A 57,671-nucleotide genomic window follows, 5' to 3' on the forward strand; every position below is an offset into this window, starting at 1 on the left:
CGTCACCCACTGGATAAACATCGACTGGGCATCTCTGGCAGTGGCGTTTTCCATGGTTTTATCCAGGATGCTGCGTAACTCAGGATAAGCGGGATCCACCGCCATATTAATGCCGCTTGCCATCTCTGCAATCTGCGCGACAATGGCGAGGTGATTGGAGTAACGTCCTTGCAAAATAGGCAAAATCATTGGACCACCGACTATAGCGGCAACATTTTTGCCCTCTTCGACCGTCTGTAATGCGGTGAGCGCGTCAGGTTCTACATCAAGCAAGATCTCGGGATGATGCCGGCGAAGCCACGGAAGATAATCAGCACTGGCCACCACCACCACTCGCTTACCTTTGAGTTGCTGCAGAGTGCGTACCTGGGTTGCATCATCTTTACTGACAATAATTGGCATGATGTTCAGCCAGGGAAAGGTGAGTAACCAACGGTTTCTTTCTTCTTCTGATAACAGGGTGCCGTTGATTGAACTGATCATCATCGGGGGTTCGAGCAGCGCTTGCTCCGGCGAAACATAGACAAACTGCAATCCAGTACGTTTTGCCACATCATCTAGCACTTCGCGGCTCAAGCCGATGTGTTTGCCGTTTTTAATGAACTCTTGAGGCCATTGCGAGGCAACCGTATAGCTCACCTGGCGGTGATTTTTGATCCAATTTTGCTCTTGAACGGTGAGGGGGGTTTCTGCAATCGCATGAAAATGAATCAAGCCGGTAATAAGAATGAGCAGTTTCATCCACGTCTGAATCATTTACCCACCTTAGCTCCTGGTCTCATGCAGATAGCCAGCATATGTGAAATCTTATCGGCTAAATAGTAGCGGCCAATCAATCCAGCGGAAAATAAAATAAAAAAAAGCCCCGCAACACAGGTTGCAGGGCTATTGCGTGGCTATCGCAAAACTTATTCAGCCGGTTTGGTGCGAATCAGATAATCAAAGGCGCTGAGTGAGGCTTTCGCGCCTTCACCGCTGGCGATGATGATCTGCTTGTACGGCACCGTGGTGCAATCGCCTGCGGCGAATACGCCTTTCAGGCTGGTTTCGCACTTGGCATCAATGATGATTTCGCCCATCTTGTTGCGCTCTACCGCACCTTCAAGGAAGGTGGTGTTCGGCAGCAAACCAATCTGCACGAAGATGCCGCTCAACGCGATTTCGTGGCTGGTCTGGTTGTTACGGTCGATGTACGTCAGGCTGGTGACTTTGCTGCCATCGCCTTTCACTTCAGTGGTCTGTGCGTTCAGAATCACATCGACGTTTTTCAGGCTGCGCAGTTTGTCCTGCAGCACTTTATCGGCGCGCATTTCGCTGGCAAATTCCAGCAGCGTTACGTGCTCAACAATGCCGGCCAAATCAATAGCCGCTTCCACGCCTGAGTTACCGCCGCCGATCACTGCGGTGCGTTTGCCTTTAAACAGCGGGCCGTCGCAGTGCGGGCAATAGGTTACGCCCTTGGTGCGATACTGCTCTTCGCCCGGAACGCCCATATTGCGCCAGCGTGCGCCGGTAGCAATGATGATGCTGCGGGATTTCAGTACCGCGCCAGATGCGGTTTCAATCGCGTGCAGACCGCCCTCTTTCGCCGCCGGAATCAGCTTGATGGCGCTCTGGGTGTCAATCACATCGACGTCGTAATCATCCACGTGAGCACGCAGAGAACCGGCCAGCTTCGCGCCTTCGGTTTTCGGTACGGAGATGTAGTTTTCGATGTCTACGGTGTCCAGCACCTGACCACCGAAACGCTCGCCCATCAGGCCAGTACGAATACCTTTACGTGCAGAGTAGATGGCCGCAGCCGCGCCCGCCGGGCCGCTGCCGACGATCAGCACTTCGTAGGCATCACGCTTGTTCAGCTCTTCTGCCGCACGCTTCTCTGCGTTGGTGTCCACTTTACCGACGATTTCCGCCAGGCTCAGACGACCCTGACCGAACTCTTTACCGTTGAGGAACACCGCCGGCACGCCCATCACGTTGCGTTCGGTGATTTCGTTCTGGAACATACCGCCGTCAATTGCGGTATGGCTGATGCGCGGGTTCAGTACCGCCATCAGGTTCAGCGCCTGTACCACGTCAGGACAGTTGTGGCACGACAGTGAATAATAAGTTTCGAAGTGGAAGTCGCCTTCCAAAGCCACAACCTGATCCAGCAGGCTCTGCGCTTCTTTCGAAGGGTGTCCACCGGTTTGCAACAAAGCTAAAACCAGTGACGTAAATTCGTGGCCCATTGGCGAACCGGCAAAGCGCGGACCGCTGTGGCTGCCTGGGTTAGTGATCAGGAAAGAGGGTTTACGAACCGGACGATCGTTCTCTTCACGGAAGCTGACTTTGTCTGACAAGCCCGCGATATCGGCCAACAGAGAACGGATCTCTGCGGATTTGGCGCCATCATCCAATGTGGCAATCAACTCAACCGGTTTCGTTAATTTCTCAAGGTAAGCCTTGAGTTGGGTTTTTAAATTGGTGTCGAGCATAGTGAGTTCCTGTCATGAAAATCGGGTGCCGTAGCACCCGATAGAGAAAGATCGAATGGCAGCTAGCTTAGATTTTGCCAACCAGGTCCAGTGATGGAGCCAGAGTTGCTTCGCCTTCTTTCCATTTTGCCGGGCAAACTTCGCCTGGGTGAGAAGCAACGTACTGTGCTGCTTTCACTTTACGGATCAGGTCAGATGCGTCACGGCCAATGCCTTCTGCAGTGATTTCGATCGCCTGGATGATGCCTTCCGGGTCAACGATGAAGGTACCGCGATCTGCCAGACCTTCGTCTTCGCGCATGATTTCGAAGTTACGGGTCAGCGCGCCAGTTGGGTCACCGATCATCGTGTATTTGATTTTCGCGATGGTGTCTGAAGAACCGTGCCAGGCTTTGTGGGTAAAGTGCGTGTCAGTAGAAACAGAGTAGATATCTACACCCAGTTTCTGGAACTCTTCGTGATGGTCTGCAACGTCACCCAGTTCGGTTGGGCATACGAAGGTGAAGTCAGCCGGGTAGAAGAAGAAAACACTCCATTTACCTTCAACGTCTTTCTCGGTGACTTCGATGAATTCGCCGTTTTTGAACGCTGCGTTTTTAAATGGTTTGATCTTGGTATTAATGATGGACATGGTGACCTCCGTTAAAAGATGTGATGCAGGCTACAGAATTTTCGGGCCAACTTCTAATATGCAGACGTTATCAATTAGATAACCAAAAGCTATCAAAGCGCCGACGCCAGCTTTCATGCGGCTCGCGCGGGCATTCTACACAAAAATGGCGCGGTTCTGACAGGCTTTATCTTTTTGCGATGAAACTGCTACTTTTACGTTGGGTAATAGACATTAGGCGGTCGCCATGAATGGCGACCCTACGATTTAGCGGGTATGGGTTTCGTAGGGTGCGCATTTATGCGCACCTGGCAACGTCACAGATCACCCCCAAATGGAGCTTTTGCGTGCAAATCCGTTTTTTTGACGAAGCCGATCGGCCTTTTCTGCGCACGCTGTATCTTGCCGCGCGACGCCACAACTGGACGTGGCTGGATGGCGAAGATTGGCAGTTAGAAGATTTCGATGCAGTGATTTTGGGCGAAACCGTGCTGGTCGCCGAACTGGATGGACATCGCGTGGGGTTTGCGGCGGTGCTGGATAATGACAACTTCCTGCATAGTCTGTACGTCGATCCAAACGCACAGGGACAAGGCGTGGGCAGCGCGCTGTTAGAAAAAGTGCAGTCGCGATTTAGCTCGACTGGCGCATTGAAATGTTTGCAACAGAATCAGGCGGCGCTGGATTTTTATCTCAAACACGGCTGGCGGCGTGAAGCGATTGGCGAGAGCGAGCAGGGAAAATATGTGCTGATGCATTTTCCGCTGGCAAGACGCGCCAGCGGAAATGGACGACGTTAAACGGCGCGGAAGGCGATATCGCCAGGGATAATTTCTCCCTGCCAATAGAGTTGTGCCGCTACACGCCCTGCCAGCTGGCGATAGAGCGCGGTGAAATCACTCTCCGGACGGCGCACCACGGTAGGTTCGCCATCATCCAGATCTTCACGCAACGTAATGTGCAGCGGCAGTTGTGCCAGCAAACGCGTGTTGTAATCCTCCACCAGCTTTTGCGCACCGCCGGTGCCGAAAATCGGCTCGTGATGTCCGCATTGGCTGCAGATGTGCATGCTCATGTTCTCGACCACGCCCAGAACCGGCACGCTGACTTTCTCGAACATCACCATGCCTTTACGTGCATCAATCAAGGCAATGTCTTGGGGCGTGGTGACCACTAACGCGCCGGTCACCGGCACGTTTTGCGCCAGCGTCAGCTGAATATCGCCGGTGCCTGGCGGCATATCGAGGATCAGATAATCCAGATCCGGCCACATGGTTTCGTTGAGCAGTTGCATCAGGGCTTTGCTGGCCATCGGCCCGCGCCACACCATCGCATTGTCGTCAGTGACCAGATAACCAATTGAATTGGTTGCCAGGCCATGCGCCATGATCGGCGCCATATGCGTGCCATCCGGCGAGGTTGGACGCTGGTTTTCGGTGCCGAGCATGTTAGGAATCGACGGACCATAAATATCCGCATCGAGAATCCCCACGCGCGCGCCTTCGGCAATCAGCGCCAGCGCCATATTCACGGCGGTGCTGGATTTACCCACGCCACCTTTGCCTGAACTGACGGCGATGATGTTCTTCACACCGGTCGCGCCCGGATGATTTTTCACCCGCTTCAGCGTGGCGATGTCATGACGAAGTCGCCAGTCAATGGCGCTGGCATCGGTCAGGCGCAGCAGCTCGGCGCTGGTTTGCGCTTTCAGCTCTTCAAAGGCGCTGGCCCACGCGAACGGCATCACCAGTTCGATATGCAGCTTGTCATCCAGCAGCGCGACGTGGCGCAGCGCTTTCAGCGTGGTCAGGTTGTGTTGCAGCGTCGGATGTTCAAAGTCACTTAGCACGCCGATAACCAATGCTCGCAGCGCTTCAGGTGAATGATGTTGCTGGGATTGTGAAGTCATCCCCTCTCCTTGTTTATTCTTCACGCCAGATTGCGGCGGTGTCTGTTCAATAGTATCAGATAGGCGCTAAAAGTGACGGGGAAGTGCAGCTGTGTTTACGGCAGAGGGTGCTTCGGTTACCATCTAGGACGTTTTTTTCATCAATGGAACGCTACGCAATCATGACTCAAGCCACAAAAAAAATTCTGGTAACGTGCGCGCTGCCGTACGCAAACGGTTCAATCCATCTCGGTCACATGCTTGAACACATTCAGGCTGACATTTGGGTCCGTTACCAGCGAATGCGTGGCAACCAGGTTCACTTCATCTGTGCAGACGACGCCCACGGCACGCCAATTATGCTGAAAGCGCAGCAGCTGGGCATCGCGCCGGAGCAGATGATCGCGGAGATGAAGCAGGAGCACGAAACCGATTTCGCTGGCTTCAACATCAGCTATGACAACTATCACTCGACGCACGGCGACGAAAACCGTCAGCTGTCCGAACTGATTTATGGTCGTCTGAAAGAGAACGGTTTCATTAAGAACCGCACCATCTCTCAGCTGTACGATCCTGAGAAAGGCATGTTCCTGCCAGACCGTTTCGTGAAAGGCACCTGCCCGAAATGTAAGTCACCGGATCAGTATGGCGATAACTGCGAAGTGTGCAGCGCGACCTACAGCCCAACCGAGCTGATCGACCCGAAATCTGTGGTTTCAGGCGCGACGCCGGTGCTGCGCGATTCAGAGCACTTCTTCTTTGATCTGCCCTCTTTCAGCGCAATGTTACAGGCGTGGACGCGCTCAGGTGCGCTGCAAGAGCAGGTGGCGAACAAGATGCAGGAGTGGTTCGAGTCTGGCTTGCAGCAGTGGGATATCTCTCGCGATGCACCTTACTTCGGCTTCGAAATTCCTGGCGCGCCAGGCAAATACTTCTACGTCTGGCTGGATGCGCCAATCGGTTACATGGGTTCATTCAAAAACCTGTGCGACAAGCGCGGCGATCTCGATTTCGACGAGTTCTGGAAGAAAGATTCCACGACCGAGCTGTATCACTTTATCGGTAAAGACATCGTCTATTTCCACAGCCTGTTCTGGCCGGCGATGCTGGAAGGCAGCAACTTCCGCAAGCCAACCAACCTGTTCGTACACGGTTATGTGACGGTGAACGGCGCGAAGATGTCCAAATCGCGCGGTACCTTTATTAAAGCCAGCACCTGGTTGCAGCATCTGGATGCCGACAGCCTGCGTTACTACTACGCGGCCAAGCTCTCTTCGCGCATTGACGACATTGACCTGAATTTGGAAGATTTCGTGCAGCGCGTGAATGCAGACGTGGTGAACAAAGTGGTGAACCTGGCGTCACGTAATGCGGGCTTCCTGACCAAACGCTTTGGCGGCAAGCTGGCGAGCGAACTGGCCGATCCGGCGTTGTATCAGACCTTTGTTGATGCCTCTGAGAAGATTGGCGAAGCCTGGGCTAGCCGCGAATATAACCGCGCGATCCGTGAAATCATGGCGCTGGCCGATCTGGCTAACCGCTATGTCGATGAGCAGGCACCTTGGGTGGTGGCGAAGCAAGAAGGCCGCGATGCCGACCTGCAAGCGATCTGCTCAATGGGTATCAACCTGTTCCGCGTATTGATGACCTGGCTGAAGCCGGTGCTGCCATCGCTGACCGAACGCACCGAAGCCTTCCTGCAGAGCGAGCTGAGCTGGGATGCGATTGCCCAACCGCTGCTGGATCATGAAGTGGCACCGTTCAAAGCGCTGTATGGCCGTATCGAAATGACCAAAGTCGACGCGCTGGTTGAAGCCTCGAAAGAGGATGCGGCGGCGGCGAACAAACCTGCGGCAACCGGCCCGCTGGCCGATGCGCCGATTGGCGACACCATCACCATCGACGATTTCGCCAAGGTCGATATGCGCGTGGCGCTGATCGAGAAAGCTGAGCTGGTTGAAGGTTCTGACAAACTGCTGCGTCTGGAGCTGGATTTGGGTGGCGAGAAGCGTCAGATTTTCTCTGGCATTCGCGCGGCGTATCCGGATCCTTCCGTGCTGGTCGGCAAGATGACCATCATCGTGGCTAACCTCGCGCCGCGCAAAATGCGCTTCGGTATTTCAGAAGGCATGGTGCTGTCAGCGGGCCCGGGCGGCAAAGACCTGTTTGTGCTGTCCGTCGATAGCGGCGCAGTGCCGGGTATGCCGGTTAAGTAAGCTAACAAGCCGCCTCAGGGCGGCTTTTTTGTACCTGTTGATCCTACAAAGGATTGGCGCGTTTTTCGTAGGGTCGCCATTTATGGCGACCAGGTCAGACTGTATTGTGATCGCTAGCACGCTAATCGCTTAATGCGTATGATAAAGCGCTACGAAAACAGGAGCCTGACATGCCTGCCGTTCTCTCTGCTTGTTGGCGCTATGTGCGCGCCTTCGTCATCATCTATGCGGCGCTTTACGCTGGAATGGGGATTTCTTCCCTGCTCCCGATAACCATTCCCGGCAGCATCATCGGCATGCTGCTGCTGTTTCTGTTGCTGGCGCTGCAAATCATGCCGGTTGAGTGGGTGAAACCCGGATGCCATTTACTGATCCGCTACATGGCGCTGCTGTTTGTGCCGATTAGTGTCGGCGTGATGGGCTATACCGATATTCTCACCGAGCAGTTTGGACCGATTGTGGTGTCGTGCATTGTCAGTACTTTTATGGTGCTGCTGATTGTGGGGCTCAGCGCAGAACGTTTGCAGCGCCCTCAGGAGAAGCCGAATGAGTGATGCATGGTGGTCGCTGCCGCTAACCGTGATCGCCTATTTTCTGGCGCGCAAACTGGCGGCGAAAATCAATATCTCCATCGTCAATCCATTGCTGGTGGCGATGGCGATGGTCATTCCGATTCTGCTGCTTACCAATCTGCCTTACACGCGCTATTTTGCCGGCAGCAGCCTGCTGAATCAGTTGCTGCAACCGGCGGTTGTCGCGCTGGCGTTGCCGCTGTATGAGCAGATGCATCAGATTCGTGCGCGCTGGAAAACCATCATCAGCGTCTGTTTCATCGGCAGCATTACGGCGATGGTGTCGGGTACCGCGATTGCGCTGTGGATGGGCGCAACGCCGGAAATCGCCGCTACCATTATGCCGAAATCTGTCACCACGCCGATTGCGATGGCGGTCTCCGCCTCGCTGCACGGTATTCCCGCTATCAGCGCTATCTGCGTGCTGATCGCCGGTGTGCTGGGTGCGGTGTTTGGTCATATGCTGCTTAATCTGTTTAAGGTGAAAAACAAATCTTCGCGCGGATTGGCGATTGGTAACGCTTCGCACGCGTTAGGCACCGCGCGCGCCGCCGAGATCGATTATCAGGAAGGTGCCTTCAGCTCACTGGCTTTGGTGATTTGCGGCATCATCACTTCGTTACTGGCACCGTTCCTTTTTCCGCTATTAATGCATTGGTGGGGCTGAAACTTGCGAGAGATCTCGCAAAGTTGAAACAACCCAATCAGCTTGCATTGTCAGAGCGACTTGGATCACATATAAAACCTCTGGCGGCGCATCGCCGCTAACGCGTAACTGAGGCCATCACATCATGCATTCACGATTCCTTACTGCTTTTTCTGCCCTGCCCGCTGCGCTGCAAGCTGCGATTCAGCCGCTGCTCGATGCGCCGGATTTCCATGGCGTATTGCGACCGCAGGATGTCGCGCAACTGAAACAGCTTACCGGTCTGGATGATGATGCGCTGGCGCTGGAACTGCTGCCGCTGGCGGCGAGCTGCGCGGTGGCAACCGTATCAAATTTTAATGTCGGCGCGATCTCACGCGGTGTCAGCGGCAACTGGTACTTCGGGGCCAACATGGAGTTCCTGCACACGCCGCTGCAGCAGACGGTGCACGCCGAGCAAAGTGCCATTACGCATGCCTGGCTGTGCGGTGAAGAGAAACTGGCGGCGATTACCGTCAATTACACGCCGTGCGGACATTGCCGTCAGTTTATGAACGAGCTGAACAGCGGCACGGCGATTCGCATCAGCCTGCCGGGACGCGCGGTTAGCACGCTGGGCGACTATTTGCCGGATGCGTTTGGTCCAGCCGATCTGAACATCACTGAACGTTTACTGACGCCGATCAATCATGGTTTTGCGCTTGCAGGCGATGCGTTGCAACAGGCTGCCATTACCGCCGCCAATCACAGTCACGCGCCTTATAGCCTGAGCTACAGCGGCGTGGCGTTGCGCAGCCAGAGCGGCAAGGTCTTTACCGGCCGCTATGCGGAAAACGCCGCCTTCAACCCAAGCTTGCCGCCGCTGCAGGCCGCACTGATTTTGATGAACATGAGCAACGAAGCGCTGGAGACTATTCAGCAAGCGGTTTTGGCAGAATGTCAGGACAGCACGCTGAGTCAGTTAGATGCGACACGCGCTACGCTTAAGGCGTTAGGATGTGAGGATTTCTCACTTACTTTAGTTTCGAAAACATCAGTTTAGTGATCCTTTTACCGCTTTTGTGACCTTCTGTTAACAAAAGCTGTACATCTGCAGGAATTTTCATAGGATCGGGCGCCAGAACCTCTTCACTTCAAGATGGACTGGCGTTACCTTTTCCCGGCGATACGTCAGAAAACACTGCAACCGGAGCAAGCACTGCATGGAACTCGACTACGAAAGTAAACGCCCGCTGTATATTCCTTATGCGGGTCCGATCCTGCTGGAATTTCCGCTGTTGAATAAAGGCAGCGCCTTCACCCTCGAAGAACGTAACGAATTTAACCTCAACGGCCTGCTACCGGAAGCGGTAGAAACCATCGAAGAGCAGGCAGAACGTGCCTGGCGCCAGTTCCTGGATTTCAAAAATAACAACGACAAGCATGTCTATCTGCGTAACATCCAGGATACCAACGAAACCCTGTTCTACCGCCTGCTCGACAATCATCTGGAAGAGATGATGCCGATTATCTACACCCCAACGGTCGGCGCCGCCTGTGAACACTTCTCTGAAATTTACCGTCGCGCGCGCGGCGTGTTCATCTCTTACAACAACCGCGACCGCATTGAAGACATGCTGCAGAACGCCACCAAGCAGAATGTAAAAGTGATCGTGGTGACCGATGGCGAACGTATTCTCGGTCTCGGCGATTTGGGTATCGGCGGCATGGGCATCCCAATCGGTAAGCTGTCGCTGTATACCGCGTGTGGCGGCATCAGTCCGGCTTACACCTTGCCGGTGGTACTGGATGTCGGCACCAACAACCAACAGTTGCTGAACGATCCGCTCTATATGGGCTGGCGTCATCCGCGTATCACTGGCGAAGAGTACGAAGAGTTCGTTAACGAGTTCATCCAGGCGGTGAATCGTCGCTGGCCGAACGTGCTGTTGCAGTTCGAAGACTTCGCGCAGAAAAACGCCATGCCGCTGCTGGAGCGCTATCGCGATGAGATCTGCTGCTTTAACGACGACATCCAGGGCACCGCCGCAGTGACCGTCGGCACTTTAATCGCCGCCAGCCGCGCTGCCGGCAGCCGCCTGTGCGAGCAGAAAGTGGTGTTCCTTGGTGCCGGTTCTGCCGGTTGTGGCATCGCCGAGCAGATTATCGCGCAGATGAAGTCGGAAGGTTTGAGCGATGATGAAGCGCGTGGCCGCGTGATGATGGTCGATCGCTTCGGTCTGCTGACTGACAAACTGCCAAATCTGCTCAATTTCCAGAGCAAGCTGGTGCAGAAGAGCGACAGCCTGAAAGATTGGGACACCAATAGCGACTCAATTTCTCTGCTCGACGTGGTGCGCAACGCCAAGCCAGATATTCTGATCGGCGTGTCAGGTCAACCTGGCCTGTTCACCGAAGAGATCATTCGCGAGATGCACAAGCACACCAAGCGTCCGATCGTTATGCCGCTGTCGAACCCGACGTCACGCGTGGAAGCAACGCCAGCCGACATCATCGCCTGGACTGACGGTGCCGCGCTGGTTGCCACCGGCAGCCCGTTCTCACCGGTCACCTGGAAAGGGAAAACCTATCCAATCGCCCAATGCAACAACTCCTATATCTTCCCTGGCATCGGTTTGGGTGTCATCGCTGCGGGCGCAAGTCGCGTGACGGATTCGATGCTGATGACCGCCAGCCGCGCACTGGCCGACTGTTCGCCGCTGGTCAACGACGGCGAAGGTCCGGTTCTGCCGGAGATCAAAGATATTCAGGGCGTGTCCAAGCTAATTGCCATTGAAGTGGGCAAAGCCGCGCAGCTGGCTGGCGTGGCGGTGGTGACCTCGGAAGATGTGCTGTCGAAAGCCGTCAGCAACAACTTCTGGCTGCCGCAGTACCGTAATTATCGTCGTACCTCGATTTAATCGAATTTATGGCCGGATCGCTTAGATCCGGCCATGCTTAAAAAAACGCCGCCCAACCGCCCTTAGCTTGCTTCCCCCGCCCGCCTCAAGTAGCCTTTATCCATTCTGAATTCTGCCAACCGAGTGCCCGCGCGCATGATTAAACGCGTTTTCTTTGGTCTGTTTTTCATCATCTTACTGATGGTGGCGACCGCGCTCGGCCTGGATCGCTGGATCAGCTGGAAAACCGCGCCCTTTATTTACGAAGATGTCACCTCGTTGCCGCACCGTCAGGTCGGCGTGGTCTTGGGCACCGCCAAGTATTACCGCACGGGCGTTATCAATCAGTATTACCTCTACCGCATTCAGGGCGCGTTGAACGCCTATAACAGCGGCAAGGTCAATTACCTGCTGCTGAGCGGTGACAATGCGCAGCAAAGCTATAACGAACCGATGACCATGCGCCGCGATTTGATTAAAGCGGGCGTCGCGCCGTCGGACATCGTGCTGGATTACGCTGGCTTCCGCACGCTGGATTCGATTGTGCGCACGCGCAAAGTGTTCGATACCAACGATTTCATCATCATTACCCAGCGCTTCCACTGCGAGCGTGCGCTGTATATCGCGCAGCATCTTGGGATTCAGGCGCAGTGTTATGCGGTGCCGTCGCCGAAAAACATGTTGTCGGTACGTTTCCGCGAAGTGGGTGCACGATTGGGTGCGCTGGCGGATTTGTATTTGATGAAGCGCGAGCCACGTTTCCTCGGCCCGCTAGTGCCGATTCCTGCGGTGCATGAAGTGCCAGAAGATGCGCAGAGTTATCCGGCGGTGACGCCAGAGCAGCTTTTAGAGTTGGAAGAGAAACTGCAGAAGTAAGTGGTACCGGTGCATTTTGTAGGGTCGCCATTTATCGCGACCGCCAATGTAAAAAGGGCCGCATTACGCGGCCCTCAGTTTGCTGTGTGATGTCTTATTTTTTACGTGCGTACTTCAGTGAATCCAGCGCCACGGCGAAGATAATGATGCCGCCCTTGATGATGTACTGCCAGTAAGGGTTAACGCCGATGTAGGTCAAACCGTAGTTGATCACGGTGAAGATGATGACACCGGTTACCACGCCCGCTACAGAACCCACGCCACCGGCAAACGACACGCCGCCGACCACACAAGCCGCAATCGCATCCAGCTCATACATAAATCCGAGGTTGTTGGTGGCGCTGCCGATACGGCCCGCTTCCAGCATCCCGCCGAACGCGTAGAACACGCCAGACAGTGCATACACCAGAATCAGGTTGAACGGTACGTTTACGCCAGACACTTTCGCCGCTTCCGGGTTACCACCGATAGCGAAGATGTTGCGGCCGAAGCGGGTTTTATTCCACAGCACCCAAACAAATACGATGGCAATCACGGCGTAGAAGGTGATGAATGACAGTTTGAAGTCACCGAAACGCAGGAAGCCTTGGGCAAATTTGGAGAAGCCAGGATCGAAACCGGCAATCGGCGATGCACCCACAAAGTCGTAATAGAGTGAGTTGATGCCGTAAACGATAATCATGGTGCCCAAGGTGGTGATAAATGGCGTTACCTTGAGGTAAGCAATGATCACACCGTTCACCAGACCAATCACGCCGCCGATGATGCACACGGTCAGGATAACTACCGGAATTGGCACGGTATCCAGATGCGGGAACACCTTGTTCGCGTTATCCATCGCCTGCAGCAGCGTGGCGGCAACCACCGCAGCTAAACCTACCTGACGACCCGCTGAAAGGTCCGTACCCTGGGTGACAATCAAACCGGCCACGCCCAATGCGATAATAATACGCACCGAGGATTGAGTCAGAATGTTACTCAGGTTCATTAAACTTAAGAACGTTGGATCCTGGAAAATAATAATTGCCAGCAGTACAAACAGGACAACGTAAATGCCGCCCTCTTTTAACCAGGTTAGCGCATTCTTTTTAGTAGTCGCTTTCATGTTAAAGCCCTTGCTTCATTAAAGGTGTAATGACGCTAAACGCAGGATTTCATTCTGCGAGGTCGTTTTGGTATCAACAATGCCTGCTACCTGGCCATTACTCATCACTAAAATACGATCGGTAATACCCAACAGTTCTGGCATTTCAGAAGAGATAATAATGATGCCCTTCTCTTTCTTCGCCAACTCAGCAATGAGTTGGTAGATTTCGAATTTCGCGCCAACATCAATCCCGCGCGTTGGTTCATCCAGCATCAATATTTCCGGCTGCGTTAATAACCAGCGACCAATGATCACTTTTTGTTGGTTACCACCGGAAAGCGAACCAATTTGAGTATGATGACCCGGCGTTTTCACACGCATCGAATCAATAACCCATTGGGTATCGCTTTTCATGCGTTTATTATCGAGCAGTCCCATGCTGGATTTATACTTTTTGATATTGGAGATAAGCGAGTTAAAGCCAATATCCAGATACGCATAAATACCGGTGGAACGACGCTCTTCCGTCACCAGCGCAAAACCGTGGTTAATGGCTTCGTTGGCGCTATGGTTGTTAATCGCCTTGCCGTGCAATTTAATCGTGCCGCCCGACTTTTCGCGAATCCCAAACAGGGTTTCGACGATGTCGGTACGCTTGGCTCCCACCAAACCGGCAATACCAAGAATTTCACCTTTACGCAGATCGAACGAGATATCACGAATCGAAGGCTGACGCAGTGAGGTTAAATGACGCACCTCAAGAATGGTTTCCCCCGGCACGTTGGTCTTGTCTGGGAAACGCTGGTTCAATGAACGGCCAACCATCATCGAGATGATCTTGTCCATATCCAGCCCTTCCAGCGGCTGAGTGGCGATCCACTGCCCATCACGCAAAATGGTGATCTCATCGCACAGCTGGAATATCTCTTCCATCTTATGCGAGATATAGACAATGCCGCAGCCGCGATCTTTCAGCTTACGAATAATAGTGAACAAGTGATTCACTTCTTTTTCGGTCAGCGATGATGTCGGCTCATCCATAATGACGATTTTGGCGTCATAGGAGAAAGCTTTGGCGATTTCGATCATCTGCATCTGCGAGACAGATAAGGTGGCGACTTTATCGCGCGGATCGATATCAATATCTAATTCATCAAAGATCGCTTTGGTATCGCGATACATTTTATCCTGATCGACAAATACGCCTTTACGTGGATAACGGCCAAGCCACATGTTATCCATGACGTTGCGCTGCAGAACCAGGTTTAATTCCTGATGCACCATTGAAACGCCATTTTCCAGCGCCTCTTTGGAGCTCTTATAATCAATTTCCTCACCCTGAAACAGGATGCTCCCCGTATCCTTTTTATAAATCCCAAACAGACATTTTAATAATGTAGATTTCCCGGCGCCGTTTTCTCCCATTAATGCATGAACGGAGTGCGGCCGCACTTTTAAATTCACATTATCTAAGGCTTTAACCCCTGGAAATGATTTCGAGACATTCGTCATCTCCAGCAGATATTCACGCTGTGTGGTCGGATTCTCACTGGCCATAATTTACCTGGCTAAATAAAGCGTTGGTCAGATGCAATAAGGCGCGGCGAAACGCCGCGCCCAGGATGAATTACTTCACAAACTGCGACAGATTTTCTTTATCTACTGGTACGTAAGGAACACGTACGATTTTGTTTTCCATCTTGAAGTTAGTGCCAGCGGTTGGCTCTTTGCCATTGGCCAGATTGTTAGCAATATCCAGCGTCGCTTTTGCCTGGTTTTCCGCATCGTTCAACACGGTACCGGCCAGGGCGCCTGATTTCACCAGCGCCAGCGCTTCTGGCAGTGCATCGACACCAAACACTGGAATGCTGGTTTTATTGTGCGCTTTCAGCGCTTCAACCGCACCCATCGCCATCGCATCGTTGTTGGCGATGATCACTTCAATCTTGTCGGCGTTCGGGCCAGAGAGCCAGGCGTCAACTTTGTCTTTTGCCTGTGCGGTATCCCACATCGCGGTATCCATCGCCAGCTGCTGCGTTTTCAGACCGTCTTTGTTCAGGGTATCGATCACGTATTTGGTACGCGCTTCAGCATCTGGATGGCCCGGCTCGCCTTTCAGCAGCACGAACTGAATCGTACCGTCTTTGTTCAGATCCCACGCTGGCGTGGCTTTCCAGTGCTTCTCGATCAGCTGCCCCTGGATGATGCCAGACTCTTTAGAGTCGGTACCGACGTAGTAGGCTTTTGGATAGCTGGCCAGCACTTTGGCGTTAGGTTCTTTGTTGAAGAACACCACCGGCACATCGTTGCCGCGCGCTTTATCAATCACCACTGCCGCAGCAGCCGGATCCACCAGGTTGATAGCCAGCGCTTTCACGCCTTTTGCCATCAGCACGTCAATCTGGTCGTTCTGTTTGGACTGGTCGTTCTGTGAGTCGTTCATCAGCAGCTGAATGCCGCCCAATGATTTCGCTTCTTTCTCAATGTCCTTACGCACCATCGACATGAAGTTGTCGTCGTATTTGTAAATCGTCACGCCAATGCGGGTATCGGCGGCGTGCGCAGTTGCACCAAACATCATGCTGGCAACCAGTGCTGTGAGCGTGAAAACCTTCTTATTCATGGTATCTCCGGTTTTTTATGTAGGGCATTTCATTGCGCTATTTGCCTGCGGGCAAACAGCGCCGTCGGTTGTAAACCTGATAATGGGCGGACGCGTAACGCAAAGCCGGGCCACCATCGCAATCCTGACTTCCCTGTAGGTAAACGCTTCCTGAAGAGTGTTGTGAACTATTTCAATCGGCTACTGAAACCTGCTGGGAAGAGGATTTCTCAGCGTTACATGATGTTTCAGTCCGGTAAGACGCTGCCATCATAGTGAGCGGCATGTTAATTAACTGTGAATGCAATCACAGATTGGAAACGGTTACACTGAGCTATCGCCTGAATTAGTGACCGACTCCACAATTTGCCGTTGGGCGACAGAATGGCGACGTACCAGCGTGGGCATAAAGCAGTGTGATGCATTGATATCCAGCTCGCCAGCAGCACCTTTGAGTGCCAGCTCAGTGGCAAGTTTTGCCATAGAAACAATAGGATAACGGACCGTAGTTAACTGCGGATCGGTATAACGTGAGATGGGAATATCATCGAAGCCAATGACAGAGAAATGCTGTGGAACCTGGATGCCGTTATCCTTCAAAGCGGTCAACGCACCCGCTGCCATGCCGTCATTGTAGGAAAACACCGCTGTTAAATGTAAGTTACGACCCAGTAATTCCACCATCGCTGCTTCGCCGCCTTGCATGTCAGGTTCAGCGTGGGCAATCCATGACTCCTGAGGACGAATTCCCTGCTCTGACAAGGCCTGCAGCCAACCTTCGCGGCGCTGCGTCACATCCTCAATCGGATGACTGGAGCTGAGAAAGCCAATGCGTTGATGTCCCTGTTGTAACAACATACGCGTCGCTACCTGCGCGCCGGTGACGTTATCCAGGCAAACGCAGCGGTGTTCATAACCGGGAATTGTACGGTTAATCAATACCATACCAGGAACCTGATCCATAAATTGCGTCAGTTCAGCGTCTGAAAGCGTTTTCGCGTGCACCACCAATGCGTTGCAGCGTTGACGTATCAGCACCTCAATTGCGTGACGTTCTTTCTCTTCCTGATGCCAGGAGTTACTGATTAACACGTGTTTATGCACGCGCTGCGCCACGGTATCGACCGCTTTCACCAGCGCGCCAAAGAAGGGATCGGAAACATCCATCACCACCACGCCAATGGTGTCACTGATTTGCGTGGCCAGCGCCTGCGCGTTGGCGTTCGGGCGATAGCCTAACGCGTCAACGGCGGCCAGCACGGCTTCACGGGTATCGGCGGTGACTGCACTGCTGTTATTGAGCACACGCGACACGGTGGCTACTGACACACCGGCCTGACGGGCGACATCACGAATCGTTATCATGCAGCTGTTCCACAGAGGCTGAAAATGCGCGACAAGCGCGTAACGGCGCTATTCTGTCAGGGCATCTGCAACGACTACGTGAATCACGTCACATCAATGAAAACGGTTACATACAATTCTGCAACCTTTGTGATGAACATCATTATCTGAGTGAGGAGGAAGGGTCAGGTTTTCCAGCGGCCAGACGCGTCAGTTTGCGCCACATCCACTCCATTGGCCCCTGCGGAAAGACGCGCAGCCACAGCACGGAAAACAGGATGTTAACCAGCCAGATAGCCGGTACAAAGGCCAGCAAGTGCAGGCGATCAAACTTGAGGAACAGGTTGAAGCGGTAGAACAGCGTGGTGCAAATCAGCGTCTGTAACAGGTAATTGCTCAATGCCATGCGGCCAACGCATTGAATGGCGTAACTGATGCGCGTTGACGCAATTTGCGGCCAGAATCCCAGGCAAAGTGCGGCGTAACCGAGGCTGATAAATGGGCTGGCGAGATCGCGCGGCACCTGCAGGAAGAAGCCGGTCCAGCGGAATTCCCAGCCAATCATCCACTGCGCGGCGATGCCGGGAATGGCGATCAGCCAGCCGATGGTCAGCAGCAGCGCCGCCGAACGACGATAGTGCTGCACGCTGAATTGCCCGCTCAGCCAGCCGCTGCGCATCAATGCCGCTCCAATCAGCATCAACCCCGCCAGCTGCCAGCCATATTGTGACGCCAGCGCCATTAAGCCGGACGACAGGTGATCCAGCCGATTCTGCACCGCTTCCCAACCGCCGAGCAGTTTCCAGTAGCTTTCATATTGCAGATCCGCTGCACCCGGCAGCCAGGAATTCGTTGGATTGGGACTGGAAATTAAGCCGAATACCACCAAAACGCCACAGCCGACCAAATAGAGTAATGCGCCGGTTTGTAACAACGCACGGTCGGACGGCACATCACGCAGCATGCGCCAGATAATCAGCCCAATCAGGCCGTAATCCAGCAGGATATCGCCTTCCCAGAAAAAGATGCCGTGAATGAAACCGAGCAGTACCAGCAGCGTCAGACGCGCCGACATCCAGCGGCTGCCGCGCGGCGCCTGCATGTAAAGACCGGCGCCAAACAGCAAGGCAAACAGCGTGAGGAATTTTAGCTGCGCCAGGCCATCCATGATCGCCCATGTCCAGGCATCTGATGTTGAAGCCTCTCCGCGCCACGCCGGGTTGAGATAGGCCGCCGATGGCAACGCAAAGCCGACAATGTTAAGCAGCAGGATGCCGAGGATGGCGCAACCACGAATGAAATCCAGCGCGAGATAGCGTTGCATCGAGTGCCCTGACGGAGAGAGGAAATCGGGCGACACGCTGCCGCCCAAACAGATTAGCTGTGGCGAACCGCGCGCAAAAACTCCTGACGCGTGTTCTGGCTGGATTTGAACAAGCCGCCCAGCGAGGTGGTGGTAGTGGCGCTGGTGGCATCTTTCACGCCACGCGCTTTCACGCAGTAATGCACCGCATCAATCGATACCGCAACGTTATTGGTGCCCAGCAGTGTTTGTAGCGCCACCAGCACTTGCTGCGTCAGGCGCTCTTGCACCTGCGGACGCTGGGCGAAGAACTGCACGATACGGTTGATTTTCGACAGGCCAATTACTTTCTCTTTTGGGATATACGCCACGGTGGCTTTGCCATCGATAATCACAAAGTGGTGTTCGCAGGTGCTGGTCAGCGTGATATCGCGCACGGTGACCATCTCATCCACTTTCATCTTGTTTTCGATGACGGTGATTTTCGGGAAGTTGGCGTAATCCAGACCTGAGAAAATCTCATCCACATACATCTTGGCGATGCGATGCGGCGTCTCCATCAGGCTGTCATCTTCCAGATCCAGGTTCAGCAGCTGCATGATTTGCGTCATGTGGCCGGCAATTTCGCGTTTACGTGCGTCGTCATCCATTTCACGCACCGGGGCGCGTAGCGGCGTTTCCAGACCACGCGCCAACAGCGCTTCGTGAACCAGGGCGGCTTCCTGACTTAAGATACTCATTTACTCTTCTCCGGCAGGTGATGCGCCCGCGGGTCTTCACCCACGGGGGAAATTCTGAGCGCGTATTGTGAAATACTCCGCGCCCTTAATCCAGTAATCATTCCGATAAGCTTTTCATCACTTACCGCGACGTAAAACCAGCATCCCGGCAACGATTAAGCTGGCGCCCGCTACCCACAGCGCCGGTTCCAGTTGATGCCACAGCATGCTGGAAATCCACGACAGCAGTGGACCGGCCAACTGCCCGACCGCATATCCGGTAGTAAGCAAACCGGCAAGGTAGCGCGCATGCTGCGGTGCCAGCTCACGCCCATATTGCAGCGTCAGTTGCACTACGCACAGGAAGCCACCACCAATCAATGCCGCACCCAGCATCAGGCCATTTAACCCCGGCAGCACAATCGCGGCGATGACGCCCAATGCCTGCGCCCACAGCACCATCGCTAAACGCGCATGGCTGCTGCCCCAGTGACGCGTCAGGATGCCTAACACGATGCCGATCACCGCCGCGCCGCCAAACACCGGCCAGACAAACTGGGCAAAGGCGCTATCAGGAAAACGCGCCGCCGCCATTTGCGACAAAAAGGTGGCGGGCAGAATGTAGCCAAATCCGGCAAGGCTGTAGCTCAGCACCAAGCGCTTAAGATCGCCATTCAATACCAACGGTGATGCAGCTTGATCGGGACGATGCAATTGGCCGGTACGCGGCAGAAAACGCGCAATTGCGGCAATCAACAACAGTGCCAGCAAGCCGTACGCCGCCCACGCAAAGGCCGCACTGACGCCGCTGGCATGTAGCGCCACGGCCAGCATGCCGCTGATAAAGATGCCGGTGCCGGGACCAGCAAACACCGCTGCCAGCAAGCCCGGACGGCCATGATGATGCAGCTGATCGCTGGCCCATGCCGCCAGCAACACCATGGCCCAGCCGCTGGCCCAGCCAATCAGGAAACGAATCAGGCCATGTAACCACGGACCGCTGACGCAGGCCGACAGCAGCGTTAATATCACCGCGCCCCACACGCCCGCCTGTAAGCGCCACTCGACGCGTTTGCGCGCACGCATCGCATCAAAAGAGCCAAACAGATAACCGAGATAGTTGAGTGCTGCCACCAGGCTGGCGCTGGTGAGCGTCAATTGATGGTCATGAATCATCAGCGGAACCTGCGGCGTGAAAGCAAAACGCCCAATCCCCATCGCAACCACTAAACTTAAGAACGCGCTAAGCGCGACACGAAACGCCATACCGACCTCAGGATGTTTTATCACTTGTCACTAGCATGCATGACGTTTAAACTCACGGAAAGTGAATAATACTAACCAAGTTGTTTACGAGAAGAGAATATGGATTTAGTACAGCTCCGCATGTTTTGCTCCGTAGCCGAATCCGGTTCGCTGGCGCGTGCCGCCGAGCAACTCCATCGCGTACCTTCCAATCTCACCACGCGTCTGCGCCAGCTGGAAGATGAAATTGGCGTTGATCTGTTTATTCGTGAGAAGCAACGCATTCGTTTGTCGCCAATGGGCCACAATTTCCTCAACTATGCGCAGCGCATCCTGGCGCTGAGCGATGAAGCGCTAAATATGGCGCGCGCCGGTGAACCGGGCGGTAATTTCGCGCTCGGTTCAATGGAGAGCACCGCCGCGACGCGGTTGCCCGCGCTGTTGGCGGCCTATCACCAGCGTTTTCCCGCCGTGGAACTGTCGCTGATCACTAATACCTCCGGTGAAATCATCGACAAGGTGCGTGAAGGTACGCTGGCTGCCGCGCTGGTTGATGGCCCGGTGGCGCACGACGATCTCAACGGCTGCATTGCCTTTAACGAGCAGATGGTGCTGATCACCAGCCCGGAACATGCGCCGATTGCCAGCGCGCGCGATGTGCAAGGCGACACGCTGTTTGCTTTCCGCAATAGCTGTTCCTACCGCACCAAGCTGGAAGCCTGGTATCGCGAAAGCCAGACCGCACCAAGCAGCGTGATGGAGATTCAGTCCTATCACGCGATGGTGGCTTGCGTCGCCGGTGGCGCGGGCGTGGCAATGATTCCCGCCTCGGTGCTGGCGCAAATGCCGGCGCGCGCACGCGTGCAGGAGCATGCGTTACCGCCCGCTTACCGCGATACCGCCACCTGGCTGATGTGGCGACGCGATGCGTTTACTCCCAACGTGGAAGCGCTGAAGTATTTGATTATTGAACTGTTTGACGATCGCCCGGTTAACGACGAATTGCGGCATCCGCTGCACGCTGCCGAGTGAATTTCTGTTTTATCGACATCACGACCATCGGGGCTTTGGTCCCGCATCTACAGGAAGAGGGATTGCATGAACATGATTAAAACCCGCGCCGCCGTTGCCTGGGCAGCTGGCGAACCGCTGAAAATCGAAGAAGTGGATCTGATGCCACCGCAAAAAGGTGAAGTGCTGGTGCGCATCGTGGCCACCGGCGTGTGCCACACCGATGCTTACACCTTGTCTGGACAAGATCCGGAAGGTGTATTCCCGGCGATCCTCGGCCACGAAGGCGGCGGCGTGGTAGAAGCGGTCGGTGAAGGCGTGACCAGCGTGGCCGTCGGCGACCACGTGATTCCGCTTTACACCCCAGAATGCGGCAAGTGTAAGTTCTGTCTCTCTGGCAAAACCAACCTGTGTCAGGCAATTCGCGCCACCCAGGGCAAAGGTTTGATGCCAGACGGCACCACCCGCTTCTTCAAAGACGGCAAGCCGATTTTCCACTACATGGGCACTTCAACCTTTTCTGAATACACCGTGGTACCGGAAATCTCGCTGGCGGTGATCAGCAAAGAAGCGCCACTGGAAGAAGTGTGCCTGCTGGGCTGCGGCGTCACCACCGGCATGGGCGCGGTGATGAATACCGCTAAAGTGAAAGAAGGCGATACCGTGGCGATCTTCGGTCTCGGCGGCATTGGTTTGTCAGCGATCATTGGCGCGAAAATGGCGAAGGCCGGCCGCATCATCGGTATCGATCTCAACACCAGCAAATTCGATCTGGCGCGCAAACTGGGTGCAACCGATCTGATCAACCCGAAAGATCACGATAAGCCGATTCAGGATGTGATCGTTGAACTCACCGACGGCGGCGTCGATTTCTCCTTCGAGTGCATCGGAAACGTCAACGTGATGCGTTCGGCGCTGGAGTGCTGCCACAAAGGTTGGGGCGAATCAGTGATCATCGGCGTTGCTGGCGCGGGCCAGGAGATTTCTACCCGTCCATTCCAGCTGGTGACCGGTCGCGTATGGCGTGGTTCCGCGTTTGGTGGCGTGAAAGGCCGCTCACAGCTGCCGGGCATCGTGCAGGATTATCTCGACGGTAAATTCGCGCTTAACGATTTCATCACCCACAAACTGCCGCTGGAAGAGATTAACGACGCCTTTGATCTGATGCATGAAGGGAAATCAATTCGTACGGTGGTGCATTTTACTAAGTAATCAGGAGACGTTATGGCTTCCACTTTGGAGCTGTTAGAAGAGCATCGCATTTTTGGTGGCTGGCAGCAGCGCTGGCGCCACCAGTCGGCGGTGCTGAACTGTCCGATGACCTTCAGCATTTTTCTGCCGCCGCCGCAGAGTGACGCGCCGCCGCCGGTGGTGTGGTTTTTCGCTGGGTTGACCTGCAGCGATGAGAACTTCACTACCAAAGCCGGCGCACAGCGCGTTGCCGCTGAGCTGGGTTTGGTGCTGATTATGCCGGACACCAGCCCGCGCGGTGACGAGGTGGCGAACGACAGCGGTTACGATCTCGGCCAGGGCGCAGGTTTCTACCTCAACGCCACGCAGCAGCCGTGGGCGGCGAACTTCCGCATGTTCGATTACCTCAGCAGCGAGTTGCCGGAGCTGGTGGCGGATAACTTCAAGCTGAGCGATCGTCAGTCGGTGATGGGGCATTCGATGGGCGGGCACGGTGCGCTGGTGCTGGCACTGCGTCTCGGCGGGCGTTTTGCGTCTGCTTCGGCTTTCGCGCCGATCGTCAATCCGACTGAAGTGCCGTGGGGCCAGAAGGCCTTTGCCGCTTACTTGGGTGAAGATCGTCAGACGTGGCGTGAATGGGATAGCTGCCTGTTGATGCGTGACGTGGAACAGCGCTTGCCGATTTTGATTGATCAAGGGGATAGCGACCAGTTCCTCGCCGATCAGCTGCGTCCAGAGCGACTGGAAGCCGTAGCGCGTGAGCAAGGTTTCCCGCTGGAGTTACGCATTCAGCCGGGTTACGACCATAGCTACTTCTTTATCGCCAGCTTCGTGGAAGACCATCTGCGTTTCCACGCGAAGCATTTGTTGGTGTAACGAGGTCGCCATAAATGGCGACCCTACGTATGGTGCGCATTCATGCGCACCTGAATTACACCAACGTCTCCGCCAGCCCGTCGATCATTACCTGCGGCATGCCGCGTGAGCAGTGCTCGATACGGCCGCGCACGCCATACACCTGCGCCAGCGTCTCTGGCGTAATCACCTGCGACGGCTCGCCGTCCGCCAGCAGATTGCCATCCTTCAGCATCAGCGCGTGATCCGCATGACGCAGCGCGATGTTGATATCGTGCACCACCACCACCGTCACAATATTGCGCAAACGGGTTTCACGACGCACCAGATCCATTACGTGGAACTGGTAGTTGAGGTCCAGCGCGCTAAGCGGTTCATCCAGCAGCAGCAGTTCCGGACGGCGAATCAGCGATTGGGCCAGGCCGACCAACTGCTTCTGTCCGCCCGACAGCTGATCGAGATAGCGCATGGCTAAATGCGCGATGCCGAGTTGCTCGAGCAGATGCATGATCTCCGCTTTGCTCGAGGCGCTGTGCAAGCCACCCGACGCGCGCTGCGCCACGATAATCGACTCCAGCACGTGCAGATGCACGCCAGCCGGCAAACTTTGCGGCAGATAAACTACGCGCTGCGCCCGACGCGCAAAAGGCTGGCCCATCAGCTCTTCACCGTTCAGCCACAGCTCGCCCTGCCCTTTGCCGAGACCGGCCAGCGCGCGCAGCAGCGTTGATTTGCCGCAGCCGTTAGGACCGAGCAACACGGTGATTTTGCCCTGCGGCAGTTCCGGCACGTTAAGATCTTCAATCACCTTGCGCTTCGGGTAACCGGCGGAGAAATGACTCAGACGTAATCCCTGTTCCATTACACCGTCCCCCGATGACGCAGAATAATGCTGAGGAAGAACGGCACGCCGACCAGCGAAGTCACAATCCCCACCGGAATGATCACGCCGGGAATCAGGTTTTTCGACGCCACCGAGGCCAGCGACAGCACCAGCGCACCGACCAGCGCGCTCGCTGGCAGGTAATAACGGTGATCTTCACCAAACATCATGCGTGCAATATGCGGCGCGACCAGGCCGATAAAGCCAATCGGACCGACAAAGGCCACCGCCAGCGCGGAGAGAATACTGATGCGCAGCAGCGTTGCCAGGCGCAGACGGCGCACGTCGATACCAAAGCTCACCGCACGATCTTCGCCAAGGCGCAGCGCGGTCAGCTTCCAGCTGCTGAGCATTGAGAACGGAATCAGGATGGCAAAGGCGGCAGTTAACACGCCGAGCTTTTCCCACGACGCGCGTGCGAGGCTGCCCATGGTCCAGAACACTAAGCCCTGCAAGGTATCTTCGCTGGCGATGAACTGCATCATCGAGACTAATGCGTTGAAGGTGAACACCAGCGCGATACCAAACAGCACCACGCCAGAGGTAGAAACTTTGGTCCAGCGCGTCACGCCATCCAGCATCAAGGCGGCAAACAGCGCAAACACAAAGGCGTTGGCGGAGATAAACCACTGATCCGGTACGCCCGGAATGCCGATACCGAGAATGATCGCCAGCGCCGCGCCAAAGGCCGCCGCCGACGAGACGCCGAGCGTAAACGGGCTGGCGAGCGGGTTATTCAGAATGGTTTGCATCTCTGCACCGGCGAGCCCAAGCGAGAAGCCCACCACCACTGCCATCAAGGCGTACGGTAACCGTATATCCCAGACAATGACGCGCGTGCCCGCATCGACCGCATCGGGATGGGTCAGCGTTTGCCATAAGGTATCGAGGGAGAGCCCAGCCGGGCCGAGCGTGAAATCCAGAATTACTGAGGCCAGTATCGCCAGCACCAGCACGCCAATTAACAACAGTCGCTGGCGCAGTACCTGACGATAATGTGTGATGGTATCGGTTTCGAGGCCGTTTTCCGCCAGCAGCGTGGCGTCGGTGGTACGCATTGTTCTACCCGTTTCTTGTCGAAATCATAACGGCAGCCACAATAGTGCAGGTGATAATAATTATCAATTCAATCTGAGTAACAAAATCCAAAAAAAAGTGCGCATAATTGCGCACTTTCCATGATTGTCGGATCGCCATTAATGGCGACCTTTTTGCAAACATCACTCTTTAAACGTCGGGAATTCCATCTCGCTGTATTTCACGAAGCGCGAGCCGCGTGTCAGCTTGTAACCCAACCAAATCACCAGGAACAGCGGCAGACCAATATAGGTCGCGGCCACGCCATACCAATCAATGCGGTCGGCAAGGAACGCCTGATAGTTCTGCCCCAGCGTGATGATCAGACACAGAATAAAGGCGAAGATCGGTCCCAGAGGGAAGAAGCCCGAACGGTATGGCAAATCGGCAAGGCTGTGTCCCTGCGCGATATAACCGCGACGGAAACGGTAATGGCTGATGGCGATACCCAACCAGGCGATAAAGCCGGTCATACCCGAAGTGTTCAGCAGCCAAAGGTAGACTTCCTGGTTACCAAATTTCGAGCTCAGGAAGCACAATCCCGCCACCACGGTGGTAGCAATCAGCGCGTTACGCGGCACGCCACCTTTCGACAGCTTGCCGAAGATGCGTGGCGCTTTGCCTTCGCGTGCCAGGTTGAACAGCATGCGCGTTGAGGCGTACATGCCGGAGTTACCCGCCGACAGCACCGCCGTCAGAATCACCGCGTTCATCACCGCCGCTGCCGAGAGCAGACCGGCATTCTGGAACACCAGCGTGAACGGGCTGATGGCGATATCGGTGACGTCGTTATGCAGCAGCTTCGGATCGGTATACGGCAAAATCAGGCTGATGATCAGAATGGCGAAGATATAGAACAGCAGAATTCGCCAGAACACCTGACGCACCGCGCGCGGGATGTTCTTCGCCGGATCCTGGGATTCACCGGCCGCGATACCAATCAGTTCGGTGCCCTGGAAGGAGAAGCCGACAATCATCGCAACGCCAATCATTGCGGCGAATCCACCGGCAAACGGCGCTTCGCCGACGGTCCAGTTGTGCCAGCCAGCATTTTCTGCGCCACGCATAATGCCGGTGATCATCAGCACGCCCACCACAATAAAGATGATGACGGTGGTCACTTTGATCAGCGAGAACCAGTATTCCGCTTCGCCGAAGCCTTTTACGGAGATGTAGTTGAGCAGGAACATCAGGCCGAGGAACAGTGCGCTCCAGATCCAGCCCGGCGTGTCCGGGAACCAGTAGTTCATGACGAGTTGCGAGGCGACGAGGTCAACGGCGATGGTGACCGCCCAGTTGTACCAATAGTTCCAGCCCAGCGCGAAGCCGAAGCCTTCTTCAACGTATTTCGAACCATAAGTGGAGAAGGAGCCAGAAACCGGCATAAATGCCGCGAGTTCGCCGAGGCTGGTCATCAGGAAGTAAACCATCAGGCCGATGAGCGCATAAGAGAGCAGCGCGCCGCCAGGTCCGGCCTGAGAAATGGTGGCACCCGAGGCGACAAACAGGCCGGTACCGATGGAGCCACCAATGGCGATCATGGTGAGATGACGCGCTTTTAATTCACGGCGCAATCCAGGTTGTTGTGTTGTTTTTGAGTCATTATGCATGTGTAAACGCTATGCTGGATAAAAATGAGGCGAGATTGTAGCAGCTAGCCCCAAGCTGTATAGCATTCACGTCGGGTTATTAGTTACCTTCATGATCGGCCAGGAATTATTAGCCGCAGCGTGTTAAGCACTGCGATTATTCTCGGCAATACGACAGGAAACGGCTCAAAGCTTTGGAGACATGCTTCTGCCGATGATGGATGCGATACAACGTACGCGTCAGGCGCGGCAGCGGGATCAATACTTCCACCAGCGTGCCGGCCTCCAGCAGATCTTCAATCACCCGCCGTGACAAACAGCTGATGCCCATGCCGTGACGCACCGCGTGTTTAATTGCCTCTGAGTTGCCCAACTCCATGCCGAGCTGAAACTGCGGCAGATGCGACAGCAGCAGATAATCCACGATCTCACGCGTACCCGAACCGCGCTCACGTAGAATCCACGGTGCGGCGGCGAGTGTTTCCAGCGTAATCGGCTGCTGCAGGATGGCAGCATCCGGCGCGGCAAATACCACCAGCTCATCTTCCAGCCACGGCTCGCTGATAATATCCAGCTCGTGACATGGACCTTCTATCAAGCCGATATCGACGCGAAAATCCGCCACCGCATTAATCGCATCCTGGCTGTTGCCGACGCTCAGCTCCAGCGGCAGCGCGGGAAAATCACGGCGATAGGCGGCGATCATGCCCGGCAGCAGGTAATTGCCGATGGTGCTGCTGGCGAACAGGCGAATCGCCCCATTATCTTCTTTAAACAGCTGTTCGATTTCACCCGCCTGCTCCATCAAACCCACGGCGCGCGGATAGAGTAAACGTCCATGCTCATTCACCACCAGCCGCTTACCGACACGGTCAAACAGCTGCACGCCAAGCTGGTTTTCCAGATCCGCTAACGCGGCGCTCACCGCCGACTGCGACAGCGCCAGCACTTGCGAAGCCTGGGTTGTCGAGCCGCTTTTCAACACTTCGGTAAACACTTCAATCTGGCGCAACGTGATGTGCATGTGTTCCTCTTATATTACTTATACTGGTTAATTATAAATATATTATCAATTTTACTTTTATACCAGTGCGGTGCACGCTTGAGGTTGAGATTGAGTGCTAGAAGGTCGCCATAAATGGCGCCCCTACGGGTTTTCGTAGGGTGCGCATTCATGCGCACCTGATTACATAAGCGATTTATTGCTTAAGTGAGCGGCATTTCGAAATGAATGCCGACACGATAAGGAGAAAAGTATGGCTGAGTTAAGCGTGAATAAAAGCCCGTTTCATCTACATCAGTGGCTGCCGGGTTTGCTGCTGACTGTCGCGATTGCCGGTATCGCGGCATGGCTTGGCAATCAGTCATGGTTGGCCGGTGCCGGATTCGGTGCGCTGACGTTAGCGATTATTTTGGGCATCGTGCTCGGCAACAGCCTTTATCCGCAGATTGCTGGGGCATGTGACAGCGGCGTGCTGCTGGCGAAACAGCGCTTGCTGCGCCTCGGCATCATCCTTTATGGCTTTCGTATTACCGTGCAGCAGATTGCTGATGTCGGTCTCAGCGGCGTGCTGATCGATGTGCTGGTCCTCAGTTCTACTTTCCTGCTGACCTGTTTTATCGGCATCCGTCTGCTAAAGATGGATCGTGAAACCGTGTGGCTGATTGGTGCGGGCAGTAGCATTTGCGGTGCGGCGGCGGTGCTGGCGAGTGAACCTATCGTTAAAGCTGCGCCATCAAAAGTGGCGGTAGCGGTTGCCACCGTGGTGCTGTTTGGCACCGTTGGCATCGTGCTGTATCCGCTGCTCTGGTCGCTGCTGCCAACTGTCAGTGCAGAACATTTCGGCATCTTTACCGGATCGACGCTGCATGAAGTGGCGCAGGTTGTCGCGGCTGGTCATGCGATGGGTGCAGAAACCGAGAATACTGCGGTGATCGCTAAAATGCTGCGCGTGATGATGTTAGCGCCCTTCTTACTGATTCTGGGCAGTTGGCTGAAGCGTCAACGTAGCCACAGCGCGCAGCAGCAATCAATCAGTTTCCCGTGGTTCGCGCTGCTATTTATTGTGGTTGCGCTGTTTAACTCGCTGCATCTGCTGCCTGCTAACGTGGTTGGTGCGCTGAATCAGCTGGCAAATCTGCTGCTGGCGATGGCGATGGCGGCGCTGGGTTTAACCACTCGTTTCAGTGCCTTAAAGCAAGCCGGTTTGAAACCGTTGCTGCTCGGCTTGATGATGTTTGGCTGGTTGATTGTTGGCGGCGGAGCACTCAATGTGCTGGTGCAACATTTCATGGCGTAATCGCATCCGCTATAGTGAGCGCTTTGCAGTAGCAATCGCCCAATCAGGAGAGCGGCATGAAATATATCGGCGCACACGTCAGTGCATCAGGCGGCGTGGACCAGGCAGTTATCCGTGCCCACGAACTCGAAGCCACCGCGTTTGCTTTGTTTACCAAAAATCAGCGCCAGTGGAAAGCAGCACCGCTGTCAGGGGAAGTGATTGATGCGTTTAAAACCGCCTGCGATCGCTACAACTTCACCTCTGCGCAAATCCTGCCGCACGATAGCTATCTGATTAACCTTGGCCATCCGGTGATGGAAGCACTGGAGAAATCGCGCGAAGCTTTCCTCGATGAAATGCAACGTGCCGAGCAGTTAGGTTTGACCTTGCTGAACTTCCATCCCGGCAGCCATCTTAAGCAAATTGATGAAGAGGCGTGCCTGAAGCGTATCGCCGAATCGATCAACATCGCGCTGGATAAAACCAGCAGCGTGGTGGCGGTGATCGAAAACACCGCGGGTCAGGGCAGCAACCTCGGTTTCCGCTTTGAGCACCTCGCCACCATTATTGAACACGTGGAAGATAAGTCGCGCGTTGGCGTGTGCATTGATACCTGCCACGCCTTTGCGGGTGGTTACGATCTGCGTACCGAAGAAGCCTGCGCGGAGACGTTTAGCGATTTTGAACGCATCGTCGGTTTCCAGTATCTGCGCGGGATGCACCTGAATGATGCCAAGAGCACGCTGGGCAGCCGCGTCGACCGCCATCACAGTTTGGGTGAAGGCAATATCGGCAAAACCGCATTTAGCTGGCTGATGAAGGATAAACGTTTTGACGGCATTCCGATGATCCTGGAAACCATCAATCCGGATATCTGGAAGGATGAGATTGCGTGGCTGAAGTCAGAGCAGCAGGGTTAATGATTTAACCAGGTCGCCATGAATGGCGCCCCTACGGAATGGTTCTGTATTGATGCCAGACATGAAAAAGGGAGCCGAGGCTCCCTTTTCATGTCTGGCGAAGATTACGCCGCTTTTACCAGCTCTTCTTCTGGACGTTTCAGGATAGCGTAGCCAAGACCTGCCACCGCCGTACCAATCACAATCGCCATCAGATAACCCAATACTGGGGTAATCGCGCCTGGAATCAGCAGGACGAACAGGCCACCGTGCGGTGCCATCAGTTTCGCGCCAATCGCCATGGAAATCGCACCGGTTACCGCGCCGCCAATGATACAGCATGGCAGCACACGCATTGGGTCACGCGCCGCAAACGGAATGGCACCTTCAGAGATAAAACACAGACCAAGTACCAGCGCCGCTTTACCGCCTTCCTGCTGACCTTTGTTGAACTTACGACGCGCAACAATCGTCGCCAAGCCCATCGCCAGCGGTGGCACCATACCGGCCGCCATAATTGCCGCCATCGGTGCGTAGGTTTGTGAACTCAATAGGCCAACACCAAATGCGTAGGCTACTTTGTTCACCGGACCGCCCATGTCGGTACACATCATGCCACCGAGAATCGCGCCCAGCAGTACTGCATTCGCCGTACCCATGTTTGCCAGCCAGGTTGTCAGGCCAGTCATGATGCCAGCAACCGGCTTACCAACCACGTAAATCATCAGCAAACCGGTAATCAAACTCGCCACCAGCGGAATGATCAGAATCGGCTTCAACGCTTCCATACTCTGCGGCAACTTCACTTTGCTGCTGAGCATCTTCGCGGCGTAACCCGCAATGAAACCGGCGATGATACCGCCAAGGAAACCGGCGTTAATGCTGGTGGCGATCATACCGCCAATTAAACCTGGCGTCAGACCCGGACGGTCCGCAATTGAGAAGGCAATGAAACCGGCCAGAACGGGTACCATCAGCGCGAAGGCACTGCCGCCACCAATCTGCATCAGCGCCGCTGCTAAGGTGCCCGGCTCTTTAAATGCGGTGATACCAAAGGCAAATGACAGCGCGATGCTCAAACCACCGGCGACCACCATCGGCAGCATATAGGACACGCCGGTCAGCAGATGACGATAGGCACCGGCTTTCTCTTTGCTGTCGCCCTGTGCGCTGGCCGCCTGATTACCGCTCGGCTGATAGGTTTTCGCTTCGGCCTGCGCTTTATCCAGCTCCTGCGCGGTTTTCTTCAGCGCCAGACTGGTTGAGGTGCGGTACATCGGCTTACCGGCAAATTTCGCCAGATCCACATCGATATCAGCCGCGACGATCACCAGATCGGCTGCCGCCACTTCTTCTGGCGTAATCGCGTTGCCAGCGCCCACAGAACCACGGGTTTCGACTTTCACCCACCAGCCACGCTTGATCGCTTCGGCCTGAATAGCTTCGGCGGCCATAAAGGTATGGGCAACGCCAGTTGGGCAGGCGGTCACCGCCACAATGCGTTTCTGACCACCGCTCTGCGCCGCCACTGGCGCGGCAGCGGTTGCTGCAGCAGCAGGCTGCCAGGTTTTGGCACTCGCTTTGGCTTGATTGATTGCCGCCAGCGGATCGCGCAGCGCTTGCTGCACATCAACCAGCGCCAGCGATTTACCCGCCAGCTCTGCGTCGTGCGGCGCATTGTGGCCAGCAACCAGCACCAGTTCCGCTTCGGCGGCATTATCGGTCAGCGTCAGTCCGGCTTGTGCCGCCGTCGCACGTAAGCGTTCCAGCGCCAGATGTCCTGAAGCCAGTCCCAGTGAAGAATCTTTTATCAGCAGCGTTTTCATTATCGCTCTCCTGCTGTTAGTTAACGGGTTGTAAGTCGACGCGCGCCATCATCGCGGCCAACTGGGTACGATCTTTAACGCCAACGTTGCTTTGGCTGACGGCCATCGCCGCCACTGCCGTTGCCAGACGCAGCGTGTGCTCGCTGGATTCACGCATCAGCAAGCCGTAAATCAAGCCGCCGACCATCGAATCGCCGGCACCAACGGTGCTGACCACTTCGCAAGCGGGCGGTTTGGCGATCCATTCGCCGGAAGCATTCACCCACAGCGCGCCTTCCGCACCGAGAGAAATCACCACGTGCGCAATACCTTGCTCACGCAGTTCATGTGCGGCACCAATCACGTCCTGCAGCGCAGGCAGTTTGCGACCAGCCCAAATCTCCAGCTCGCGGCGGTTCGGTTTCACCAACCACGGCGCGGCTTTCAGACCGGCGACCAGCGCTTCGCGGCTGCTGTCGAAGATGATGCACGGGCACAGCGTGCGCAGATCGCTCATCCACTTGGTGAACGCTTCTGGCGCCACGCCGGCTGGCAAGCTGCCGCTAACGCACACCATGTCGAACTGGCCCAGCCAGGTGAGTGAATCGGCTGTGAAGCGATCCCAATCCTGCGCGGTGACGTCAAAACCGGAGAAATTCAGGTCGGTTACATCGCCGTCTTTTTCGGTCAGCTTAACGTTGATACGCGTACGGCCCTGTACCACCTGAAAACGGTTAGCAATGCCGAGCTCGCTGAACAACTGTTGAAAGCCGTCCTGATTCTCTTTACCAAGGAAACCGCCGACGGTGACATCAATACCGAGATCTTTCAGCACCTTGGCAACGTTGATGCCCTTACCCGCCGCGTGCAGTCCGGTGGTTTTCACCAGGTTAACTTCACCGCGCTCAATTTCTGGCGTGTAACCGACCAGATCGTAAGCCGGGTTTAAGGTAATTGTTGCGACACGACGACTCATGCTGCCCCCTCGCCTAAACCGGCGTTAATGGCTTCTTCAATCGCGTTCAGCGCCTGCTGCGCATCATCACCGCTGGCGGTAAAGCGCAGGCGATGGCCTTTTTTCACGCCCAGCGCGACGACTTTCATCAGGCTACGGCCGTTAGCCGGTTTACCGCTGCCGTCGAGATTGGTCACGGTGATATCGCTGTTGAACTGTTTGATCACGGTAACCAGCGCCGTGCCCGGACGTGCATGCAATCCGTGTTCGTTGCGAATGGTGAACTCTGCGGTCAGCAGCTCAGCGGCTTCATCGACTTCGCTGGTCAGCAGCGCCAGAATCCCGGCGGCATCGGCCTTCAGCAGACGTTCAGCTTTGTTGGTTAGCAGCAAGTTACTGAGGTAGCCCAGCACCTCCAGCGGACGCTGATCGTTAGCCGCCACGGTCAGCAGCAGCGCAACGTTTTCGCCCTGATGCTGGAACGGCGCAGCGGTGCGGCTGACTGCCACTGCGCTGCCAATATTGCCGCTAGCGCTGTCGCTCAGCCAGATGCCCTGACCCAGGCTCAGCGGTGCACGTGAAATCACGTCAGCAATAAAGGACGCATCCACCGCGCCTGCAGCCTGCAGACGACCGGCGTTCAGTGCCTGTAAAGTGATTAAATCGCTGGCCGCTACATCAACGGCAATCAGCGAAGTATCGAATTTGAATTCTGCCGCCTGGTTTTCGCCCATCAGTAAGGCTCGCAGATCTTCCGCCGAGGCGGTTTTCAGCTGTTCAGCAATGCTGTCGTCGCTTAATACGTGGGTGAGCTGGCGCAGCAACGCGAGGTGTTCATCAGACTTGGCAGCAATACCGATCGCCACATATGCCGTTTGCCCCTCGCCCCAATCCACGCCCTGCGGGAACTGATAAACCTGTACACCGGTTTTCAGTACCAGGTCGCGAGTGTCGGTGGTGCCGTGCGGAATGGCAATGCCGTTACCCAGGAAAGTGGTGGTTTGCTGTTCGCGCGCCAGCATGCCGTTAACGTAGCCTTCGGCCACATTGCCCGCAGCGGTTAACGCAGCGGCAACCTGGCGAATGGCCTCTTCTTTATTCTGTGCGCTAGCACCGGTATGAATGGCCTGAACTTCGAGCTGGAACATATCTCTCCTCGCTTGCTGTATTGAATCGTTTCAGCTAGATGTTGAAAAAAGATGCTATGCATCGCGGACTTAGCCGGAATGACAACGCTGAAACGTTTCAGGGAATATGGTACAGCCACGTACAGCAGGCAAGAAAATGCGCGATCTGAGTAGCAGATTTTTGACGTCCCGCACACTTCATGTTGGATTTAAGATTTTTTCCGGCAGGCAGGCTGATGCTTTTGCTGTACAGACAACCGGCACTAAGCCAAATTCTTCAGCTCTGCGTCAGCAAACGGTTCAAGGTGCGGTATCGGCTTCCAGTTTTAGCAAGAACGTCATGGCGCTATCACGGCTGCTGCCGCACATTTCTGCGCTCGGTTGTAAACCAGCACAGACAGCAGGACGCAGCGGTGAACCAAAGATTTTGCAGCGCTGCTGCTCATCAAGTTGCACGCAACGCGTATTGGCCGGCTTGCCGTGTGGCATGCCAGGAATCGGGGATGAGATTGAGGGGGCTGTGCAACAGGCACCGCACTGGTCACGACAAAACATCATGCGCTCCTGTAGACAATTCGCCGCGACAATAACAGTCTGAGGCCGCGAATGCCATGCACCGGCAACAATTTTACATTGCCTCGCTTGCCAGTTTTTCGCCGCGCGAGTAACGTGACGCGCATTAACCTCCTGTCAGCGAGAAAACCACCATGCCAAAGGCAAATGAGATCAAAAAAGGGATGGCTGTCACCTGGAACGGCAAACTGTTGCTGGTGAAAGACATTGACGTACAGAGCCCAAGTGCTCGCGGTGCCGCGACGCTCTATAAGATGCGTTTTACCGATGTCCGCACCGGCCTGAAAGTGGAAGAGCGCTTCAAAGGCGACGATATTATTGACGCCATTTCGCTCAGCCGCCGCGCCGTCACCTTCTCTTATATAGATGGTGATGAGTATGTGTTTATGGATGACGAAGACTACACGCCGTACAACTTCAAGAAAGAGCAAATCGAAGAAGAGCTGCTGTTTATTCCTGAAGGCGGCATTCCTGGCATTCAGGTACTGACGATGGACGGCCAGGTCTTGGCGCTTGAACTGCCACAAACCGTCGACATGGAAATTGTTGATACCTCGCCGGGCATCAAAGGTGCATCCGCCAGCGCGCGTTCTAAACCCGCAGGCATGAGCACCGGCTTATCCATTCAGGTGCCAGAATATCTGAGCAATGGCGATCGCATCCGCATTCATATTGCGGAACGTCGTTACATGGGACGCGCTGACTCATAACGTGCTTCCGTCCGGCCGCCGGTGATTGTTATAGTATAACAAGGCCGTGCGTGCCGGATGCCACTCATCCGCGCGCGATTTATTCTCTTTTTTTGGAGCCCTTTTGTGACGCGCGTAAACCTCATCACCGGATTTCTCGGCAGCGGAAAAACCACCACGCTGCTGCATCTGTTAGCCAACAAACCCGCCGATGAAAACTGGGCGATTCTGGTCAACGAATTTGGCGAAATTGGCATCGACGGCGCACTGCTCGCCGATCGTGGTGCCACGCTGAAAGAGATTCCCGGCGGCTGCATGTGCTGCGTTAACGGCTTGCCGCTGCAGGTTGGGCTGAACATGCTGCTGAAGCAGGCGAAACCCGATCGTCTGATTATCGAACCCACTGGCCTTGGCCATCCCAAACAGCTGCTGAACATGCTGCGTGCTGCGGTCTATCAACCCTGGATTCAGGTGGATGCCACCTTAACGCTGCTCGATCCGCGCCAGCTCGCCGACGCACGCGTGGTGGAGAATGAGAACTTCCGCGATCAGCTGGTGGCGGCCGATATCATCGTGGCGAACAAAAGCGATCGCTGGAGCGATGAGGATCGTCAGCGTTTACAGGATTGGCAGCTGCAATTTTTGGGTGAACGCCAGCTGGTAGAGGCGGCCTGGGGTGCGATCGATCCCGCGCTGCTGACGCAACCCGCCTTGGCGGATCGTGCGGTTCCCGATGCAGCCCATCACCACCACGCTTCACGTCCACAGGGCTTAGCCGCACTGAAACTGGATGGTCAGGTGCGCTGGCGTCGGGCGCTCAATGAAGGCCAGGGTTATGCTTCCTGTGGCTGGATTTTTGATGAGGAAACCGTGTTTGATACCATTGCCGCACTAGAGTGGGCGCGGCTTGCGCCGGTGGATCGCGTAAAAGGCGTACTGCGCACGTCGGACGGTTTAGTCAACATCAATCGCCAGGGCGAAGACTTGTTTATCGAAACGCGCCCTACTACACCGCCGGATAGCCGCATCGAATTAATCCATCATCAACCCGTAGACTGGAACCTTTTGCAGATCGCCTTGTTGAAGATTCGTTTAAATTAGATGCGTTAGGTTGCCCCGTTGTTTTCACTTTGGATTTATTTTTTATGCGCGCGTCACGATTAATCACCATCCTGCTGCTGAATGCGCTAGGGATAATGTTGTTTGTTTCATGGTACCTGCCGCCCGATCACGGGTTCTGGTTTGGTATCGATAAAGCCATCTTTTATGGCTTCAATGACCAGATGGTTGACCATCACGGCTTCGCGCTGTTAGTGGCCATCACTAACTTTCGCGGCTTCGATCTGGTTTCACTGCTGGCGATGGGTGCGCTGTATCTGTGCTTCTGGCGTCGCGAAACACCGCAAGGCCGCCGCCGCATGCTCGCGATTGGCATCACCATGTTGCTAAGCGCCGTGATCCTGAACCAGCTCGGCCATCTGCTGCCGGTGCAACACTCCAGCCCAACGCTGTTCTTTGACAATGTGCATCGCGTAAGCGAACTGACCGGCATCCCGGCCAAAGATGCGTCGAAAGATAGCTTCCCGGGCGACCACGGCATGATGCTGATGATCTTCACCTGCTTTATGTGGCGCTATTTCGGCTTCCGCGCGTTTCTGGTGGGCCTGGCGATTAGCGTGGTGTTTGCTCTCCCGCGCGTGATGGCGGGTGCACACTGGTTTACCGATATTGCTGTCGGTTCGTTGTCGGTGGTGCTGGTTGGCATGAGCTGGTGCCTGTTAACGCCATTCAGCGACAAGCTAGTCAATTGGCTGGACCGTTCGTTGCCGGGCAAATATAAGCCGCGCAGGTAATTGTTAAGCGCGAGTGATCATAGAATAAAAAGTCGATCGCTCGCGCTTATTTAAAACCTGAATAAACTATTAGCAAACTAACATTATTCAGGTAAAAGAAAAGATTATGATGAAAAATGCGGAACAATAGCCTTTATCTTAGTCTGTCCAGCCCGAACCCTCTTAAAATCGGCCTTAGCGCCAGAATTACCCCCTTATTGCACCGCTGTTTGGCTATTAAATCGCTGCCAATTGTTGATAAACTAGCCATTGTGTTACAGATTGATTTCACATCGAAAAAACCTTTGAATATTTATATAAAAGCACTCGCCACGCGGTCTGTAATCGGTTAACCTCAAATCCGATTAGTAAGCAACAGCATAAAATGCGGTGCTTAAAGCTACAAAAATGTGTGCATTAACACATTTTAGTAATTAAGGATTTGTCTTAGACGGCCGTACTTATTAATCTCAACCCGTTTTGTCATCTGGCTGACGACATTCTGTCGTAAGGAAACCGAAGGAATTCACGTACAATGGTCAAGTCTCAACCAATACTGAGATACCTCAGGCGGATCATTCCCGCAGTTGCTCTGGCAACACTTTTATCAGCATGTAGCAGCACCCATAACGGTCAGAACGCGAATAACGAGAATCATGAAGTTAACAACCAGAATGGTTTTTTACTTCAAGCGTCTCAGGACGAATTTGAACAGATGGTGCAGAACGTGGACGTTAAGTCCCGCATCATGGAACAGTACAGTGACTGGAAAGGTGTACGTTATCGCTTAGGCGGCGACACCAAACGCGGCATTGATTGTTCTGCTTTTGTTCAGCGCACCTTTCGCGAGCAGTTTGGTTTAGATTTGCCGCGCTCAACGTCAGAACAGCAAGACACCGGCAAAGAGATTTCACGCAATAAATTGCGCGCAGGTGACTTAGTGCTGTTCCGCGCCGGTTCTACCGGTCGCCACGTTGGCATCTATCTCGGCAACGATAATTTTGTTCACGCATCCACCAGCAGTGGCGTGATGATTTCCAATCTGAACGACAGTTATTGGAAAAATCGTTACCGTGAAGCGCGTCGGGTTCTCGCTAAAAACCCGAGCTAACGTATTCTTTTGAAGATCCTCTCAGCCAGAGAATCAGAAAACGCTGCCCCGGCAGCGTTTTTTTTCGCCCACTGTTTTTAACTCAAATCCAATCGATAAAAAGTAATTGAGAATCAAAAATATAACGAGACATTCTTCGCGCTCTCGTTATATTCTCGTTGACTTCCTGATACCCAAACATCGCCCTTCAGACGCCGTGATTACTGCGATGTCGGCAGGACTCTGGGTAATGACCAAAGTGATAAACATAATAAAAATGGCAAGACAAGGGGAATACACTCCATGCCACTTTCGGGGACATTAAAACGCCACGCCAGCTACTCAAGACGCATCGCCTGGAGTAGCGTAATCATCGGCACGTTGTTTTTTCTGCTTTTTGTCACCGTCCTGTTAACACTGACCTGGCAAAAACGCGTACAACAACACCAACAGCTACTGGCTCACAGCCGTGACGATTTACAACAGGTCATTACAACCCTGGTGGATACGCTTTATCCACTGCAGCAATACACACAATTAACCTGCAGCAGCGTCGGCCGTGAGCTGACTTCTCGCGCTGCGTTTGCGGGAAATATCCGCGCCATCCTGCTGGTCCGCGACAGTAATGCTTACTGCTCTTCTGCTACAGGCAGTTTTTTGCTGGCTGCCAACGCGATATCGCCTGAATCTGAACTGGAACGCGATCGCGATATGCGCTTACTGGAAGGCACGCCATTGCTACCAACGAAACCGGCGCTGGCGCTTTGGCTGAAAAATCCAGGTTCGGCAGAGACCGGCATTCTGGCCACCATGAACATCAGCCTGACGCCTTACCAGTTGCTGGCTTCCTATCATCCCGAAATCACCGGTATGGCGTTGGTGATCGGTAATAAGGCGCTACTCAGCGGCAGCAATAAGGTGGTGCACGCCAGTGATTTGCCTGCATCGCTGCATGAAATAGCCTTTAACAATAGCGACCTGCACTTTGTGCTGTTTGGCAGCACCTTAGCGCCACGTGATTACTCACTGACGCTGCTCACTGGGATACTATTTTCCTTACTGGTTTCCGCTTTGAGTTGGCTATTGCTGACTCGACATCAGCGTCCGGGCAAAGAGATCATGCAGGGAATCAAACGTGGTCAGTTTCACGTTGAATACCAGCCGCTAGTCACCGCGCATGATGGACAACCTTACGGCGTGGAAGCGCTGCTGCGCTGGACGCATCCCACTGAAGGCATGATTCCACCGGATGCCTTTATTAGCTACGCAGAAGCGCAAAACCTGATTATTCCGCTCACCCAGCATCTATTTACTTTGGTGGCGCGCGATGCACAGTTTCTCTGTAAACAACTGCCGCGTGGCACACGTCTGAGCCTCAATCTCTCGCCGCTGCATCTCGCCTCAGAGAGTTTCCGTCATGATGTGCAGGTATGGATTAACGCCATGCCGCCTGATCATTTCAACTATGTGTTTGAGATTACCGAACGCACTATGGTCGGGGAAAAAAATGCCGGTGAAATCTTCGCCTGGCTGCACGAAAACAATTTCAAAATTGCGATTGATGATTTTGGCACCGGACACAGTGCGCTGATCTACCTGGAAAAATATCCGTTCGATTATCTGAAGATCGATCGTGGGTTTGTGCAAAGCATTGGTACGGAAACCGTCACCTCGCCGGTTCTTGATGCGGTGCTGCTGCTGGCGAAAAAACTTAACCTGAAAACCGTGGCGGAAGGCGTTGAAACCGGCGACCAGGCGGCATGGCTGGTGAATCGCGGCGTGACGCATTTACAGGGCTATCTGTTTAGCCGCCCGCTACGACCTGAAAAACTCGCCAGTTATTTCCAACGCCAGCGCATACTGAGTTAGCATCACGCGAACCCCATGAAACTGCTACCATAAAGTGCGGAACACCACAGGAGATCGCCTCACTTATGCTGCTGCGTCTTGTCACAGCGTTATTGTTTTGTAGCGCCATTGCGCCGCTGCATGCCGCAACCATCAACGAAAGCTATGCCTTTGCTAAACTGGGCGAGCCGAAATATGCGGTCAATTTCACGCACTACGATTACGCCAATCCCGCCGCACCTAAAGGCGGCAAAATCACGCTGGCGGTGGTCGGCACCTACGACAACTTCAATCGCTTCGCCTCGCGCGGCAATCCCGGCATTGGCACTGATACGCTGTATGACGGCCTGTTTACCACATCCGATGATGAACCTGGCAGCTACTATCCGCTGATCGCTGAATCGGCGCGCTATCCCGACGACTATCGCTGGATGGAAGTGTCGATCAATCCGCATGCACAGTTTCAGGACGGAACACCAATTACCGCGCAGGATGTGGCTTTTACTTTCCAGAAATTCATGACGGAAGGTGTGCCGCAGTTCCGCGTGGCGTTTCGTGACGTGCAAGTTAAAGCGCTTAACCGCCTCACCGTGCGCATCGACATGCCGAAGCCGGACAAGGATCGGGTTCTCAGTTGGTTGACGCTGCCGGTTATTCCGGAAAAGTTTTGGCAAAACAAAAAGTTTAATGAGCCGATTGGTTATCCGCCGCTGGCCAGCGGGCCTTATCGCGTCACCTCGTATAAATCGGGTCAGTTTATCCAGTACAGCCGGGTGAAAGATTATTGGGCGGCCAATCTGCCGGTCAATCGCGGACGCTTTAACTTCGACACCCTGCGTTATGACTATTATCTCGATGACAACGTGGCGTTCGAGGCCTTCAAAGCCGGCGCTTACGATTTGCGTGAAGAGAGTTCAGCCAAGAAATGGGCCACGCAATATCGCGGGCGCAACTTTGATAGTCACGCCATCGTTAAATCAACCATTCCCAACACCGTTTCCACCGATACGCGTTGGCTGGCCTTTAACAACGAAAAACCGCTGTTCGCCGATCGTCGCGTACGCGAAGCCATCACGCTGGCGTTCGATTTTGAGTGGATGAATAAAGCGTTGTTCTACGGCGCTTATAAACGCACAAGTAGCTATTTCCAGAACACCGAATATGCAGCGCTTGGCTATCCCAAAGCCGAGCAGTTGATTCTGCTGGCGCCGTACAAGGCGCAGCTGCCAGCGGAAGTGTTCAACGATGAGTATGCCCCGCCCCGTTCCGACGGCAGTGGTTTCGATCGCGGCAACCTGTTGCAAGCCATGAAGCTGCTGAAAGAAGCGGGCTGGGAGATTAAAAACCAGCAGCTGGTGAACGTGAAAACCGGCCAGCCGTTCCGTTTCGAATTACTGATGCGCAGCGGCACGCAAAACGACTGGGCGCTGCCGTTCCAGCACAGCCTGCAACGGCTTGGCATCCAGGTCACATTGCGCCAGATTGACAGTTCGCAATATTTACGGCGTTTACGCGAAGGTGACTACGACATGATTCCGTCACTCTATTACGCGATGCCATGGCCCTCCACCAGCTTGCGCACCATCTGGCAGTCTGAGTTCATCAACTCTTCATGGAATACGCCGCGCGTGAAAGATCCCATCGTCGACCATTTTGTCCAGCAGATCGTGGAGCATCAGGGCGATGAGAAAGCGCTGCTGCCGCTTGGTCAGGCGCTGGATCGCATCCTGCTGTGGAATGCCTACATGATTCCGATGTGGTACAGCGCGGAAGATCGCATGGCGTATTGGGACAAGTTTTCCCATCCCGAGATTAAACCCGCGTTTGCTACCGGTCTGGAAAACTGGTGGTACGATGTGAACAAAGCCGGGCGATTGCCGGCCGATCGACGCTGAGGAGCACGGTTTGGCAGCCTATTTTCTTCGCAGGTTACTGCTGATCATCCCCACGCTGTGGGCGATCATCACCCTGAACTTCTTTATTGTGCAGATAGCACCCGGCGGTCCGGTGGATCAGGCGTTAGCCAACGTGCAGTTTGGTCATAGCACCGGTATTCCCGGCTCCGGCGGTGGCGACAGCAGCACGCGCGGATCGCTGGTGCGCGACAATCCCGGCGACAGCCAATATCGCGGCGCACGCGGCCTGGATCCGGAAGTGATCGCGGAGATTAAGCATCGCTACGGCTTCGATAAGCCGCTGCTACAGCGTTACGGCGAAATGCTGTGGAACTACATCCGTTTTGATTTCGGCGACAGCCTGTTCCGCAGCGCATCGGTGCTGCAGCTAATCAAAGAGAGTTTGCCGGTCTCCGTCAGTTTGGGATTGTGGAGCACCTTAATCATTTATCTGGTGTCGATTCCGCTGGGCATCAAAAAAGCGGTGCGTAACGGCAGCGCCTTCGATATCTGGAGTAGCACCTTTATCATCATTGGCTATTCGATTCCGGCGTTCCTGTTCGGCATCATGCTGATTGTGCTGTTTGCCGGCGGCAGCTACTTTGACTGGTTCCCGCTGCGCGGCCTGACGTCACCGCAGTTTGATGCGCTGCCGTGGTACAGCAAAATCACCGATTACCTGTGGCACATCACGCTGCCGGTGATGGCGACGGTGATTGGCGGTTTTGCCACGCTGACCATGCTGACCAAAAACTCCTTCCTCGATGAGATCCGCAAACAATACGTGGTCACCGCGCGCGCCAAAGGGCTGGATGAGAAGCGCGTGCTGTACGGCCACGTATTCCGCAATGCCATGCTGCTGGTGATCGCCGGTTTTCCTGCCACCTTTATCAGCATGTTTTTCACCAGCTCGGTGTTAATTGAGGTGATGTTCTCGCTCAATGGTTTGGGCCTGCTCGGCTACGACGCCACCATCCAGCGCGATTATCCGGTGATGTTTGGCACGCTTTACATCTTCACGTTAATTGGCCTGCTGATGAACATTCTCAGCGATCTGACCTACACGCTGGTCGATCCGCGCATTGATTTTGAGGGACGCTGATGCGCTTATCTCCTGTTAACCAGCAGCGCTGGCAGCGTTTTCGCCATAACCGTCGCGGTTACTGGTCGCTGTGGATTTTCCTGATCATTTTTGTCCTGTCGTTGGGCGCTGAGTTGCTGGCCAACGACAAACCGCTGCTGGTGCATTATCAGCAGCGCTGGTACATGCCGCTGCTGTTCAACTACAGCGAAAGTGATTACGGCGGTGATTTCTCTACGCCCGCTGATTATCAGGATCCGTGGCTGAAGCAGCGCATCGATCAGCAAGGTTGGGCGATTTGGGCACCGATTCGCTTTAGCGACAGCACCATCAACTTCGCCACCGATGTGCCCTTCCCTTCTCCACCTTCGGCGCAAAACTGGCTCGGCACCGACGCTAACGGCGGCGATGTGCTGGCTCGCCTGCTGTATGGCACGCGCATCTCATTGCTGTTCGGCATTATGCTGACGCTGTTCTCCAGCGTGATTGGCATCGTGGTCGGCGCGGTGCAAGGCTACTTTGGTGGCCGCATCGACTTGGTCGGCCAGCGGCTGATTGAAGTGTGGTCGGGCATGCCATCGCTGTTCCTGCTGATTCTGCTCTCCAGCGTAATTCAGCCCGGCTTTTGGTGGCTGCTGCTGGTTACCGTGGTGTTTGGCTGGATGAGCCTGGTGAGCGTGGTGCGCGCCGAATTCCTGCGTGCGCGTAACTACGATTATATCCGTGCGGCGCGCGCGCTCGGCGTCAGCGACAGCCGTATTATGCTGCGCCACATGCTGCCAAACGCCATGGTCGCCACATTAACGTTTCTACCGTTTATCCTGTGCGGCTCAATCACCACGTTAACCTCGCTCGACTTCCTGGGTTTTGGTTTGCCAGTCGGATCGCCATCGCTCGGCGAGCTGCTGTTACAGGGCAAAAACAATTTACAGGCGCCGTGGCTGGGGCTGGCGGGCTTCTTTGCCCTCGCCCTGCTGCTGTCGTTACTGATCTTTATCGGCGAAGCGGTACGCGATGCCTTTGACCCGAGCCGAGGACGCTAAATGAGCCTGCTAACGGTGAATCATCTGGCGGTGGCCTTTCAGGATCGCCGCGTTGTGGAAGACATTTCGCTGCAGATTGATGCCGGCGAAACGCTGGCGCTGGTGGGCGAATCCGGTTGCGGTAAAAGCGTTACCGCGCTGTCGATCATGCGCTTATTGCCGCAGCCGCCAGTCAACTATCCGCAAGGTGAAATTCTGTTTAACGGCCAGGATATTCTGCAGGCCAGCGAACGCACCCTGCGCGGGCTGCGTGGCAACCAGATGGCGATGATTTTTCAGGAGCCGATGGTGTCGCTCAATCCGCTGCACAATGTGGAAAAGCAGCTGTATGAAGTGCTGTCGGTGCATCGCGGGATGCGGCGCGAAGCCGCGCGTGGCGAAATGCTCAGTTGCCTGGATCGCGTCGGCATTCGTAACGCGGCGTCTCGTTTGCAGGATTTTCCGCACCAGCTTTCCGGTGGCGAGCGACAACGTGTGATGATCGCCATGGCGCTGCTGACGCAGCCGAAGCTGCTGATCGCCGATGAACCGACCACCGCGCTGGATGTCACGGTTCAGGCACAGATTCTGCAACTGCTGCGCGAACTGCAACGTGAACTCAATATGGGCATGCTGTTCATCACCCACAACCTGAATATTGTGCGTCAGCTGGCGCACAGCGTCACGGTGATGCGTAATGGCCGCGGTGTGGAACACAACCGCTGCGATTTGCTGTTTAGCCAACCGCAGCAGCCCTACACGCGTGAGCTGATCGCCGCCGAGCCGGATGGTCAACCGGTGCCGCTGCTGGACCCTAAACCGCTGTTGCAGGTGAAGAATCTGCAGGTTGGTTTCCCGATCCGCCGTGGGTTGTTGCGTCGCACCGTGGCAGAGAAGCTGGCGCTCAAGGATCTCAGCTTTACGCTGCGTCGTGGCGAAAGCCTGGGATTGGTCGGCGAATCGGGTTCAGGTAAAAGTACTACGGGCCTGGCGCTGCTGCGCTTAATCACCGCGCGCGGGGAGATCTGGTTTGACGATAAGCCGCTGCATCAGCTGTCGCCAAAGCAGTTGTTGCCGCTGCGCCAGCGCATTCAGGTGGTGTTTCAGGATCCCAATTCGTCGCTCAATCCGCGCATGACGGTGCAACAGGTGATTGCGGAAGGCTTAGCGGTGCATCGTCCGGAACTCAGTGCTGCCGAGCAGAAAGCCAAGGTGATTGCGGTGATGCAGGAAGTGGGACTCGATGCGGACAGCCGTTCACGCTATCCGGCGGAGTTTTCCGGCGGTCAGCGCCAGCGTATCGCTATCGCCCGCGCGTTGATCCTTGAGCCGCAGCTGATTGTGCTGGATGAACCCACCTCGTCGCTGGACCGCTCAGTGCAGAAGCAAATTCTGACCTTGCTGCGTCGTTTGCAGCAGCAGCATCAGCTCGCCTATCTGTTTATCAGTCATGATTTGCAGGTGGTACGCGCGCTCTGTCATCAGCTGATTGTACTGCGTCAGGGTGAAGTGGTGGAACAAGGTGATTGCGAAACACTTTTTAACGCACCAGCAGCCGATTACACGCGGCAGCTACTGGCGTCAGCGCAGGGAAAAGATCTGAGTCAGTGACCATCGAAGGTTTCGGCGATAGCAACTCCCTGATTTTTCAGGCAGCAGTTGGTCGCGCTTTCGTCATCACGTTGAATCAACAGACAAGGCTGCCCTTCACACTGGGCAATTTTGCACTCGACCTGAATTTGCGCCAGCGTTTCTTTCAGCTGGTGCAGAATTTCCAGCGCCGGATGACCATCGTGGCTCAGCAGACGCAGCACCACTAAATCTTCGGCATGCACGCCATTCGCCGCTTCCTGACGCTCAATTTCACCCGCATGTTCAAGCGACCAGCGATAATGTTGTGGCAAGCGATGCACAACGGAAAGTTGCAGCATAGTTATACGGCCCCCAGAGACGTTAACTTTATTCACGACGACGGCACAACGTGGTGAATCCCAACCTGGTTAGCTCAGAATACGAACTCAGTCTGCCTTCTCGTTTTAAGCACAAAACATGTAGCCAATTTATAATTTGCGAGGCTTCTCACATTTATGCCTATGTTTACCGTGTTCGGCTGCGGTTAACAATCATTTTAGACGCAATCTCGTTACTTTTTTATCTCTAAATTTTCACATAATGGAAACATTAAGCATAACGAATGAATGGGGATTAGCGAGTGAGGGGAGAGATTTAAGTTAGGCCAGGTCGCCATAAATGGCGACCCTACGGAAAGATTCAGGATATGTAAGATCGCCATTCATGGCGACCTTGTGGATGTCACGCTACCTGTTGAGGCCGTGAAGCATAAGTGAACAGCACAATCGAGATGGTGGCGCACAGTGCAATCGTAGCCACCATCGGCCATGCGCTGTTAATGCTGACTAATGAGAGCAGCGCGCCGACTAACGCACCGACACCAAAACGCAGCGTACCCGCCAGCGAAGAAGCCGTGCCCGCCATATGTGGGAACTCATCCAGAATCACCGCCATCGCATTCGACGACACCGTCGAGACGCAGCCAATAAACATCGCCACGCCAAACACCAGCGACAGGAAACCTAAATCCAGCGCGCTGGAGATCAGCAGCCAAACGCCCATCGCGAACTGAATCACCAATCCCAGGCGGAACATTTTCACCGGACCAAAACGGCGCACGGCGCGGCTATTAATCAGCGTCATCACGAACAGGAACACCACGTTGAGGCCAAAGTAATAGCCGAAGTTCTGCGGTGAAACGTGGTTCACTTCGATGTACACAAACGGACCGGCGTTGAGGAAGGTGAATAATCCGGCAAAGGAAAAACCGCTCGCCAGCATGTAACTGAAGGCGCGTTTATGGCGCACCAGCGCCACGAAGTTGCCTAATGTGGTACGCAGATGAAAGCGCTGCCGCTGTTCAGGCTTAAGCGTTTCACGGATTTGGGTCACCACCAGCACCGTGGTGATCAACGCGGCACCCGCCAGCGTCCAGAAGATGGCGTGCCAGTTCCACAGCAACAGCAGCCAGCCACCGATAATCGGTGCCAGCAGCGGCGCGATGGTGGTCACCAGCATCACGAACGACATCATGCGCGAGAAGTCCTCTTTCGAGTAGGTATCGCGCATCAAGGCGTTGATTACCACGCTGGCAGCGGCGGCCGATAAGCCGTGCAGGAAGCGCATAAAGATCAGCTGATCGATGGTTTGTGACAGCGCACAAGCCGCAGCGGCGCAGGCAAAGATCAGCGTGCCCAGCACAATCACCGGTTTACGTCCGTAGCTATCCGCCAGCGGGCCATACACTAACTGGCCAATGGCGAAACCAAGGATGTAGAGGTTGAGCGTCATCTGCACGCTGCCCGCCGAAACCGCGAACTCATGGGCGATTTGCGGCATGGCCGGCAGATACATATCAATCGAAAGTGGCATCAACATCGCCAGCAATCCGAGGATGACCACTAAACCAACCGGTGAATTCTTTTCCTTGCGCACCGCGTTCTCCCGCTATTTGCGTTGTTTGAGTTCTTCTGGCAGGCCGATGCTGTCGACCTCTTGCTGGGTCAATTCACGATATTCACCTTCACCGAGATCTTCATCGAGCTCGATTTCACCAATACGTTCGCGATGCAGCGCCGATACATGGTTACCCATCGCCGCAAACATGCGTTTGACCTGATGGTAGCGCCCTTCACTGATGGTCAAGCGTGCCGCTTTCTCATCAAGGATCTCCAGCACCGCAGGTTTGGTGAGCTCTTTTTCATTGTGCAGCTGTACACCTGCAGCAAACTTCTCAACCAGTTCTGGATCGATCGGCTCTTCTACTTCAACCAGATAGGTTTTTTCCAGGTGATGCTTCGGTGAGGTAATGCGGTGTGACCATTGGCCATCGTCGGTCAGCAGCACCAAACCGGTGGTGTCGATATCGAGACGTCCCGCCGCATGCAACTTGAACGCCGCAGGTTCTTCGATAAAGAACAGCACGGTGGGATGATCGGGATCGTCGGTTGAGCAGACGTAACCTTGCGGCTTGTTCAGCATGAAGTAGCGCGGACCTTGCTGCACCACCAGCGGATTGCCGTCGTATTCGACTTCATCGTCTGGCAGTACTTTGTAAGCCGCATCGCGCACGACTTCGCCGTTAATGGTGACTTTTTTGGCGCGGATTTCGCGTCCGGCGATAGCACGGCTAACTTCCAGTTGCTGAGATATGAATTTTTCGAGTCGCATGAATTCGCTTTGCCTGTTACTGCGGGGGAAACTGAAACGGTGTTTTTGTCCGTTAAGAAAGTGTGGGCAGTATAGCTTGATCCTTAGACTGCTAACAGTAGTGAACCTGCGTTTAACTGGCTTTCATGCCATAATGCGCGTCCGTTCCAGAAAAAAGTTTGCCCCGATGTCATTCACCCTGCGCCCATACCAACAAGAGGCGGTTGACGCCACGCTCAACCACTTTCGTCGCCATGCTACGCCGGCGGTGATTGTGCTGCCGACCGGCGCGGGAAAGAGTCTGGTGATTGCTGAACTGGCGCGGTTAGCGCGTGGACGAGTATTGGTGCTGGCCCACGTTAAAGAGTTGGTGGAGCAGAATCACAGTAAATATCAGGCGTATGGCCTGCAAGCCGACATCTTCGCCGCCGGTTTGCAGCGCAAGCAGAGCGAAAGCAAAGTGGTGTTTGGCAGCGTGCAGTCGGTGGCACGCAATCTTGATCGCTTCGACAGCGCCTTTTCGCTGGTGATCGTCGATGAGTGTCACCGCATCAGCGATAACGAAGAGAGCCAGTATCAGCTGCTGTTCACTCACCTGCGGCAACATAATCCGCAGCTGCGCCTGTTGGGTTTAACCGCTACGCCCTTCCGTCTCGGCAAAGGCTGGATTTACCAGTTCCACTATCACGGCATGGTGCGCGGTGATGAGAAAGCACTGTTCCGCGACTGCATTTATGAGCTGCCGCTGCGCTATATGATCAAACACGGCTTTCTGGTGCCGCCGGAGCGCTTAGACATGCCGGTGGTGCAGTACGATTTCAGCCGCCTAATCCCGCAGAATAATGGGCTGTTTAGCGAAGCCGAACTCAACCGCGAGCTGAAACAACAGCATCGCGTCACGCCGCATATTATCCGGCAGATTGTTGAGTTTGCTGAAGATCGACGCGGCGTGATGGTGTTTGCTTCTACCGTGGAACATGCCCGTGAAATTCTCACGCTGCTGCCCGAAAACAGCGCGCTGGTCTCGGCGGAAACGGCGGTGAAAGATCGCGACCGCTTGATTGCTGAATTTAAAGCGCAGCAGCTGAAGTTCCTCGTCAACGTCGCCGTCCTGACCACCGGCTTTGACGCGCCCCACGTTGATTTGATCGCCATTCTGCGCCCTACCGAATCCGTCAGCCTCTATCAGCAGATTGTCGGTCGCGGTTTGCGCCTGTCGCCCGGCAAAACCGATTGTCTGGTGCTGGATTACGCTGGAAATCCACACGATCTTTTCACCCCCGAAGTTGGCGCACCGAAAGGTGCCAGCGACAATCAGCCGGTGCAGGTGTTCTGTCCCGCCTGTGGTTTCGCCAATACCTTTTGGGGCAAAACCACCGAAGATGGACACATCATCGAGCATTTTGGTCGCCGCTGTCAGGGCGTGCTGGAAGATGATGAAGGCGAGCGCGAACAGTGTGATTACCGCTTCCGCTTTAAAAGCTGCCCGGATTGTGGCGCCGAGAATGACATCGCCGCGCGGCGCTGCAATCAATGCGACAAAATTCTGGTCGACCCGGATGACATGCTGAAAGCTGAGCTGAAACTGAAAGATGCGCGCGTATTGCGCTGTTCTGGCATGACGCTGGAGCAAGGACGCGATGACAAAGGTGAATGGCTGAAAGCCACCTATTTCGATGAAGATGGCACCAGCGTCAGCGAGCGTTTTCGCCTGCAAACGCCAGCGCAACGTAAAGCCTTTGAGCAGCTGTTTATGCGTCCGCATCAGCGCGCGCCAGGCGTGGAACTCGGCTGGCAAACCGCAGCGGATGTGATCGCCTTACAGCCTTTATTACGCCATCCGGACTTTGTGGTGGCGCGCGCAAAAGGACATTTCTGGCAGATCCGCGAAAAAATGTTTGATTATCAGGGCCGTTATCGCCGCGCCAATGAGCTGCGATAAGCGGCGGAATCATTTGCCCCTGCGGCATCATTGGGGCTATAATGCCGCCCGCTTTTGCATCCGTAAAAGCAGTTTGAATAACCGTCCTGTTGCTGGGTCGCCTGTAGCAGGAACTATTGAAGAGACATCAAATGTTCACTATTAACGCTGAAGTACGTAAAGACCAGGGTAAGGGTGCGAGCCGCCGCCTGCGTGTAGCAAACAAATTCCCAGCCATCATCTATGGCGGAAATGAAGCACCAGTTGCTATCGAACTGGACCACGACGCTGTGATGAACGTGCAAGTTAAAGCTGAGTTCTACAGCGAAGTGCTGACCATCGCTGTTGATGGTAAAGAAATCAAAGTTAAAGCTCAGGCGGTACAGCGTCATCCGTTCAAGCCAAAACTGTTCCACATCGACTTCGTTCGCGCTTAATCGCTGAATGAGTTGAAAAAAAACGCCGCATATGCGGCGTTTTTTTATGGCTGAAATTTATTTACTGCTGGTCCGACGTTGCAACTGATCGCGCAGATTCGGTGGCGTGCCTTTGATGGTCAACGTGTCGGTGGTGGGATCCCAGAAGATGCGCTCGCCAAGCAGCATGGCGTCAAAGTTCAGGGTTAAGCCACCGCCGCTACCAGCGAACTTGGTCAACTGGCGCAAGGTGCTGCGATCCGCCGGGAAGGTCTCTTCCAGCTCGTACCCCTGCTCCTGAGTAAACGCCTGGAAGGTTTTTTCACCCAGCGGCGGTAATTCGCTAGAGAGATCGTGCAGCGCAATTTCTTCGCCGGCCTGCAGCTGATCGTTGCAGTAAGTGTAAACCTGCTGACGATAGTTCTGACGCTCGTTTTTATCGAGATCCGATTCGGCGCAATAATCATCAACCGCTTGCAGCAGACCACGGTTTTGCGCTTTGGTATCCAGACCAACGCTGGCACCGAGGAAATCCATAAAGAAATCCGCCACTTTACGGCCTACGCGCCCGCGCAGGAAGGTGAGATAACGGGTGGATTCCGGGTTGGTTTCCCACTCGGTGAGATCGATACGCGCCACGATATCCGCATGATTGATATCGAGATAATGCGTGCTGCTGATATCCAGCTGTTCATTCACGCGCATGCTCGACTGGCTGTTGAGAACCGCAATCAGCAAATATTCGACGGCCAGATAGCGATAGTGCAGGAAAAGCACCACGCCGCCTTCCGCAAAAGGATATTTACCCAGCTCATCACGCAGACGTCCGGTTGCCGCACGGCTAAATGCCAGAAAGTCATCTTCCCCTTTGCGGCAGTTACGCAACGCATCGGCCAATTCGCTCTCCTCGTTAAACAGGCCGTAGGCTTTGCTTTTGGCGCTGTAAACCCGATGCAGCTCTTCTGCCATCTCTTCAACCGCGCGGTTCGCGGGCAGCAAAGTGTCGCGCAGTACCAGTTCCAGCTGGTTTTCATCACGTTTAACTAACTGATGCAGGGCAATCTGGTCGATATCCAGACTCATGGTAGACTCTCCTTTTAGCTCAGGCGCGTATTCAAACACCGCCCGCAGCCGCTTTCAACTACCAGCACAAACTGATCGCTCTGCTTGCGATAAAATTGCGGAAAAAAGTGCGTTGTTACGGTAATATACCGCCTTTTCACCCTTGATTAGACGACGATATGCCACAATCATCCCGTTACAGTGACGAACGCGTGGAAAAGCTCCTCGCAGAGATGGCGCAGATTCTTGAAAAAGACAAAGCGCCAACCGACCTTTCCCTGATGGTATTGGGTAACATGGTAACTAACTTGATCAATACCAGCGTTTCACCGGCTCAACGCCGCACTCTGGCACGATCTTTCGCGGATGCCTTGCAGTCATCCGTACGCGACGATAACGCTCATTAATATGCAGATTTGACCTCATAATATGGTAACCAACCGGCAGCGCTACCGCGAAAAAGTCTCCCAGATGATCAGCTGGGGGCATTGGTTTGCCCTGTTTAATATTATCTTCGCGTTTATATTAGGCAGCCGCTACCTGTTGGTCGCCGACTGGCCCGCGTCGCTCGCGGGACGTATCTATGCCTTTACCAGCTGGATCGGTCATTTCAGTTTCATTGTCTTCGCGGGCTATCTGCTGATCATTTTCCCGCTCACCTTTGTGGTGATGTCACAGCGATTGCTCAGGGTGCTGTCGGCGATTATCGCCACCGCCGGGCTGACGCTGATCATGGTCGATAGCGCGGTCTTCAGCCGCTTCCACTTGCACCTCAATCCGGTGGTGTGGGAGCTGGTGATTAACCCCGATCAAAGCGAGATGGCGCGTGACTGGCAGCTGATGTTTATTAGCGTGCCACTGATTTTCCTCGTCGAAATGCTGTTTGCGACCTGGAGCTGGCAAAAGCTGCGTAGCCTTAATCGGCGTTCGTTCGGTAAGCCGCTGGCCGCACTGTTTATCAGCGCCTTCTTCGCTAGCCATCTGCTGTATATCTGGGCCGATGCCAACTTCTACCGCCCGATTACCATGCAGCGCGCCAATCTGCCGCTCTCCTATCCAATGACCGCACGTCGCTTCCTTGAGCGTCACGGTTTGCTGGATGCGCAAGAGTACCAGCGCCGTCTGGTGCAACAGGGCGATCCGGAAGCGTTGTCAGTGCAGTATCCGCTGAGTGACATTACCTTCCGCGATGGCGGTACGCGCCACAATCTGCTGGTGCTGACCGTTGATGGCCTGAACAACGCCACGGTGGAGAAAGCGCTGCCGTCGCTCCATCAATTCGCCAGCGAAAACGTGCGCTTCACCCAACATTACAGCGCGGGACTGCAGCCGGAAAAAGGGTTGTTTGGCCTGTTCTACGGCATCTCTTCCAGCTATATGGATGGCGTCTTAGCATCGCGCACGCCTTCCGCCCTGCTCAATGCGCTGAATGCGCAAGGTTATCAGTTTGGCTTGTTCTCATCGGACGGCTTTAGCCAACCGCTGTATCGTCAGGCTTTATTAGCAGACTATTCGCTGCCGCAGGCCGATACCCAGCCGAATAGCACCACGGTGACGCAGTGGCAAAACTGGCTCAACGGCCAGAGAGCAAACAGCGCACCATGGTTCTCGTGGATTGCCCTGAACGGTGTCACGGTTAATGGCGACAACCTGAAGGCGCGCCAGCGCAGCTATACGCGTCAGGCAAGCGGTGTCGATGAGCAGATTAATGCGGTGTTGCAAACCTTGCAGGATCGCGATTTGCTGAAAAACACCGTGGTGGTGATTACGGCGCAGCGTGCGGTCAATCTGGATAGCAACGATGACAATCCAGGTAATCGTGCGACCCTGCAGGTGCCGCTGGTGGTGCATTGGCCGAACACGCCCGCGCAAACCATCGATCGCCTGACCGATCAACAGGATGTGATGACCACGCTTATGCAGCGTCTGCTGCACGTGCGCACCAACCCCGCCAACTTCTCGCAGGGTGAAGATCTGTTTGCCGCGCAACGCAGCCACGATTGGGTGGCGAGCAGCGAAGATGGCAAACTGGTGGTGACCACGCCAACCGTGACGCTGGTGCTGAATAACAACGGCAGCTACAGCGCTTACGATGCGCAGGGTAACAAGCTAAAAGATCATAAACCGCAGTTGGCGCTGCTGCTGCAGGTATTAACGGAAGAGAAGCGATTCGTCGCAAACTGATTAATTATGAGGCAGTTAAATGCTGCTCATATTGCAATCGTGCGCGGAAACAGTAATATTCTTCCACGTTCGGCACGTAGCGCAGCCTGGTAGCGCACGGTCATGGGGTGTCCGGGGTCGGAGGTTCAAATCCTCTCGTGCCGACCAAAATCCCAAAAAAAGCAGCCTAATTGGCTGCTTTTTTATTGCCTGAGATCCGGTCTAAACGATTCGATTTCCGTGCTGATCAATCACCTTATCGCCGTCCTCTTTGATGAACGCTCCCTGCTGCACATCGGGAAGAATATCAAGCACGACTTCAGAAGGCCTACATAAGCGCGTTCCCAACGGAGATACGACGATTGGGCGATTAATCAGGATGGGATAGTTCAACATCGCCTCGATTAGCTGCTCATCACTAAAATGCTCTTCGGCCAAACCCAGTTGCTCAAAAGGTTCGACATTTTTGCGCAGCAATGAACGCACACTGATACCCATCGCACTGATCAATGCTTTGAGCTTTTCACGACTGGGCGGCGTTTCAAGATAGAGAATAATGGTCGGCTCAACGCCGCTATTGCGAATTAACGCCAGCGTGTTGCGCGATGTACCGCAGGCAGGATTGTGGTAAATGGTAATGTCGGTCATGGTTGCTCTCATCTTAATGGGATAACGTCAGGCGCAAGGCCAACGCACTCAGGGTGAACAGCAGCACGGGCAAGGTCATCACGATCCCCACGCGGAAGTAATAACCCCAGCTAATTTTGATGTTCTTCTGATCGAGCACATGCAGCCATAGCAAGGTGGCGAGACTACCAATCGGCGTGATTTTGGGTCCGAGATCGCAGCCAATGACATTGGCATAAATCATCGCTTCCTTTATCACGCCCTGCGCGGTGCTGGCATCTATCGACAATGCACCAATCAACACCGTCGGCATATTGTTCATCACTGAAGAAAGCAGCGCCGTCACCAAACCGGTCCCCAAGGTAGCGGCCCATAAACCCTGGCTGGCAAAGTAGTTGAGCAAGTAAGTAAGATGTTGCGTCAGCCCGGCATTTTTAAGGCCATAAACCACCAGATACATGCCCAGCGAGAAAATCACGATCTGCCATGGCGCGCCGCGTAACACTTTACCGGTGTTAATTGCATGACCTCTTTTGGCAACGATAAAGAGAATTGACGCGCCCAATGCGGCGATAGCACTAACCGGAATACCCAGCGGCTCCAGCAGGAAAAAACCTACTAATAGCAGCAACAGCACCAGCCAACCGGCTTTGAAGGTTGCGGGATCTTTGATGGCTTCTGCTGGCAGTTTAAGACGTGAAACCTCATAGCTGTCGGGAATATCTTTGCGGAAGAAAAGGTGCAGCACCACCAGCGTCGCGATGATGGCGGCAATATCAACCGGAACCATCACCGCCGCGTAATCGTTGAATCCCAGTTTGAAGAAATCTGCGGAAACAATGTTGACCAGGTTGGATACGATCAGCGGCAAACTCGCGGTATCGGCGATAAATCCAGCTGCCATGACAAAAGCCAGCGTTGCGCCTTTACTGAAGCCCAGCGCCAGCAGCATGGCGATAACGATCGGCGTTAATATCAGAGCCGCACCGTCATTGGCGAAAAGCGCAGCAACACACGCACCGAGCAACACGATATAGGTGAACAGCAGCCGCCCTCGCCCACTTCCCCAGCACGCGACATGCAAAGCACACCACTCAAAAAAACCGGATTCGTCCAGCAACAAGCTGATGATAATGACGGCGATAAAAGCCGCCGTAGCATTCCAGACGATATGCCAGACAGCGGGAATATCGTTTAACTGGATAACGCCGGTCACCAGCGCAAGTAAAGCCCCTATCGTTGCCGTCCAGCCAATGCTCAGGCCGCGCGGCTGCCAGATGACAAATACGATGGTCAAAACAAATATTGCGCCTGCCAGAAACATCGTGCCTCCAATAAATTCGAATAATCGAATGTGTTTAATGATTATTCACAACCCGCAGCGGCGGCGTTCTTCAGCGACTCACGCACTTCCTCACGTTGGCTATTCCAGGCCGCATCGATAATTGATGCAGCCCAGGCCGGCATATGCGGAGAAAGACGATAGTGAATCCACTTGCCTTCACGTCGATCCAGAATCAGCTCCGCATCGCGCAACAAGGCAATGTGGCGTGAAATCTTTGGCTGTGATTGTTGGGTGACGGTGCAGAGATCGCAGACACACAACTCTCCGGCCTCTCGCAATAATAAAACGATCGTCGTACGCGTTTCGTCGGCAAGCAGTTTGAAAAGTTGAACAGGAAGCATCGATTTGGGTTCCAGTGAAAATTTAATACATATGTTAATTCATATATGTTAGAAGTAAAGGCAGAATTTAAAACCTGGAGATTTTCATATGACCTCATTTCCTGCCCTGGTGACTGAACACTTTGATCCTTCCATTGCCGAACAGATCGGTAAATCTGAGCTGCCACCGAGATTTCTCGTTCTTTACGGTTCGGTACGTGAGCGCTCGTTTAGCCGATTCTCGGCAGAAGAAGCCGCTCGCTTGCTGACCAGAATGGGAGCTGAGGTGAAAATATTTAACCCGTCGGGTTTGCCGCTGCCTGATGATGCGCCTGAAACGCATGCAAAAGTGCAGGAGCTGCGAAGTTTGGTGAGGTGGTGCGATGGCATGGTTTGGAGCTCGCCAGAACGTCACGGCGCGATGAGCAGCATCCTGAAAGCGCAGATTGACTGGATTCCGCTGACTGAAGGCGCCATCCGTCCTTCGCAGGGAAAAACCCTGGCAGTGATGCAGGTGTGTGGCGGTTCCCAATCATTCAATGCCGTCAATCAGATGCGCGTGCTAGGTCGATGGATGCGGATGTTCACCATTCCTAATCAGTCATCGATTGCAAAGGCGTGGCAGGAATTTGATGAAGAAGGTCGGATGAAACCCTCGGCGTACTATGATCGAATTGTTGATGTGGTTGAGGAGTTGTTCAAAATCACACTCATCCTAAAAGGTCACGCTGACTATCTCGCGGATCGCTATAGCGAACGTAAGGAGAATCACCAACAACTCACAGCGCGCGTTAATCAGGCGAAGATTTAAGGATGACGGGCTGATCGTGCCTGAACTGCCAAGCATTATCAGATTATCGCCAGAAGATGAATGATTATTAGCTTCTAATCAGTAACTTACCGAAAACAACCCAACCCGAGCCAGATCACATTTCTGGATAAATATGACAGCACTTCATCAAACTGAAACAAAACTGTCACAGAATTCTCTTACTCTTAGGTCTCTTGTTTTTTCGATGGAAACCATTATGGTCATCAAAGCAAAAAACCTGCAGGATGCGGAAGAACTCCTGCACTCGGGTATCAATAAAGTTGAACTGGCTTACGATATCGGCAGCGACGATTTCTTCCGTCTCGCCTCGCGCTGGTGCGATCGCGGTGCGCGCATCACCAAAGGCCATCAGCACTTCGTGGTGCAGATTAAAGGAATGGCGATTCCGCCAAACAACTAAAAGTAGGCGAGCCCCTTTGGCTTGCTCTCCATCCGGCTGGCTGGTAAAACTACGTTTTCCGTCAGCCGTGATTTTTTATGTTCGCCTCTCAAACGCCGCTTGTTCTGCCCTCTTCCCCGTTTATCCGCGCTGCTGGCATGTCGCTGGATGTCTTACCGATCGCCTGGTGTGAATTTGATCAACAACACTGGCATGC

Annotated in this window: 54 protein-coding genes and 1 tRNA gene (2 of these 55 running past the window's edge); 29 read left to right on the forward strand and 26 right to left on the reverse strand. The window is 54.5% G+C overall.

Annotated features, from left to right (window positions below):
- From NR302_RS12555 to ahpC, 3 genes are all read right to left on the reverse strand, one after another.
- A protein-coding gene (locus NR302_RS12555) for an ATP-binding protein (RefSeq protein WP_258143631.1) crosses the window boundary here: on the reverse strand, positions 1-756 show its 5' portion. 1,581 nt of this gene lie to the left of the window's left edge; the window shows 756 of its 2,337 coding nt (coding positions 1-756); it begins with the start codon at positions 754-756; its stop codon lies beyond the left edge, outside the window.
- 152 nt (positions 757-908) lie between these two features.
- On the reverse strand, positions 909-2,477 hold the full coding sequence (gene ahpF, locus NR302_RS12560) for an alkyl hydroperoxide reductase subunit F (RefSeq protein ID WP_008104932.1): 1,569 nt from the start codon (positions 2,475-2,477) through the stop codon (positions 909-911).
- A 67-nt stretch (positions 2,478-2,544) separates the two neighbouring features.
- Positions 2,545-3,108: an alkyl hydroperoxide reductase subunit C gene (ahpC, locus tag NR302_RS12565; protein ID WP_258143632.1), complete on the reverse strand. Its 564-nt coding sequence runs from the start codon at positions 3,106-3,108 to the stop codon at positions 2,545-2,547.
- Positions 3,109-3,434: 326 nt separating this feature from the next.
- On the opposite strand from ahpC, the gene NR302_RS12570 reads away from it, so the two are divergent.
- Entirely contained in the window at positions 3,435-3,887 is a 453-nt protein-coding gene (locus NR302_RS12570) for a GNAT family N-acetyltransferase (protein ID WP_258143633.1), read from the forward strand.
- Here the strand turns inward: NR302_RS12570 and apbC are convergent.
- Complete coding sequence (gene apbC, locus NR302_RS12575) at positions 3,884-4,996, reverse strand: iron-sulfur cluster carrier protein ApbC (RefSeq protein ID WP_179450103.1); 1,113 nt, start codon at positions 4,994-4,996, stop codon at positions 3,884-3,886. The two genes, NR302_RS12570 and apbC, sit on opposite strands and share 4 nt — an antisense overlap.
- Before the next feature lie 161 nt (positions 4,997-5,157).
- Here apbC and metG point away from each other — a divergent pair, with 161 nt between their 5' ends.
- From metG to sanA, 6 genes are all read left to right on the forward strand, one after another.
- Positions 5,158-7,191 carry a methionine--tRNA ligase gene (gene metG / locus NR302_RS12580; RefSeq protein ID WP_258143634.1) on the forward strand — a complete coding sequence of 678 codons (2,034 nt, stop codon included), beginning with the start codon at positions 5,158-5,160 and terminating at the stop codon, positions 7,189-7,191.
- Positions 7,192-7,361: 170 nt separating this feature from the next.
- Positions 7,362-7,745, forward strand: a complete 384-nt coding sequence (locus NR302_RS12585) for a CidA/LrgA family protein (RefSeq protein ID WP_258143635.1) — start codon at positions 7,362-7,364, stop codon at positions 7,743-7,745.
- On the forward strand, positions 7,738-8,430 hold the full coding sequence (locus tag NR302_RS12590; RefSeq protein ID WP_258143636.1) for a CidB/LrgB family autolysis modulator: 693 nt from the start codon (positions 7,738-7,740) through the stop codon (positions 8,428-8,430). Before NR302_RS12585 ends, NR302_RS12590 begins: the two co-directional genes overlap by 8 nt.
- Before the next feature lie 124 nt (positions 8,431-8,554).
- Entirely contained in the window at positions 8,555-9,451 is an 897-nt protein-coding gene (gene cdd / locus NR302_RS12595) for a cytidine deaminase (RefSeq protein ID WP_258143637.1), read from the forward strand.
- Positions 9,452-9,611: 160 nt separating this feature from the next.
- Positions 9,612-11,309, forward strand: coding sequence for an NAD-dependent malic enzyme (locus tag NR302_RS12600; RefSeq protein ID WP_008104950.1), 1,698 nt, complete (start codon positions 9,612-9,614; stop codon positions 11,307-11,309).
- Positions 11,310-11,444: 135 nt separating this feature from the next.
- The gene (sanA, locus tag NR302_RS12605; RefSeq protein WP_008104952.1) at positions 11,445-12,164 is read left to right on the forward strand and encodes an outer membrane permeability protein SanA; all 720 of its coding nucleotides are present in this window, start codon (positions 11,445-11,447) and stop codon (positions 12,162-12,164) included.
- Positions 12,165-12,258: 94 nt separating this feature from the next.
- On the opposite strand, the gene mglC is transcribed toward sanA, so the two are convergent.
- The 7 genes from mglC to NR302_RS12640 form a co-directional block, all read right to left on the reverse strand.
- Positions 12,259-13,269: a galactose/methyl galactoside ABC transporter permease MglC gene (gene mglC / locus NR302_RS12610; RefSeq protein ID WP_007889502.1), complete on the reverse strand. Its 1,011-nt coding sequence runs from the start codon at positions 13,267-13,269 to the stop codon at positions 12,259-12,261.
- An 18-nt stretch (positions 13,270-13,287) separates the two neighbouring features.
- The gene (gene mglA / locus NR302_RS12615) at positions 13,288-14,808 is read right to left on the reverse strand and encodes a galactose/methyl galactoside ABC transporter ATP-binding protein MglA (protein ID WP_008104954.1); all 1,521 of its coding nucleotides are present in this window, start codon (positions 14,806-14,808) and stop codon (positions 13,288-13,290) included.
- Between the two features lie 70 nt (positions 14,809-14,878).
- On the reverse strand, positions 14,879-15,874 hold the full coding sequence (gene mglB, locus NR302_RS12620) for a galactose/glucose ABC transporter substrate-binding protein MglB (RefSeq protein WP_008104956.1): 996 nt from the start codon (positions 15,872-15,874) through the stop codon (positions 14,879-14,881).
- 303 nt (positions 15,875-16,177) lie between these two features.
- Entirely contained in the window at positions 16,178-17,218 is a 1,041-nt protein-coding gene (gene galS, locus NR302_RS12625) for an HTH-type transcriptional regulator GalS (protein ID WP_008104959.1), read from the reverse strand.
- 142 nt (positions 17,219-17,360) lie between these two features.
- Positions 17,361-18,521 (reverse strand): DUF418 domain-containing protein YeiB, encoded by a 1,161-nt coding sequence (gene yeiB / locus NR302_RS12630; protein WP_154190252.1) that lies wholly within the window; start codon positions 18,519-18,521, stop codon positions 17,361-17,363.
- 53 nt (positions 18,522-18,574) lie between these two features.
- Positions 18,575-19,240: a GTP cyclohydrolase I FolE gene (folE, locus tag NR302_RS12635; RefSeq protein ID WP_008104975.1), complete on the reverse strand. Its 666-nt coding sequence runs from the start codon at positions 19,238-19,240 to the stop codon at positions 18,575-18,577.
- Positions 19,241-19,357: 117 nt separating this feature from the next.
- Positions 19,358-20,485: an MFS transporter gene (locus tag NR302_RS12640; RefSeq protein WP_258143638.1), complete on the reverse strand. Its 1,128-nt coding sequence runs from the start codon at positions 20,483-20,485 to the stop codon at positions 19,358-19,360.
- Between the two features lie 99 nt (positions 20,486-20,584).
- Here NR302_RS12640 and NR302_RS12645 point away from each other — a divergent pair, with 99 nt between their 5' ends.
- The 3 genes from NR302_RS12645 (at position 20,585) to fghA (ending at position 23,542) form a co-directional block, all read left to right on the forward strand.
- Entirely contained in the window at positions 20,585-21,496 is a 912-nt protein-coding gene (locus tag NR302_RS12645) for a LysR family transcriptional regulator (RefSeq protein WP_061717793.1), read from the forward strand.
- Between the two features lie 66 nt (positions 21,497-21,562).
- A complete protein-coding gene (locus NR302_RS12650) occupies positions 21,563-22,687 on the forward strand; it encodes an S-(hydroxymethyl)glutathione dehydrogenase/class III alcohol dehydrogenase (RefSeq protein ID WP_008104982.1) in 1,125 nt (374 codons plus the stop codon).
- 12 nt (positions 22,688-22,699) lie between these two features.
- A complete protein-coding gene (gene fghA / locus NR302_RS12655; protein ID WP_258143639.1) occupies positions 22,700-23,542 on the forward strand; it encodes an S-formylglutathione hydrolase in 843 nt (280 codons plus the stop codon).
- A gap of 55 nt (positions 23,543-23,597) precedes the next feature.
- Here the strand turns inward: fghA and NR302_RS12660 are convergent, their stop codons facing one another.
- The 4 genes from NR302_RS12660 to yieE all read right to left on the reverse strand — a co-directional run bounded on the left by NR302_RS12660 (position 23,598) and on the right by yieE (position 28,094).
- Positions 23,598-24,383, reverse strand: coding sequence for an ABC transporter ATP-binding protein (locus NR302_RS12660; protein ID WP_258143640.1), 786 nt, complete (start codon positions 24,381-24,383; stop codon positions 23,598-23,600).
- Positions 24,383-25,462 carry an iron ABC transporter permease gene (locus tag NR302_RS12665; protein ID WP_154181553.1) on the reverse strand — a complete coding sequence of 360 codons (1,080 nt, stop codon included), beginning with the start codon at positions 25,460-25,462 and terminating at the stop codon, positions 24,383-24,385. The genes NR302_RS12660 and NR302_RS12665 overlap by 1 nt, the downstream gene beginning before the upstream one ends.
- 162 nt (positions 25,463-25,624) lie before the next feature.
- Complete coding sequence (locus NR302_RS12670; RefSeq protein WP_008104991.1) at positions 25,625-27,091, reverse strand: amino acid permease; 1,467 nt, start codon at positions 27,089-27,091, stop codon at positions 25,625-25,627.
- Between the two features lie 136 nt (positions 27,092-27,227).
- Positions 27,228-28,094, reverse strand: coding sequence for a DNA-binding transcriptional regulator YeiE (gene yieE / locus NR302_RS12675; RefSeq protein ID WP_061717796.1), 867 nt, complete (start codon positions 28,092-28,094; stop codon positions 27,228-27,230).
- Positions 28,095-28,326: 232 nt separating this feature from the next.
- On the opposite strand from yieE, the gene NR302_RS12680 reads away from it, so the two are divergent.
- Together NR302_RS12680 and nfo are read left to right on the forward strand one after the other, a co-directional pair.
- Positions 28,327-29,370, forward strand: coding sequence for a YeiH family putative sulfate export transporter (locus NR302_RS12680; RefSeq protein ID WP_258143641.1), 1,044 nt, complete (start codon positions 28,327-28,329; stop codon positions 29,368-29,370).
- A 56-nt stretch (positions 29,371-29,426) separates the two neighbouring features.
- Positions 29,427-30,272 (forward strand): deoxyribonuclease IV, encoded by an 846-nt coding sequence (gene nfo, locus NR302_RS12685; RefSeq protein ID WP_008104999.1) that lies wholly within the window; start codon positions 29,427-29,429, stop codon positions 30,270-30,272.
- 104 nt (positions 30,273-30,376) lie between these two features.
- Here the strand turns inward: nfo and fruA are convergent, their stop codons facing one another.
- The 4 genes from fruA to NR302_RS12705 form a co-directional block, all read right to left on the reverse strand.
- Positions 30,377-32,077, reverse strand: a complete 1,701-nt coding sequence (gene fruA / locus NR302_RS12690; RefSeq protein ID WP_258143642.1) for a PTS fructose transporter subunit IIBC — start codon at positions 32,075-32,077, stop codon at positions 30,377-30,379.
- Positions 32,078-32,093: 16 nt separating this feature from the next.
- The gene (gene fruK / locus NR302_RS12695) at positions 32,094-33,032 is read right to left on the reverse strand and encodes a 1-phosphofructokinase (protein WP_061717799.1); all 939 of its coding nucleotides are present in this window, start codon (positions 33,030-33,032) and stop codon (positions 32,094-32,096) included.
- Positions 33,029-34,159, reverse strand: coding sequence for a fused PTS fructose transporter subunit IIA/HPr protein (fruB, locus tag NR302_RS12700; RefSeq protein WP_154155887.1), 1,131 nt, complete (start codon positions 34,157-34,159; stop codon positions 33,029-33,031). The genes fruK and fruB overlap by 4 nt, the downstream gene beginning before the upstream one ends.
- A 279-nt stretch (positions 34,160-34,438) precedes the next feature.
- Positions 34,439-34,693 carry a YkgJ family cysteine cluster protein gene (locus tag NR302_RS12705; RefSeq protein WP_008105007.1) on the reverse strand — a complete coding sequence of 85 codons (255 nt, stop codon included), beginning with the start codon at positions 34,691-34,693 and terminating at the stop codon, positions 34,439-34,441.
- Positions 34,694-34,845: 152 nt separating this feature from the next.
- Between NR302_RS12705 and yeiP the strand changes: the two genes are divergently transcribed.
- From yeiP to yejF, 9 genes are all read left to right on the forward strand, one after another.
- A complete protein-coding gene (yeiP, locus tag NR302_RS12710) occupies positions 34,846-35,421 on the forward strand; it encodes an elongation factor P-like protein YeiP (protein WP_008105009.1) in 576 nt (191 codons plus the stop codon).
- Between the two features lie 105 nt (positions 35,422-35,526).
- Complete coding sequence (locus NR302_RS12715) at positions 35,527-36,501, forward strand: GTP-binding protein (protein WP_258143644.1); 975 nt, start codon at positions 35,527-35,529, stop codon at positions 36,499-36,501.
- Positions 36,502-36,545: 44 nt separating this feature from the next.
- Entirely contained in the window at positions 36,546-37,253 is a 708-nt protein-coding gene (locus NR302_RS12720) for a phosphatase PAP2 family protein (RefSeq protein ID WP_154190266.1), read from the forward strand.
- 514 nt (positions 37,254-37,767) lie between these two features.
- The gene (gene mepS / locus NR302_RS12725; protein ID WP_008105015.1) at positions 37,768-38,343 is read left to right on the forward strand and encodes a bifunctional murein DD-endopeptidase/murein LD-carboxypeptidase; all 576 of its coding nucleotides are present in this window, start codon (positions 37,768-37,770) and stop codon (positions 38,341-38,343) included.
- 282 nt (positions 38,344-38,625) lie between these two features.
- Positions 38,626-40,191 (forward strand): cyclic di-GMP phosphodiesterase, encoded by a 1,566-nt coding sequence (locus NR302_RS12730; RefSeq protein WP_061717803.1) that lies wholly within the window; start codon positions 38,626-38,628, stop codon positions 40,189-40,191.
- A gap of 65 nt (positions 40,192-40,256) precedes the next feature.
- Entirely contained in the window at positions 40,257-42,065 is a 1,809-nt protein-coding gene (locus tag NR302_RS12735) for an extracellular solute-binding protein (RefSeq protein ID WP_258143645.1), read from the forward strand.
- Between the two features lie 10 nt (positions 42,066-42,075).
- Positions 42,076-43,167 carry a microcin C ABC transporter permease YejB gene (locus tag NR302_RS12740; RefSeq protein WP_258143646.1) on the forward strand — a complete coding sequence of 364 codons (1,092 nt, stop codon included), beginning with the start codon at positions 42,076-42,078 and terminating at the stop codon, positions 43,165-43,167.
- Positions 43,167-44,189 (forward strand): ABC transporter permease, encoded by a 1,023-nt coding sequence (locus NR302_RS12745; RefSeq protein WP_008105023.1) that lies wholly within the window; start codon positions 43,167-43,169, stop codon positions 44,187-44,189. The genes NR302_RS12740 and NR302_RS12745 overlap by 1 nt, the downstream gene beginning before the upstream one ends.
- Positions 44,190-45,779: a microcin C ABC transporter ATP-binding protein YejF gene (yejF, locus tag NR302_RS12750; protein ID WP_258143647.1), complete on the forward strand. Its 1,590-nt coding sequence runs from the start codon at positions 44,190-44,192 to the stop codon at positions 45,777-45,779.
- Here yejF and NR302_RS12755 read toward each other — a convergent pair.
- From NR302_RS12755 to rsuA, 3 genes are all read right to left on the reverse strand, one after another.
- Positions 45,773-46,099: a hypothetical protein gene (locus NR302_RS12755; RefSeq protein WP_008105027.1), complete on the reverse strand. Its 327-nt coding sequence runs from the start codon at positions 46,097-46,099 to the stop codon at positions 45,773-45,775. The two genes, yejF and NR302_RS12755, sit on opposite strands and share 7 nt — an antisense overlap.
- 382 nt (positions 46,100-46,481) lie before the next feature.
- The gene (locus NR302_RS12760) at positions 46,482-47,675 is read right to left on the reverse strand and encodes a Bcr/CflA family multidrug efflux MFS transporter (RefSeq protein WP_258143648.1); all 1,194 of its coding nucleotides are present in this window, start codon (positions 47,673-47,675) and stop codon (positions 46,482-46,484) included.
- 12 nt (positions 47,676-47,687) lie between these two features.
- Complete coding sequence (gene rsuA / locus NR302_RS12765; RefSeq protein WP_154190277.1) at positions 47,688-48,410, reverse strand: 16S rRNA pseudouridine(516) synthase RsuA; 723 nt, start codon at positions 48,408-48,410, stop codon at positions 47,688-47,690.
- A 166-nt stretch (positions 48,411-48,576) separates the two neighbouring features.
- On the opposite strand from rsuA, the gene NR302_RS12770 reads away from it, so the two are divergent.
- Both NR302_RS12770 and rplY read left to right on the forward strand, forming a co-directional pair.
- Positions 48,577-50,331, forward strand: coding sequence for a DEAD/DEAH box helicase (locus tag NR302_RS12770; RefSeq protein WP_258143649.1), 1,755 nt, complete (start codon positions 48,577-48,579; stop codon positions 50,329-50,331).
- 131 nt (positions 50,332-50,462) lie between these two features.
- Positions 50,463-50,747 (forward strand): 50S ribosomal protein L25, encoded by a 285-nt coding sequence (rplY, locus tag NR302_RS12775; RefSeq protein ID WP_008105033.1) that lies wholly within the window; start codon positions 50,463-50,465, stop codon positions 50,745-50,747.
- 57 nt (positions 50,748-50,804) lie between these two features.
- Here the strand turns inward: rplY and yejK are convergent, their stop codons facing one another.
- Complete coding sequence (gene yejK, locus NR302_RS12780) at positions 50,805-51,809, reverse strand: nucleoid-associated protein YejK (protein ID WP_258143650.1); 1,005 nt, start codon at positions 51,807-51,809, stop codon at positions 50,805-50,807.
- 158 nt (positions 51,810-51,967) lie between these two features.
- On the opposite strand from yejK, the gene NR302_RS12785 reads away from it, so the two are divergent.
- From NR302_RS12785 to NR302_RS12795, 3 genes are all read left to right on the forward strand, one after another.
- Complete coding sequence (locus tag NR302_RS12785; protein ID WP_036648480.1) at positions 51,968-52,195, forward strand: YejL family protein; 228 nt, start codon at positions 51,968-51,970, stop codon at positions 52,193-52,195.
- Between the two features lie 22 nt (positions 52,196-52,217).
- Positions 52,218-53,972: an LPS biosynthesis-modulating metalloenzyme YejM gene (yejM, locus tag NR302_RS12790; RefSeq protein ID WP_154155872.1), complete on the forward strand. Its 1,755-nt coding sequence runs from the start codon at positions 52,218-52,220 to the stop codon at positions 53,970-53,972.
- A gap of 70 nt (positions 53,973-54,042) precedes the next feature.
- Positions 54,043-54,119 (forward strand) — tRNA-Pro (locus NR302_RS12795).
- Positions 54,120-54,173: 54 nt separating this feature from the next.
- Here NR302_RS12795 and arsC read toward each other — a convergent pair.
- From arsC to NR302_RS12810, 3 genes are read right to left on the reverse strand one after another with little or no spacing between them, the layout of a single operon-like run.
- Entirely contained in the window at positions 54,174-54,599 is a 426-nt protein-coding gene (gene arsC / locus NR302_RS12800; protein ID WP_258143651.1) for a glutaredoxin-dependent arsenate reductase, read from the reverse strand.
- A gap of 13 nt (positions 54,600-54,612) precedes the next feature.
- A complete protein-coding gene (locus NR302_RS12805) occupies positions 54,613-55,902 on the reverse strand; it encodes an arsenic transporter (RefSeq protein ID WP_258143652.1) in 1,290 nt (429 codons plus the stop codon).
- A 41-nt stretch (positions 55,903-55,943) separates the two neighbouring features.
- Positions 55,944-56,264, reverse strand: coding sequence for a metalloregulator ArsR/SmtB family transcription factor (locus NR302_RS12810; protein WP_258143653.1), 321 nt, complete (start codon positions 56,262-56,264; stop codon positions 55,944-55,946).
- Between the two features lie 88 nt (positions 56,265-56,352).
- On the opposite strand from NR302_RS12810, the gene arsH reads away from it, so the two are divergent.
- The 3 genes from arsH to NR302_RS12825 all read left to right on the forward strand — a co-directional run.
- Complete coding sequence (gene arsH, locus NR302_RS12815) at positions 56,353-57,054, forward strand: arsenical resistance protein ArsH (RefSeq protein WP_258143654.1); 702 nt, start codon at positions 56,353-56,355, stop codon at positions 57,052-57,054.
- A 217-nt stretch (positions 57,055-57,271) separates the two neighbouring features.
- Positions 57,272-57,475, forward strand: coding sequence for a hypothetical protein (locus NR302_RS12820; protein ID WP_008105079.1), 204 nt, complete (start codon positions 57,272-57,274; stop codon positions 57,473-57,475).
- A gap of 77 nt (positions 57,476-57,552) precedes the next feature.
- Positions 57,553-57,671, forward strand: the 5' portion of a protein-coding gene (locus tag NR302_RS12825) for a 4'-phosphopantetheinyl transferase (protein ID WP_258143655.1). 607 nt of this gene lie beyond the right edge of the window; only the first 119 of its 726 coding nucleotides appear in the window; it begins with the start codon at positions 57,553-57,555; its stop codon lies beyond the right edge, outside the window.

Source organism: Pantoea sp. SOD02, from assembly GCF_024707505.1.
Lineage (GTDB): Bacteria > Pseudomonadota > Gammaproteobacteria > Enterobacterales > Enterobacteriaceae > Pantoea > Pantoea symbiotica.

Excerpts from the sequence above, each read along its gene's own strand:
- NR302_RS12745 (WP_008105023.1), top strand. The coding sequence starts at position 43,167 with ATGCGCTTATCTCCTGTTAACCAGCAGCGCTGGCAGCGTTTTCGCCAT.
- NR302_RS12660 (WP_258143640.1), bottom strand. The coding sequence starts at position 24,383 with ATGGAACAGGGATTACGTCTGAGTCATTTCTCCGCCGGTTACCCGAAG.
- folE (WP_008104975.1), bottom strand. The coding sequence starts at position 19,240 with ATGAGTATCTTAAGTCAGGAAGCCGCCCTGGTTCACGAAGCGCTGTTG.
- NR302_RS12805 (WP_258143652.1), bottom strand. The coding sequence starts at position 55,902 with ATGTTTCTGGCAGGCGCAATATTTGTTTTGACCATCGTATTTGTCATC.
- mglC (WP_007889502.1), bottom strand. The coding sequence starts at position 13,269 with ATGAAAGCGACTACTAAAAAGAATGCGCTAACCTGGTTAAAAGAGGGC.
- yejK (WP_258143650.1), bottom strand. The coding sequence starts at position 51,809 with ATGAGTCTGGATATCGACCAGATTGCCCTGCATCAGTTAGTTAAACGT.
- NR302_RS12785 (WP_036648480.1), top strand. The coding sequence starts at position 51,968 with ATGCCACAATCATCCCGTTACAGTGACGAACGCGTGGAAAAGCTCCTC.
- NR302_RS12720 (WP_154190266.1), top strand. The coding sequence starts at position 36,546 with ATGCGCGCGTCACGATTAATCACCATCCTGCTGCTGAATGCGCTAGGG.
- galS (WP_008104959.1), bottom strand. The coding sequence starts at position 17,218 with ATGATAACGATTCGTGATGTCGCCCGTCAGGCCGGTGTGTCAGTAGCC.
- cdd (WP_258143637.1), top strand. The coding sequence starts at position 8,555 with ATGCATTCACGATTCCTTACTGCTTTTTCTGCCCTGCCCGCTGCGCTG.
- yeiB (WP_154190252.1), bottom strand. The coding sequence starts at position 18,521 with ATGCAACGCTATCTCGCGCTGGATTTCATTCGTGGTTGCGCCATCCTC.
- ahpF (WP_008104932.1), bottom strand. The coding sequence starts at position 2,477 with ATGCTCGACACCAATTTAAAAACCCAACTCAAGGCTTACCTTGAGAAA.
- NR302_RS12755 (WP_008105027.1), bottom strand. The coding sequence starts at position 46,099 with ATGCTGCAACTTTCCGTTGTGCATCGCTTGCCACAACATTATCGCTGG.
- yejM (WP_154155872.1), top strand. The coding sequence starts at position 52,218 with ATGGTAACCAACCGGCAGCGCTACCGCGAAAAAGTCTCCCAGATGATC.
- yejF (WP_258143647.1), top strand. The coding sequence starts at position 44,190 with ATGAGCCTGCTAACGGTGAATCATCTGGCGGTGGCCTTTCAGGATCGC.
- NR302_RS12810 (WP_258143653.1), bottom strand. The coding sequence starts at position 56,264 with ATGCTTCCTGTTCAACTTTTCAAACTGCTTGCCGACGAAACGCGTACG.
- NR302_RS12640 (WP_258143638.1), bottom strand. The coding sequence starts at position 20,485 with ATGGCGTTTCGTGTCGCGCTTAGCGCGTTCTTAAGTTTAGTGGTTGCG.
- mepS (WP_008105015.1), top strand. The coding sequence starts at position 37,768 with ATGGTCAAGTCTCAACCAATACTGAGATACCTCAGGCGGATCATTCCC.
- nfo (WP_008104999.1), top strand. The coding sequence starts at position 29,427 with ATGAAATATATCGGCGCACACGTCAGTGCATCAGGCGGCGTGGACCAG.
- fruB (WP_154155887.1), bottom strand. The coding sequence starts at position 34,159 with ATGTTCCAGCTCGAAGTTCAGGCCATTCATACCGGTGCTAGCGCACAG.
- NR302_RS12600 (WP_008104950.1), top strand. The coding sequence starts at position 9,612 with ATGGAACTCGACTACGAAAGTAAACGCCCGCTGTATATTCCTTATGCG.
- fghA (WP_258143639.1), top strand. The coding sequence starts at position 22,700 with ATGGCTTCCACTTTGGAGCTGTTAGAAGAGCATCGCATTTTTGGTGGC.
- NR302_RS12585 (WP_258143635.1), top strand. The coding sequence starts at position 7,362 with ATGCCTGCCGTTCTCTCTGCTTGTTGGCGCTATGTGCGCGCCTTCGTC.
- NR302_RS12730 (WP_061717803.1), top strand. The coding sequence starts at position 38,626 with ATGCCACTTTCGGGGACATTAAAACGCCACGCCAGCTACTCAAGACGC.
- fruA (WP_258143642.1), bottom strand. The coding sequence starts at position 32,077 with ATGAAAACGCTGCTGATAAAAGATTCTTCACTGGGACTGGCTTCAGGA.
- rplY (WP_008105033.1), top strand. The coding sequence starts at position 50,463 with ATGTTCACTATTAACGCTGAAGTACGTAAAGACCAGGGTAAGGGTGCG.
- NR302_RS12705 (WP_008105007.1), bottom strand. The coding sequence starts at position 34,693 with ATGTTTTGTCGTGACCAGTGCGGTGCCTGTTGCACAGCCCCCTCAATC.
- yeiP (WP_008105009.1), top strand. The coding sequence starts at position 34,846 with ATGCCAAAGGCAAATGAGATCAAAAAAGGGATGGCTGTCACCTGGAAC.
- mglA (WP_008104954.1), bottom strand. The coding sequence starts at position 14,808 with ATGGCCAGTGAGAATCCGACCACACAGCGTGAATATCTGCTGGAGATG.
- ahpC (WP_258143632.1), bottom strand. The coding sequence starts at position 3,108 with ATGTCCATCATTAATACCAAGATCAAACCATTTAAAAACGCAGCGTTC.
- NR302_RS12650 (WP_008104982.1), top strand. The coding sequence starts at position 21,563 with ATGAACATGATTAAAACCCGCGCCGCCGTTGCCTGGGCAGCTGGCGAA.
- NR302_RS12735 (WP_258143645.1), top strand. The coding sequence starts at position 40,257 with ATGCTGCTGCGTCTTGTCACAGCGTTATTGTTTTGTAGCGCCATTGCG.
- NR302_RS12680 (WP_258143641.1), top strand. The coding sequence starts at position 28,327 with ATGGCTGAGTTAAGCGTGAATAAAAGCCCGTTTCATCTACATCAGTGG.
- NR302_RS12770 (WP_258143649.1), top strand. The coding sequence starts at position 48,577 with ATGTCATTCACCCTGCGCCCATACCAACAAGAGGCGGTTGACGCCACG.
- rsuA (WP_154190277.1), bottom strand. The coding sequence starts at position 48,410 with ATGCGACTCGAAAAATTCATATCTCAGCAACTGGAAGTTAGCCGTGCT.
- mglB (WP_008104956.1), bottom strand. The coding sequence starts at position 15,874 with ATGAATAAGAAGGTTTTCACGCTCACAGCACTGGTTGCCAGCATGATG.
- NR302_RS12645 (WP_061717793.1), top strand. The coding sequence starts at position 20,585 with ATGGATTTAGTACAGCTCCGCATGTTTTGCTCCGTAGCCGAATCCGGT.
- sanA (WP_008104952.1), top strand. The coding sequence starts at position 11,445 with ATGATTAAACGCGTTTTCTTTGGTCTGTTTTTCATCATCTTACTGATG.
- apbC (WP_179450103.1), bottom strand. The coding sequence starts at position 4,996 with ATGACTTCACAATCCCAGCAACATCATTCACCTGAAGCGCTGCGAGCA.
- NR302_RS12665 (WP_154181553.1), bottom strand. The coding sequence starts at position 25,462 with ATGCGTACCACCGACGCCACGCTGCTGGCGGAAAACGGCCTCGAAACC.
- metG (WP_258143634.1), top strand. The coding sequence starts at position 5,158 with ATGACTCAAGCCACAAAAAAAATTCTGGTAACGTGCGCGCTGCCGTAC.
- NR302_RS12670 (WP_008104991.1), bottom strand. The coding sequence starts at position 27,091 with ATGCATAATGACTCAAAAACAACACAACAACCTGGATTGCGCCGTGAA.
- arsC (WP_258143651.1), bottom strand. The coding sequence starts at position 54,599 with ATGACCGACATTACCATTTACCACAATCCTGCCTGCGGTACATCGCGC.
- yieE (WP_061717796.1), bottom strand. The coding sequence starts at position 28,094 with ATGCACATCACGTTGCGCCAGATTGAAGTGTTTACCGAAGTGTTGAAA.
- NR302_RS12590 (WP_258143636.1), top strand. The coding sequence starts at position 7,738 with ATGAGTGATGCATGGTGGTCGCTGCCGCTAACCGTGATCGCCTATTTT.
- NR302_RS12820 (WP_008105079.1), top strand. The coding sequence starts at position 57,272 with ATGGTCATCAAAGCAAAAAACCTGCAGGATGCGGAAGAACTCCTGCAC.
- fruK (WP_061717799.1), bottom strand. The coding sequence starts at position 33,032 with ATGAGTCGTCGTGTCGCAACAATTACCTTAAACCCGGCTTACGATCTG.
- arsH (WP_258143654.1), top strand. The coding sequence starts at position 56,353 with ATGACCTCATTTCCTGCCCTGGTGACTGAACACTTTGATCCTTCCATT.